Here is a 56,908-nt window from a genome sequence, read left to right as displayed (position 1 = left end):
CTTCCAGATCCTTGAACTTCTGCAGCGTCGCGCGCAGCACGTTGGTGTTCATCCCGCCGCACAGACCCTTGTCGGTCGTGACGAGAATCACGCCGGCGACCTTCGCATCGTTGTTCTCCGTCATGAACGGATGACGATACTCGGGGTTCGCACGGCTCATGTGCGCAGCGATGTCGCGGACCTTGTCGGCGTACGGGCGGGCGGCGCGCATGCGCTCCTGGGCACGGCGCATTTTCGACGCCGCAACCATTTCCATCGCCTTGGTGATCTTGCGCGTGTTTTGCACGCTCTTGATCTTGCCGCGAATTTCCTTCATTCCAGCCATTGCTTGCTCCTTTGTCGATCCGGGTCGGCGCTCGCGCCAACCCGGATCCCAGTCCGTTTATCTAGATTGATTCCCGGACGGATCAATATGCGCCGGACTTTTTGAAGTCCTTGAGAGCCGCGTGGAGCGCGTTCTCGTCGTCCTTCGACAGGTCCTTCTTGTCCTCGATGCGCGCGACGAGGTCAGCGTGCTTCGACTTCAGGTATTCGCGCAGGCCCTTTTCGAACGGCAGGACTTCGGCGACATCGATGTCGTCGAGGTAGCCGTTGTTGGCCGAGAACAGCGCCACAGCCAGTTCCCAGACTTGCAGCGGCTGGTACTGGGGCTGCTTGAGCAGTTCCGTCACGCGGCGGCCGCGCTCGAGCTGCTTGCGGGTCGCTTCGTCGAGGTCCGAGGCGAACTGGGCGAATGCCGCCAGTTCACGGTACTGCGCGAGGTCGGTACGGATACCGCCCGACAGCTTCTTCACGACCTTCGTTTGAGCCGCACCGCCAACACGCGACACCGACACGCCGGCGTTGATTGCCGGGCGGATGCCTGCGTTGAACAGGTCGGTTTCCAGGAAGATCTGGCCGTCGGTAATCGAGATCACGTTCGTCGGAACGAATGCCGTGACGTCGCCTGCCTGCGTTTCGATGATCGGCAGTGCCGTCAGCGAACCCGTCTTGCCCTTGACTTCGCCGTTCGTGAACTTCTCGACGTAGTCGGCCGACACGCGTGCAGCGCGCTCGAGCAGACGCGAGTGGAGATAGAACACGTCGCCGGGGTAAGCTTCGCGGCCCGGCGGGCGGCGCAGCAGCAGCGAGATCTGGCGGTATGCCCAAGCTTGCTTGGTCAGATCGTCATAAATGATCAGGGCGTCTTGACCGCGGTCGCGGAAGTATTCGCCCATCGTGCAGCCGGCGTACGGTGCGAGGTACTGCAGCGCAGCGGATTCCGAAGCCGAAGCGGCCACGACGATCGTGTAGTCGATCGCGCCGGTTTCTTCGAGCTTGCGCAGCACGTTCTGGATCGACGACGCCTTCTGGCCGATGGCGACGTAGATACAGATCAGGTCCTTGCCCTTCTGGTTGATGATCGTGTCGACGGCCACCGCGGTCTTGCCGCACTGACGGTCGCCGATGATCAGCTCACGCTGGCCACGGCCGATCGGCACCATTGCGTCGATCGACTTCAGACCGGTTTGCACCGGCTGCGAGACGCCTTCACGCCAGATCACGCCCGGAGCGATCTTTTCGATCGCGTCGGTCATCTTGGCGTTGACCGGGCCCTTGCCGTCGATCGGGTTGCCGAGCGGATCGACCACGCGGCCGATCAGTTCCGGACCCACCGGCACTTCCAGAATGCGGCCCGTCGTCTTGACGACGTCGCCTTCCGAAATGTGTTCGTATTCACCCAGAATCACGGCGCCGACCGAGTCACGCTCGAGGTTCAGCGCGAGACCGAAGGTGTTGCCCGGGAATTCGAGCATTTCGCCCTGCATCACGTCCGACAGGCCGTGGATGCGCACGATGCCGTCGGTCACGGAGATCACGGTGCCCTGGTTGCGAACGTCTGCGCTCGCTTCAAGGCCCTGGATCCGGCTCTTGATCAGCTCGCTGATCTCAGAGGGATTGAGTTGCATTATTCGCTCCTGATGTTCAATTCTGTTGCGTGCCAGCCGCTGCGTTCGGTGCGTTCACCGGGACGCTCAAGCGGTCAGTGCCACCTGCATGCTGGCGAGCCGCGCGCGGACCGAGGTATCGAGCACTTCGTCGCCGACCGTGACACGCACGCCGCCGATCAGCGACTTGTCGATTTCAACGGTGGGCTTCAGCTTGCATTTGAACTTGCGTTCGAGGCTGGCGACGAGGTCGTTCAACTGGGTGCCTTCGAGCGGGAACGCGCTGACGATCAGCGCATCGGCCGCACCGGCCTTCGCGTTCTTGAGCGCTTCGAACTGTGCGTGGATTTCCGGCAGCAGTTCCAGGCGGTGATTCGCGACCAGCATCTGCACGAGGTTCTTGGCCTCGGCCGAATCCTTGAGCGGGGACTTCACCGCCGACAGCAGCAGCTCGACGACCTGGGCATGGCTCACTTTCGGGCTCGACGCGACCGACAGCACGTCGGGCATGGCCGCAACCTGTGCCAGCTCCGTAACGAGCGTGGACCAGGCGGCGGTGTCACCAGCTTCGGCCACGCCAAACAGGGCTTCTGCGTACGGGCGGGCGATGGTTGCAAGTTCGGCCATGATCAGAGCTCGGCTTTCAGTTGATTCAGCAGATCGGCATGCGCCGACTGATCGACTTCGCGCTTCAGGATCCGCTCGGCGCCTTGCACGGCGAGCGCGGCGACTTCGGCGCGCAGGACTTCGCGTGCCTTGACGACTTGCTGGTCCGCGTCAGCCTTGGCTTGCGCGATGATGCGCGCTGCTTCGGCGTGGGCCTGGGCCTTGATTTCTTCAGCGACTGCGAGAGCGCGCTTTTCCGCATCGGCGATACGGTTTTGGCCCTCGTTACGGGCCGTAGCGAGTTCCTCGCCTACGCGCTTGTGCGCGGCTTCGAGTTCCGCCTTGCCCTTTTCCGCAGCGGCGAGGCCGTCCGCGATCTTCTTCGAGCGCTCGTCGAGGGCGTTGATCAACGGCGGCCACACGAACTTCATCGTGAACCACGCGAGGATCAGGAACACGACCATTTGCGCAAACAGGGTTGCGTTGAGATTCACGGTGTTTCCTTAAACGTTGCTATTCCGGGGAATTGAAACGGCAAGGCGCTCATCGGTTGTGAAACTCGATCAGCGCCTCGTCTCCCGTTCCGCCATGCGCCCTTAACCGTTATAGGTCAGGCGCAACCTTCCAGGGAACTTAGCCCGCGAGCTTCGAGAGCAGCGGGTTAGCGAACGCGAACAGCATTGCAACACCCACGCCAATCAGGAACGCTGCATCGATCAGACCAGCCAGCAGGAACATCTTCGTCTGCAGCGGGTTCATCAGTTCAGGCTGACGTGCGCAGGCTTCGATGTACTTGCCGCCCATCAGGCCGATACCGATACAGGCGCCGATTGCACCCAGGCCGATGATGATGCCGATACCGATGGCCGTGAAACCCTGGATGTTGGCGATGAAAGCTTGCATGATCACTCCTTTGTGAGATTTTCTGGAACTGGGGATTTAAAACTTAAAACTGCAATTCTGGTCCGACCGCCGTTTAGTGGCTGTCGTGTGCCTGGCCGATGTACACCAGCGTCAGCATCATGAAAATGAACGCTTGCAGCAGAACGATCAGGATGTGGAAGATCGCCCAGACGCTGCCTGCAATCACGTGGCCGATGAAGCCAAGCACCGTCGAATCCGCGCCGAAGGTCCACAGACTGCCCAGCAGGGCGATCAGCAGGAACAGCAGTTCGCCGGCATACATGTTGCCGAACAACCGCAGGGCGAGCGAAACCGTCTTGGCGACGAACTCGATGATGTTGAGTGCAAGGTTCGGGATCCACAGCAGCGGATGCGAGCCGAACGGCGCCGACAGCAGCTCGTGGGCGAAGCCGCCGGGGCCCTTGATCTTGAGGTTGTAATAGATCATCAGCACGAACACGCCGAGCGCGATGCCGAACGTGCCGTTGAGGTCGGCGGTCGGGACGATGCGCTGATGCGGGAGTGCTTCGGACAGACCCAGCCAGCCGATCACGCGGCCCGGCAGGTCGACGGGGATGAAGTCGAGGGAGTTCATCAGCGCCACCCAGACGAACACCGTCAGGGCCAGCGGAGCGATGAATTTACGGTTGCCGTGAATGATGGACTTCGACTGGTCTTCGACCATTTCGACCAGCATTTCGATGGCGCACTGGAAGCGGCCCGGCACGCCCGACGTGGCCTTGCGTGCGGCGACGAACAGCAGCAGGATGGTGACGACACCACACAGGATCGACCAGAACAGCGTGTCGATGTTCCAGACGTGGAAATCGACGATCGACGTCTGATGCGAGGTGGAAAAATTCTGCAAGTGGTGCGCAATGTACTCGGACGGATCCAGAGCGCGCGTTCCTTCGCTGGCTGCCATATCGTTAAAACCACCCAAATTGTCGAAAATCGTTTCCGGCCGTTCCCGCGCCAACCAGATTGCGGGAACGCACCGCCGCGGATCGTGTCTTATTTGCTCCGCATGGGCCAGCTGATCTTCGCCTCCATCGCCTCTACGCCCGAAGGCGGCGCGATGTTGGCGGGATTCAGCGCCACGCGAGCGCGATCCAGTATGTCTTCAGTGCGATCAGGTACGTGATGAGCAGGGGAATCCACTGCACGTCGCGATACCAGAACGCGATGGCGACGAACATCGCAATCGTCGCCCCCATCTTGAATGCTTCACCGAGCATCCAGTTCATTACGGTGCCGGCGCCGCTCAACTGCTTGAGCCGCGCGGCGAACAACGCGCCGGGCACCCAGCAGATCGCTCCTCCCAGCAGCGCCGAGATCGGCACACTGCTCGGCGCAGCCGCACCCGGTGGCGTATAAAACAGCCACCACAACAGCGTAGCAACCAGGGACAAAACCACTTGCGCCGCCACGACACGAAACGGCGTGACGCGCGATGGGCGACTCACCTGCGCACCGAACAGCTGCTCGGCTTCAGTCCGGGTGAGCGGAACGATGTCGTTGTTATCTTGCTGATCGGCGTCCAGCTGGTCCCAGCGATCGTTGTGATCGACACGCGAACCCGCGGCTCCTGCTTTCTCCGTTCCCGCACCCTGCCCCCGGCGGGATGCTTCGATCGCGCTACGCGGACCATCGGGCCCTTCATGCGCCTGCGGCGCTTCGTCTGGCCTGTGACCCACCATCGCGTTATTCCGGATATTTGCCTTTCGCGCGCTTTATTACAACGTGCTTACGGCATCGCCAACCAAATAAATCCGGGCGATTGTAAGCGATAGTTGCAGCCAATTCAAGACTTTAGCCCGCTCAATAACACCCGTGAAATGCTACTTCATCATGCGGAAAACGCACCATTACCCGAGGGGTAACGGAAAATGTAAGGGAGCGTTCACCGCACGTTCTGCACTCAGGAGAGCCAGGCAAAACGGGGCGCGATTTTACCTTGTAACCACGTTTATGTCGCTGACCTGTCTCATTTCTGTCAGGAAAAATACAACACGAGACCGCCGCATATTGTCGCAGCCACCCAGAACGGGATCGCGATGAGGTGGAACTGCAGCCAGACGCCCCGCTCGCCCGACAGACGCACGGCGATCAGATTCGCCAGTGAGCCGATCGCGAGGCCGAAGCCGCCGACGCTCACACCGTACGCCAGCGCGCGCCAGTCGTGCGTGAAACCCGCGAGCACGATGGCCGCCGGCACGTTGCTGATGGCCTGAGAGAGCACGGCGCCCGCCAGATAGGCGCGTACCGGTGTCTGCAGCGCGAGGCCCTCCAGCGCGTGATGAATCCACGGCAGCGCCGCCGCGCTGCGCAGGACGATGAACATCAGCACGAAAATCAGCAGCAACAGCCAGTCGATCTTCACCACGATGCGCGCGCGCCAGATCAGGAACCCGGCAGCCACGCCCGCGAGCGCAAGGCCGGCGCGGTGCGCATCGGCGAGCAGCACGAACGCGACAAACAGCACGGCGGCCACGCCCGCGAGCGTGCGATCGACGCCATGCGCCTCTGCGTCGCAGCTCAGATCGAGCGCGGTCGGCCGGAAAAGCAGCGCTGCGAGCGCAAACAGCATCGCCATCAGCAGCGCGCAGAGCGGCGCCAGTGCGACAACGAAGCGACCAAATGCCGCACCACTCAACTGCCAGAGAAACAGGTTTTGCGGATTGCCGAGCGGCGTCAGGATGGAACCGGCGTTCACGGCCAGCGCGATGAAAATCACGAGGCGCTTGAGCGGCAACGGCGTGAGCTTGTGCAGCGACAACACCAGCGGCACGACGACGAATAGCGCAACGTCGTTCGTCACGACCGTCGACAAGGCCGCCGCCAGACCGATCAGCAGAAACGCCAACGCGCGCTCGGAGCGAATTCGATGGACCAGCTTGTGCGCGACCCAGGTCAGGAATCCTGAATATTCGATCGCTTTCGTGAGGATGAGCAGGCCGGCCAGCGTCATCACCGTTTGCCAGTCGACGAGCCCGGGCAGCGTGCTCCACGCGCGCGGCGCGAAGATCTGCAGCAGCACGAGCGCGGCGACGAGTATCGTCAGCACCGGCTCGCCCGCCGCAAATGCGCCGATCCGGCGCAGCAGACTCAGGGGGCCGCGTTGCGCGGCATCAGATTCCTGCACCGTGTACGGAAACGTGCGTTAAACCGCAGCTTCGCCGCGCAAACGCAGCAAAATGCCGTCAAGTGCATCGAGATCGCCGAAATCGACGGTGAGTTGGCCGCGGCCGCGTCGGCCGAGCTTGATCTTCACCGTCGCGGACAGCAGATCCGACAACTCTTCTTCGAGGCGGCGCGTGTCGCGCCCGCCATCGTGCGCAGCCTTCGCCTTCACCGCAGGTGCGGCCTTGGTCGTCGCCGAAACGAGCTTTTCGGTTTCACGCACCGACATACGCTTGTTGACCACCTGGTTCGCGAGCGTGATCTGCGTGGCGGCGTCAACGGCGAGCAGCGCGCGCGCGTGGCCCATATCGAGATCGCCCGCGAGCAGCATGGTCTGCACCGGCGCCGCCAGGTTCAGCAGACGCAGCAGATTCGACACCGCGCTGCGCGAGCGCCCCACCGACTCCGCCGCCTGCTCATGCGTGAAACCGAACTCGTCGAGCAGCCGCTGGATGCCCTGCGCCTCTTCGAGCGGATTCAGGTCTTCGCGCTGGATGTTCTCGATCAGCGCCATCGCGGCGGCGGCCTGATCGGGCACATCCTTCACGAGCACCGGAACCTCGGTCAGGCCGGCAATGTGCGCCGCGCGAAAACGTCGCTCGCCCGCGATGATTTCGTAGCGATTCGCGCTGACCGGACGCACGAGAATCGGCTGCATCAAACCCTGCGCGCGAATGCTCGCCGCCAGTTCCTGCAGCGCGCCTTCGTCCATGCGCGTGCGCGGCTGATACTTGCCCGCCTGCATCTGCGTGAGCGGCAGCGTGTTGGGCGCGCCCTCGATCTTCACTGCTTCGGTGATGTCCGCGCTACCGCCGAGCAGTGCTTCCAGTCCTCGACCCAGCCCCTTTTTTCGTGCTACTGCGTTCATCGTGCTTCTCCAGTCTGCGTCAGAGTGCGCGTACGCGCTCGATCATTTCCGCGCCGAATTGCACGTAGGCCTGCGCGCCGCGCGAGGCGCGATCGAACACCACGCCCGGCAAACCGTAGCTGGGCGCTTCCGCAAGCCGCACATTGCGCGGGATCACGGCGTCGAACACCTTGTCGCCAAAGTGCTCCTTGAGTTGCTCCGAAACCTGCTGCTGCAACGTGATGCGCGGATCGAACATCACGCGCAGAAGGCCGATCACCTTCAGGTCGCGATTCATGTTCGCGTGCACCTGCTTGATGGTGTTCACGAGGTCTGACAGACCTTCGAGCGCGAAGTACTCGCACTGCATCGGAATCACCACGCCATGCGCCGCGCACAGGCCATTGAGCGTGAGCAGCGAGAGCGCGGGCGGGCAGTCGATCAGCACGAAGTCGTATTCATCGTCCACTTGCGCCAGTGCGTTCTTCAGACGGCGCTCGCGCTGTTCCACGGAGACCAGCTCCACTTCGGCGCCGGCGAGTTCGCGATTGGCCGGCAGCACGTCGTAGCCCACCTGCTCCGGGCTCGTACGCGCCTGCGGCACGGTAATACCGTCGACCAGCACTTCATAGACGGTGTATTCACACGCCGCCTTGTCGATGCCGCTGCCCATCGTGGCATTGCCTTGCGGGTCGAGGTCGATGAGAAGGACACGCTGTCCCTGCGATGCGAGGCTCGCGGCGAGATTGACCGTTGTCGTCGTCTTGCCGACGCCGCCCTTCTGGTTCGCAACGCAGAAGATTTTTGCCATCTTTTATGTGTCCCTTTACTGCCTTAAAAAGTTTGCATACGTTATAGCGCGAGCAACGCAGCCGCGCTATTCGACCGATCGGCCAACGATCCTGTGTGCGGCCAACTCAGGCCGCGGCAACCGGTTCGACCGTGACTTCCGTCAGGTGACGTTCCGCATCGAGCATCGGCACGGTGAGGCGAATCGTCTGGATTGCCTTCGCGCCTTCCGGCAAGCGCTCGATCTCGCCTTCGGGGCGCACGCCCTTCATCGCCCAGATCGCGCCGCCGTCCGCAACGAGGTGACGGGCCAGTGTAACGAAATCGGACAGTTCCGCGAATGCCCGCGAGACGATCAAATCGAATTTTTTAGGGACTTCGACACCAGGTCGCAGCGATTCGACTCGTCCGGTCACGACCGAGAGATTCGCGAGGCCGAGTTCGGCCTTCGCTTGCGACTGAAACGCCGACTTCTTGTGCACGATGTCGTTCAGCGTGACTTGCCAGTCGGGACGCACGATCGCGAGAACGATGCCCGGCAAACCACCGCCCGACCCCACGTCGAGCACCGCCGTGTTTTCACGTGAAGGCAGATGCGGCAGGATCGAAAGCGAATCGAGGATGTGCTGGATCAGCATCTGGCGCGGATCGCGAATTGCCGTCAGGTTGTAGACGGCGTTCCACTTCGCGAGCAATGCGACGTAGTCCAGCAGTTGTTCGTGTTGACGCTCGCTCAATTCGACGGAGAGCGCCTGAGCGCCCTCCTTCAGCATCTGCGAAAGTGCGCCGCGATCGGCGATACCGGGTTGACGTGCGCGGCCGCTCATTGAGCCACCGGCGTCGTGTCGTTACCCGCGTCGGCGGGCTTCTGGCGGCGACGGCCGAGGCCGCGCTTCAGATGCACCATCAGCAGCGAGATCGCGGCGGGCGTGATGCCCGAAATGCGCGAGGCCTGACCGATGGTTTCCGGACGGAACTGATTGAGCTTCTGGCGCGCCTCGAACGACAGACCACGCACTTCCGCGTAATCGATGCCCTCGGGCAAACGCGTGTTCTCGTGCGTGCCATTGCGCTCGATCTCGTCCGCTTGACGATCGATATAGCCCTGATATTTAACACCGATCTCGATCTGCTCCTTGATCTGCGCGAGCAGGATTTCGTCGTCGGCCAGCGGCGCTTCGGGGCCGCAAGCGCCACCACGCAGACCGCACACGCCGTCGTAGCTGACGCCAGGACGGCGCAGCAAGTCCGCGAGATTGTATTCGTGGTCGATGGGCTTGCCGAGCAGTGCAGTCGCTTCTTCCGCGCCCAATGTCTTCGGATTCACCCATGTCGACTTCAGGCGTTCGGTTTCACGTGAAACAGCGTCGCGTTTGCGGCTGAATGCATCCCAACGCACGTCATCGACAACACCGAGTTCGCGGCCGATTTCAGTCAGGCGCATATCGGCATTGTCTTCACGCAGACTCAGACGATACTCCGCACGGCTCGTGAACATACGATACGGCTCCGACACGCCGCGCGTCACCAGATCGTCGACCAGCACGCCGAGATAAGCCTGATCGCGGCGCGGGCACCATGCATCCTTGCCCTGCACTTGCAGACCGGCGTTGATACCGGCGAGCAGGCCTTGCGCAGCCGCTTCTTCATAGCCCGTGGTGCCGTTGATCTGGCCCGCAAAAAACAGCCCGTTGATGACCTTCGTTTCCAGCGACGCCTTCAGGCCGCGCGGGTCGAAATAATCGTATTCGATCGCATAGCCGGGGCGCAGGATGTGCGCGTGCTCGAGGCCGCGCATCGAGTGCACCAGTTCCAGCTGCACGTCGAACGGCAGGCTCGTCGAGATTCCATTCGGGTAGAACTCGTTCGTCGTCAGGCCTTCCGGCTCCAGATAGATCTGGTGCGATTCCTTCGACGCGAAGCGATGAATCTTGTCTTCGATCGACGGGCAATAGCGCGGCCCCACCCCTTCGATCACGCCCGTGTACATCGGCGAACGGTCGAGACCGCCGCGAATGATGTCGTGCGTGCGCTCGTTAGTATGCGTGACCCAGCACGGAATCTGCCGCGGATGCTGCTCCGCGCGGCCAAGGAACGAGAACACCGGTACCGGATCGAGGTCGCCCGGCTGCTCTTCGAGCACCGAAAAATCGATCGTGCGGCCGTCGATACGCGGCGGCGTGCCCGTTTTGAGGCGGCCTTGCGGCAGCTTTAGTTCCTTCAGGCGCGCCGACAACGTCACTGCGGCGGGGTCGCCTGCGCGACCGCCCGTGTAGTTATTGAGGCCCACGTGGATCTTACCGTCGAGGAACGTACCGGCCGTGAGCACCACCGCGCGTGCGCGGAAGCGCAGGCCGACCTGCGTCACGGCGCCGACCACACGGTCGCCTTCGACCATCAGATCTTCCACGGCCTGCTGGAACAGCCACAGATTCGGCTGATTCTCCAGGCGATGGCGGATCGCGGCCTTGTACAGAATACGGTCAGCCTGGGCGCGCGTCGCACGCACAGCGGGGCCCTTCGACGAGTTGAGGATGCGGAACTGAATGCCGCCCTCGTCCGTCGCAGCGGCCATTGCGCCGCCGAGCGCATCGACCTCCTTAACCAGATGGCCTTTGCCAATACCGCCAATCGACGGATTGCAGCTCATCTGACCAAGCGTCTCGATGTTGTGCGTGAGCAGGAGCGTCTTCACGCCCATGCGGGCAGCGGCAAGCGCGGCCTCGGTGCCGGCGTGACCGCCGCCGACGACAATTACGTCAAACTCTGTTGGGAAAAGCATGGCGGGACCTCACGCACGGACAATTTGACCGCGTGAGCCTTCTCAGAAAAAGTGGTATGCGCGAATTATAACGGTTTCAGGTTTTGGGCCGTTCACGCCCGAATTTCGTTCCACGCTTTGTCGAAAAAAAACGGCGTGTTTCACGTGAAACACGCCGCCGAGTTCTGCAGAAACTGACGAGATCAGACGGGCTTCTTGGCCAAACCCAAATACGTTTCGATCACGCGCGGATTCTGCGCCAGCTCGCTCGCCGGCCCTTCGAGCGCGAGATCGCCAGTTTCCAGCACGTAGCCGTAATCCGAAATTTGCAGTGCCGCCCGCGCGTTCTGCTCGATCAGCAGCGTCGCAACGCCCGTCTGGCGCAGCGCGCTGATGATGTGAAAGATTTCCTTCACGATCAGCGGCGCGAGGCCCAGGCTAGGTTCGTCGAGCATCAACAGATCGGGTTTGCCCATCAGCGCCCGACCGACGGCCAGCATCTGCCGCTCGCCGCCCGACAACGTGCCGGCCGCCTGCGCACGCCTTTCCTTGAGGCGCGGAAACAGCTGAAAGACATGATCGAGCTGATCGAGGAAGTTGCGCTCCCCTGCCCGTTTGCGCCGATACGCGCCGAGCACGAGGTTGTCCTCGACCGTCATCGACGCGAACAACTCGCGCTTCTCCGGCACGAGACACATGCCGCGCGCGACACGGCGCTCGATAGGCAACACGCCAATTTCCTCGCCGAGGTAGGCAATGCGGCCGCTCGCGTGCCCGGTCTGCGGCAATGCGCCCATGATGGCGTTCAGCAACGTCGACTTCCCGGCGCCGTTCGGGCCGATCACCGAGACGATCTGCCCCGCGCCCACCTTGATGGCGGCCTGATGCAGCGCCTCGATCTTGCCATAGCGCACCGCGAGATTGGAGACTTCAAGTACGGGCGACGTCATCATTCCACCCCGCCCAGGTAGGCTTCGAGCACGGCCGGATCTTTCTGCACTTCTTCCGGCAAACCCTCGGCAATGCGCGTGCCGAACTCCATCACGACCAGCCGGTCGGTGAGATTCATCACGAAATCCATGTCGTGTTCGACCAGCAGCACGCTCATCCCCTCTTCTCTCAACTTGCGCAGCAAAGCGGCCAACTGCTGCTTCTCCTGATAACGCAGGCCCGCCGCCGGCTCGTCGAGCAGCAACAAGGTCGGATCGCAGCACAGCGCTCGCGCGATTTCCAGGATCCGCTGCTGGCCAAGCGCGAGACTGCCCGCCTCGTCGTACATGTGCTGCTCGAGGCCCACGCGGCGCAGTTGCTTCGCCGCCTCGCTCATCAGCCGACCTTCCTCCGACGCATTGAGCTTCACCACGCTGCGCAGCACGCCCGAGTGACCGCGCAGATGCGCGCCGATCGCGACGTTCTCCAGTACCGTCATCGTCGGCAAGAGTTTGACGTGCTGGAAAGTGCGACCGATGCCGCGCGCGACGATTTCACGTGAAGTGAGCCGGTCGATGCGCTCGCCGCGGAACGTGATCGCGCCGCTTGTCGGCTGAAGCACGCCCGTCACGAGGTTGAAGGTGGTCGATTTCCCCGCACCGTTCGGGCCGATCAAACCGATGATCTGCCCCGCTTTCACCTCGAAACTCACGTCGTTGACGGCGACCAGACCGCCGAACTGCTTGCGCACCTTGTCGACCGTCAGCAGCATCTCGCCCGCCTCGGGCTTGCTGCGCTGCGGCAAAGGCTCGGCATGCTCAGGCACATGCGCCTGCGGCCCGCGCGGGAAAAAGCGCGCCACGAACGGCCAAACGCCACGCCGCGCGTATTGCAGCAGCAGCACCATCAGAATCCCGAACACGATGATTTCGAAATTGCCGTTCTCGCCGAGCAGCTTCGGCAACAGCGTCTGCAGCCAGTCCTGCAGCACCGTGAGAATCGCCGCGCCCAGCACCGCGCCCCAGACGTGCGCCACGCCGCCCACGACGGCCATGAACAGATACTCGATGCCGTGATTCAGGCCGAACGGCGTCGGGTTCACCGCACGCTGCAAATGGGCGTACAAGAAGCCCGAGACGGCCGCCAGAACCGCGGCATAGACGAAGATCACCACGCGCATCCAGGCCGTGTTGACGCCCATCGCCTCGGCCATCAAGCCGCCGCCGCGCAGCGCGCGTATCGCTCGCCCGGTGCGGCTGTTGAGCAGGTTCTGCACCGAGACGACCGACGCCAGCACCACCGCCCAGATCAGGTAATAGATGCGCCGCCCCGACTCCAGCTCGACGCCGAACACATTGAGCACCGGAATGCCGTTGATGCCGTCGTACTTGCCGAGCATGTCCAGATTGCCAAACAGGAAGAACAGCGCGAGGCCCCAAGCAATCGTCCCAAGCGGCAGGAAATGGCCCGACAGACGCATGGTCACGAGGCCCAGCGCAAGCGCCACGAGCGCCGTGATCAGCACGCCGACGATCAAGGCGAGCCACGGCGAGACGCCGTACTGCGTCGTCAGATACGCGGTCGCATAGGCGCCGAGCCCGACGAACGCCGCCTGCCCGAAGCTCGTCATCCCGCCGATACCGGTGAGCAGCACGAGCCCGATCGCGACGATCGAATAGAGGCCGATGTAGTTGAGCAGCGTGATCCAGTATTCGGGCACGCGCACCATGCCCGGCAGCACCGGCAGCGCGAACATCACCACGAGGAACAGCCAGAAGAAGCGGTTATGCAGAACGAGTCGTTTCATCGCGTCACTCCTCTTCCTCTTCGGCGTGCGGCGTGGAAAGACTGCGCCACAGCAGCACGGGGATGATCAGCGTGAACACGATCACTTCCTTGTACGCACTCGCCCAGAACGACGAATACGACTCCAGCAGGCCCACGAGCACGGAGCCCGCAGCAGCCAGCGGATAGCTCACCAGACCGCCGATAATCGCGCCGACGAAGCCCTTGAGGCCGATCAGGAAGCCCGAGTCGTAATAGATCGTCGTGAGCGGCGCGACGAGCACGCCGCACAGCGCACCGAGCCCTGCGGCCAGCGTGAACGCGAGCCGCCCGGCCTGCGTCGTGCCGATGCCGACGAGGCGCGCGCCCAGCCGGTTCACCGACGTCGCGCGCAGCGCCTTGCCCGAGATCGTGCGGTCGAAATAGAAGTACAGCGCGACGATCAGCACCGCCGCCGTGCCGACCACCCAGAGGCTCTGCCCCGAGATCGACAGCGCGCCGAGGTTGAACGTGGCGTCCGAGAACGCGGTCGTGCGCGAGCCTTCGGCGCCGAACATCACGAGTCCGAGGCCGACCATCGCGAAGTGCACGGCCACGGCCACGATCAGCAGCAGCAGCGTGGTGGCTTCGGCGATCGGCTCATAGGCGAGACGGTAGACGAACGGCCCCATCGGCACGACGATCGCCAGCGTCAGCGCGATCTGCGCGAGCATCGGCAAGGGCTGCCCCACCACGCCGCGCGTGAGCGCGTAGAGCGCGAGCGGAAACAGCAGATACTTGCCCGCGAGCGTGACCAGCGTGCGCGGCGCGTGCTTGCGACGCTCGGCGTGCCGCACGAGCCCCGCCGTCTCCACGACGAAGCAGGCCGCGCCCAGCGCGACCAGCAGCCAGCACGTCGCCGGAAATTTCTGCGATTGCAGCGCGGCGAGCGTGAGAGCGCCGTAGGAAACGAATTCGCCCTGCGGAATGAAGATCACGCGCGTGACGGAGAACACCAGCACCAGCGCGAGCGCGAGCAGCGCATAGATCGCCCCGGTGGTGATGCCGTCCTGCGCGAGGATTGCGGCAATCGATAAATCCATACCCTTCCAACCTCTCTTTCTGGAACGCGTGAAACTCGGAACGTCTGCGGTGGTGTCGGAAAAACGGCGATGCGGGATCGTGCGGGGCAAGCACGCGGCGCGGCCGCGAAGGCCACGCCGCGTCGAATCGGCGTGCCCGATCGACGAGAGGACGTGAGTCGGGCACGCAAGGCGAGCGACCAGCGGACATTGTCGGTGGCCGAAATGAAGCCGCGGCGGCGACACGCAACGCAACGCCCACAGCGTTTCACGTGACACCGCGCGCAGCGCGGCGTCACGCGTCGGGCGCGCTTAGTCGCCTTGCAGCTTCCACTTGCCGTTGACGACCTCCACGATCACACGTGCGCGGTCGTCGAGACCGTTGTGATCGGTGGGCGTCGTGTTCATGATGCCGTGCGAGACCGGCAGATCCTTGATGTTCTCGAGCGCGTCGCGCAGCGAAACACGGAACGCCTCGGTGCCGGGCTGTGCGGACTTGAGCGCGACCGGAATGGCGCGCTGAAGCATCTGGCCCGCGTCCCAGGCGTGACCGCCGAAGGTCGCGACCGAACCCGCGCCGTAGGCTTTCTCGTAAGCGGCCTTGTAGGCGAGCGCCGACTTCTTGACCGGATTCGAATCGGGCAATTGATCGGCGACGAGAATCGGCCCGGCGGGCAGCAACTCGCCTTCGCAGTCCTTGCCGCAGACCCGCAGGAAGTCGTTATTCGCGACACCGTGCGTCTGATAAATCTTGCCCTTGTAGCCGCGATCCTTCAGCGTGGTCGCCGGCAGCGCCGACGGCGTGCCCGAACCGGCGATCAGCACCGCGTCCGGGTTCGCCGACATCAGCTTAAGCGCCTGCCCCGTCACCGACGAATCCGTGCGGTTATAGCGCTCGCTCGCGACGATCTTGACGTTGTGCTTCGCCGCCGCCGCGCTGAACTCCTTGAACCAGCTGTCGCCGTAGGCATCCGTGAAACCGATGAAGCCCACCGTTTTCACGCCGTGCTTCTCCATGTAGCCCGCGATCGCGTCAGCCATCAGGCTGTCGTTCTGCGGCGGCTTGAAGGCCCACTTGCGCTTGTCGTCCACGGGCTGCACGATCGCCGCCGACGCCGCGAGCGAAATCATCGGCGTCTTTCCCTGCGCGACGACGTCGAGCATCGCGAGCGAGTTCGGCGTGACCGACGAACCGATGATCGCGTCCACGTGATCCTCGTCGATCAACTTGTGCGTGTTCTGCACGGCCTTGCTCGTGTCCGACGCATCGTCGAGCACGATGTACTGCACGCTCTTGCCGCCGATCTCCTTGGGCAGCAGCGCGATCGTGTTCTTCTCGGGAATGCCGAGCGAGGCCGCCGGCCCCGTCGCCGAGAGCGTCACGCCGATCTTCACCTGCGCGACGGCCACACCCGCCACGCCCATCCATGCCGCTGCGAGTCCGGCATGGAGGGCTCTCGTGGACCACTTCTTCATCGCCAACTTCGTTTTCATTGCGCGTCTCCAAACGCTTTGTCTGCGTGTCGATTTATATTCCGGCGCCGCGCCGTGTATTCGGTTCGCTAACGCCGGCCTTCGAGTGTAGTAATCGGGATCGCGCGTGTGATGCATGGTTTTCCCTTGTCCGCGCGTCCGCTTTCTCCGCTGCCTGCTTCACTGCTCCCTGACCTGCTCACCGCACGACTCACCACCACGCGCCTCGCCAATACAACGACGCTCCGAAGCCGTTGCACCGGCAACAAAAAAGGCACGTCGATTGAACGTGCCTTGTTATGTCGATGAGCCGATATCGCGTGATTTCCCGTGGAACTCAGTCGCCGGCCAGCTTCCACTTGCCGCCGACGATCTGCACCATCACGCGCGCCCGCTGATCGAGTCCCGCGTGATCGGTTGCGCTCATGTTGAAGATGCCGTGCGCGCCCGCGACGTCGTGCGAGTCTTCGAGCGCCTTGCGCAACGCGTCGCGGAACGCCTTCGTGCCCGGTTGACCGGCCTTCAGCGCAACGGGAATCGCGTGTTGCAGCAACAAGCCCGCGTCCCACGCGTGGCCGCCGAACGTCGAGATCGAGCCCGCGCCATAGGCCTTTTCGTACGCGCTCTTGTACGCGAGCGCCGACTGCTTCACGGGATTCGAATCGGGCAATTGATCGGCGACCAGCAGCGGCCCGGCGGGCAGCCAGGTGCCGTCGCAATCCTTGCCGCAGACGCGCAGGAAGTCATTGTTGGCGACGCCATGCGTCTGGTAGTACTTGCCCGCGTAACCGCGCTCCTTGAGCGTCTTCTGCGGCAACGCGGCCGGCGTGCCCGCGCCGGCGATCAGCACGGCGTCCGGGTGCTGCGAGATCATCTTGAGCACCTGCCCGGTAACGGACGCGTCGTTGCGCGCAAAGCGCTCGTTCGCGACGATCTTGATGCCCTGCTTCGCCGCCGCAGCGCCGAACTCCTTGTACCAGCTCTCGCCATACGCATCCGAGAAGCCGATGAAGGCGACGGTCTTCACGCCGTGCGCGGCCATGTGCTGCGCGATCGCGCCGGCCATTAGCTGATCGTTCTGCGGCGTCTTGAAGACCCACGCGCGCTTCGCATCCATCGGCTCGACGATCGAGGCCGCGGCGGCCATCGAGATCATCGGCGTGCTGCTTTCCGCGGCGACGTCGATCATCGCGAGCGAGTTGGGCACGACCGTGGAACCGATCAGCGCATCGACGTGATCCTCGCTCGTGAGCTTGCGCGCGTTCTTTACGGCTTGCGTGGAATCGGTCGCGTCGTCGAGCACGAGATAGTCGACTTTCTGGCCCCCAATCTCCTTGGGCAGCAGCGCGATGGTGTTCTTTTCTGGAATGCCGAGCGAAGCCGCCGGGCCTGTGGCCGAGAGCGTCACGCCGATCTTCACATCCGCGTGCGCCACACCCGCCGTGGCGGCGAGCACTCCGGTCGCGACGCACGCCGCGTTCATCCAACGCCAAACCAACTGCATCTCCACTCCTTCGATCATCGTTTTCTTTATTGCTCCGGATTTTCAGGCGTTTTCCGGATTCGAATGCGGTAGTGCTGCCGCCGGACCACACATAATCGGCGCTGGCCCCACGCCGGCTGCATCGGCGATTAATGCTGACCGCATGGTCGGCGAATGGCGAGTGTAACGGAGTGCCGTTTGGCGCGGCAAGCGCTTTCCATCGGCTTACAACGTCGACGCAACACGTGCGGAAATGGCCAGAAAATGCGTAACGCGCGCAGCCTTGTGGCGCGGGCTTCCGACGCATTTCGGGCGTTATTTGCGTAATTCAGTGAGGGGTAAAACAGACTTGCGCACGCCGATTAACACGCGACGCAGCACACAAAGGAGGGGGATAAAACGCGCAATGCGATGCAGGATGCAAACGCATTAACGGTGATTGATGAAAACCGAAAGTACAAATAAAAAGCGCTGTTGGATTCCCATCCAACAGCGCTTTCTTGTCCGGGCACTTTGTGCCTCAGTTGTCTCCTCGTTCTCCACCTGCAAATTCGGTGCATCAGAACTAAGTGAAACTTTAAACTTCGGCCCCCTGGCTGCCAACTAGCATTTACCCTAGTGGTGCAGTGCGGCACCGATTTGGGGCGCACTATCACAGCTTTGTCGCACGATACGCGCGTTTCAAGCGGCTTCCGGAAGCTCGGTTTCAGCATCTGAGCAAGGCTTGCAGCATACCATCGCGGCGACGCCTCGCCTACTGCATTTGACGCGTTCTTCAGGCAGGATTTGGCGCCGTAATTTACGCCCTGAGCGGCCGCACACGCGCCACGATCTCGCCGACGATACCGCGCCGGAACGCCAGCACGCAGGCGATGAAAATGAGCCCCGTGACGATCGTTGCGGACTCACCTAACGAGCGGAACCAGTCGACGCCCGTGACCTGCGCGAGCGCCGTGCCGATATCGCCCAGACGATCCTCAAGCGCGACGATCAGCGCAGCGCCCAGCAGCGGCCCGAACAGCGTGCCCATGCCGCCCACGAGCGTCATCAGGATCACCAGGCCGGACATGGTCCAGTAGGCGTCGCCGAGCGTCTCGAAACCGAGCACGAGCACCTTGAGCGAGCCGGCCAGCCCCGCGAGTCCCGCCGAGAGCACGAACGCGAGCAGCTTGAAACGGTCGGTGTCGTAGCCGAGCGAAATCGCGCGCGGCTCGTTCTCCTTGATCGCCACCAGCACCTGGCCGAACGGCGAATGCACGATGCGCACGATCAGCGCGAACGCCAGCACCATCACCACCAGCACGACGTAGTAGAGCGTGAGGTCGGAATCGAGCGACAGCACGCCGAACAGCTTGCCGCGCGGCACGCCTTGCAGGCCGTCCTCGCCGTGCGTGAACGGCGCCTGCAGAAACACGAAGTAGACCATCTGCGCGAGCGCGAGCGTGACCATCGCGAAGTAGATGCCCTGGCGCCGGATCGCGAAGATGCCGACGATCACGCCGAGCAGCGTGGCCACCGCCGTGCCCGCCGCTACGCCGAGTTCGGGCGTGAAGCCGAGCGACTGGATCGCGTAACCGGTGGTGTAACCCGCGCTCGCGAGGAACATCGCGTGGCCGAACGACAGCAGCCCCGTATAACCGATCAGCAGATTGAACGCGGCGGCGAACAGCGCGAAGCACAGCACCTTCATCACGAAGAGCGGATACGCGCCCGCGAACGGCGCAACGATCAACCCGATCAGCAACAGCAAATAGAGCGCTTTTCTTTGCATCATCGTTCCTTGCCGAAGAGGCCTGCGGGGCGGATCAGCAGCACGATCGCCATGATGACGAACACCACGGTCGCGGAGGCTTCCGGCCAGAACACGCGCGTGAGGCCCTCGATCACGCCAAGCAGCAGGCCCGTGAGGATCGAACCCATGATCGAGCCCATGCCGCCGATCACGACCACGGCGAACACGGTGATGATCATCGGCTGCCCCATGAGCGGCGACACCTGAATGACCGGCGCGGCCAGCACGCCCGCGAACGCCGCGAGCGCCACGCCGAAGCCATAAGTGAGCGTGATCATCAGCGGCACATTGATGCCGAACGCTTCGACGAGTTTCGGGTTTTCCGTGCCCGCACGCAGATACGCGCCCAGCCGCGTTTTCTCGATCACGAACCATGTGGCGAAGCACACCGCGAGCGACGCCACCACGACCCACGCGCGATAGTTCGGCAGATACATGAAGCCGAGATTGGTCGCGCCAGAAAGCAGATCGGGCACGTCGTAAGGCTGACCCGACGCGCCATAGATCGAGCGGAACACGCCTTCGACCACCAGCGTCAGGCCAAAAGTCAGCAGGAGTCCGTACAAATGATCGAGCCGATACAACCAGCGCAGCATCGAACGTTCGATCACCATGCCGAACAGACCCACCACGATGGGCGCAATCACGATCATCGCCCAGTACGGCAGATTGAAATACGCGAGGCCCATCCACGTGAGCATCGCGCCCAGCATGAACAACGCGCCGTGCGCGAAGTTGATCACGTTGAGCATGCCGAAAATCACCGCGAGGCCGAGACTCAGGATCGCGTAGAACGATCCGTTCACGAGTCCGAGCAGCAACTGGCTCAGCATGGCCGGCAGCGGAATGCCAAAGATCGTCATGAAAGCCGCCATCTCCTCAAGATCGCATTCATACGGCGCGCGGCGCGGCGGCCCTCACCCATCGGGGCCACCGCGCCGCCTGCCGCTCAAGCGTCGCCGCACTGACTCACTTCCAGAGCGCGCAGCGGCTTTCCTGCTTCGTCGTGTAAGCCTGTTCGCCCGGAATCGTCTGCACGATCTTGTAGTAATCCCACGGCTTCTTCGACTCGGACGGCTTCTTCACCTCGACGAGATACATGTCGTGAATCAGCACGCCGTCCTGGCGGATATAACCGCCCTTCGTGTAGAAGTCGTCGATCTTGGTCTTCTTGAGCTGCGCCATGACCTTGTCGGCATCCGTCGACCCAACCGCCTGCACCGCCTTCAGGTAGTTCGTGACGGCCGAGTAATCGGCGGCCTGAAGCTCGGACGGCATCTTCTTCGTCTGGTCGAAATAGCGCTGCGCCCACTTGCGCGTCGCGTCGTTCTGATCCCAGTACCAGCCCGTCGTGAGCACGAGGCCTTGCGTGGTGTCGAGCCCGAGGCTGTGCACGTCGGGCAGGAACATCAGCAGTGCCGCGATCTTCATCGTCTTGGTGATGCCGAATTCCTTCGACGCCTTGATCGCGTTGACCGTGTCGCCGCCCGCGTTCGCGAGACCGAGGATCTGCGCCTTCGACGCTTGCGCCTGCAACAGGAACGACGAGAAGTCCGAGGCCGAGAGCGGATGGCGCACCTCGCCGAGCACCTGGCCGCCGTTCGCCTTCACGACGTCGGCGGTGTTCTTTTCCAGCGACTTGCCGAACGCGTAGTCGGCGGTCAGGAAGAACCACGTCTTGCCGCCCTGCTTGAGCACCGCGAGGCCGGTGCCCTTGGCGAGCGCGACCGTGTCGTAGCCGTAGTGCACCGTGTACGGCGTGCACTGCTCGTTAGTGAGCGCATCGGTGCCCGCGCCGGTGTTGAAGTAGACGCGCTTCTTCTCCAGCGCGACCTGATTCATCGACAGCGCCGTGGCCGAGTTCGTGCCGCCGAGCAGCATATCGAGCCCGTCACGGTCCATCCATTCGCGCGCCTTCGAGGCGGCGATGTCGGCCTTGTTCTGGTGATCCGCGTACATGATCTGGATCGGCTTGCCGTTGACCTTGCCGCCGAAGTCGGCGATCGCCATCTTGATCGCCGTGAGGCCGCCCTGGCCGTCATCGTCCGCATAGAGGCCCGACATGTCGGTGATGAAGCCGATCTTCACCGCGTCGTCGGCAGCGTGCGCGCTGCCTGCGCCAAGCACCGCTGCGGCCGCCGTGGCGGCAAAGAGCGCCGCGAGCCGCGCGAACGGGGTCTTCTTCATTGCAGTCTCCTTCCTGGGTTGCGTTGTTATTCAGCGCTGCGGATCAAACAAGGGACAAGGCAAACGCACCGCACGGCGCGTTCGACACGCGCGCGCGAGGCGGATCGAAACGGTCAGACTCCCAACAGGTCGTGCAGCACGGGCATCTTGCCTTCGAGCTCGGCAACGCCGAAGCGCTCGACGATGCGTCCGTGCTCCATCACGTAGAAGCGGTCCGCGAGCGGCGCCGCGAAACGGAAGTTCTGCTCCACCATCACGATGGTGTAGCCGCGCGATTTCAGCGTGACGATCATGCGCGCGAGCGTCTGCACGATCACGGGCGCGAGACCTTCGGAGATCTCGTCGAGCAACAGCAGATTCGCGCCGGTGCGCAGGATGCGCGCGACCGCGAGCATCTGCTGCTCGCCGCCCGAGAGCCGCGTGCCCTGGCTGTGACGACGTTCCGCGAGATTGGGAAACATCGTGTAGATCTCGTCGAGCGACATGCCCTGCGCGTCACTCTTTGATGAGCCGCTTTTTGCACCGATGGCGGGCGGCAACAGCAGGTTTTCCTCGCACGAGAGGCTCGCGAAGATGCCGCGTTCCTCGGGGCAATAACCGACGCCGCAATGCGCGATCCGATACGTCGGCATGTTGATGGTCTCGCGTCCGCCGATGCGAATGGAGCCCGTGCGCCGCCCCGTGAGGCCCATGATCGCGCGCAGCGTGGTCGTGCGCCCCGCGCCGTTGCGCCCGAGCAGCGTGACGACTTCGCCGCGCGCCACGTTGAGATCGACGCCATGCAGGATGTGCGATTCGCCGTACCACGTCTGCAGGCCCGCGATGTCCAGCGCGCTCTCGCCCGCCGGCGCGGCGAGGCTGGCGTCCTGGCCGCGTTGTTCGGTCACCGTGCTCATGCGTGCGCTCCCGCGAGCGCGGCATCGGCGCTGCCCATATAGGCTTCGGCAACGAGCGGATTTTTCGACACTTCCGCGTAGCTGCCCTCGGCCAGCACCTCGCCGCGCTGAAGCACGGTGATGGTGTCCGAGATGCCCGCGATCACGTTCATGTTGTGCTCGACCATCAGGATCGTGCGGCCCGCCGAGACCTTCTTGATGAGCGCCGTCACGCGGTCCACGTCTTCGTGACCCATGCCTTGCGTGGGCTCGTCGAGCAGCATCAGTTCGGGTTCCATCGCGAGCGTGGTCGCGATTTCGAGCGCGCGCTTGCGGCCGTACGCGAGTTCGACGGTGGGCACGTCGGCGAAATCGGTCAGGCCCACCTGCGTGAGCAGATCCATCGCGCGGTCGTTGAGTTCGGCGAGCGTGCGCTCGCTTTTCCAGAAGTGATACGCGCTGCCGAGCGAACGCTGTAAGCCGATGCGCACGTTCTGCAAGGCCGTCAAATGCGGAAACACCGCCGAAATCTGGAACGAACGGATGATGCCGCGCCGCGCGATCTGCGCGGGCCGCTCGTGCGTGATGTCGATGCCGTTGAAGACGATGCGCCCCGCGCTCGGCACGAGGAATTTGGTGAGCAGATTGAAGCAGGTGGTCTTGCCCGCGCCGTTCGGTCCGATCAGCGCGTGGATGGAGCCGCGGCACACGCGCAGGTTCACGCCGTTCACGGCCGTGAAGCCTTTGAACTGTTTCGTGAGGCCGCGCGTTTCCAGAATCGTGTCGCCGAGAATCATGTCCCCTTCCACGTGAAGTAAGGCGTAACACTTCAGATTGCGAGGCCCCGCACGACGTCCCGCGCGACTCGTTTTTCGCGCGCCATGTTGCGGCGCGCGCGTCGCCTGCTGTCGTTGCCCGCTGTAGTCAGTGAGCGCCATTGTCTCGCCAATGATGCAGCGCAATCATTGGGATTTGCACTTACGGGGGAATGACGATGTGCACCGATCGGACATGCGCCATTTAGCAGCCGATACGCGACCGTTGACAGCACGATACGCGCACGTTGCGCGCACGACGCACATGCGCCGGACGTGCAAAAACACGCACGCCGCGAATGCGGCGCACGTCCTGGATAGTGGTCCGAAACACGTTCTCATGACGTTGCGCGACGCAATTAAGCACGCACTGAAGTCGGTGTTTCGAACCTTTTTACGCTAACGCTTTCACGCTGCCGCGACCGGCGCATGCACCTCCGTTCGCACCGACGAGCGCGCACCCGCGCGACGATCCTCGCGCACCATTTCGGCGGCGCGCTCCGCGATCATCAGCGTCGGCGAATTCGTGTTGCCCGAGGTGATGAACGGCATCACCGATGCGTCGGCCACGCGCAGACCTTCGACGCCACGCACGCGCAAACGCGCGTCGACGACGGCGTCGTCATCGTCGGCGCGGCCCATTCGGCAAGTGCCCACCGGATGAAAGATCGTCGTGCCGATATTGCCCGCCGCTTCACGCAATTCGCTTTCACTCTGAAACGCGAGCCCCGGCAAGATCTCGTGCGGCTGATAGTGCGCGAGCGCCGGCGACGCCGCGATGCGCCGCGTGAGCCGCAACGCGTTCGCCGCCACGCGCAGGTCGTGTTCCGTCGAGAGATAGTTCGGCGCGATCACGGGCGCAACCGTCGGGTCCGCCGACGCCGCGTGAATGCTGCCTCGCGACGTGGGCCGCAGATTGCACACCGAAGCCGTGAACGCATTGAAGCGATGCAGCGGCTCGCCGAAACGATCGAGCGACAAAGGCTGCACGTGATACTGCAGATCGGGCCGCGTGATGCCAGGATCGTCGATGTCCGACTTCGCGAATACGCCGAGTTGCGAGGGCGCCATCGACATCGGCCCGCTTTGCATCAGCGCATATTCCACGCCGATCATCAGCTTGCCCCACCAGTGCGCCGATGCGGTGTTGAGCGTGCGCACGCCGTTCACGCGATACGCCATGCGCAGTTGCAGATGGTCCTGGAGATTCTCACCGACGCCGCGCAGATCCTGCACCACGTCCACGCCCAGTTGCGCGAGCCGCGCCGCCTGACCGATGCCCGAACGTTCGAGCAATTGCGGCGAATTCACCGCGCCCGAACACAGAATCACCTCGCAGCGCGCCCGCGCGCGATACGGCACGTCGCCGCGATACTCCACGCCTACGCAACGCTTGCCCTCGAAGATCACGCGCTCGGTCAGCGCGCCCGTGACCACCGTGAGGTTGGGCCGCTTCATCGCCGCACGCAGGAACGCCTTCGACGCATTCCAGCGCACGCCGCGCTTCTGGTTCACATCGAAATAACCGACGCCTTCGTTGTTGCCGCGATTGAAATCGCTCGTCGCCGGAATGCCCTGCTCTTGCGCCGCCTGCGCGAAGGTTTCGAGAATCTTCCATTTGAGGCGCTGTTTCTCGACGCGCCATTCGCCGCCCGCGCCGTGAAATGGGTTCGCGCCGCCGTGGTAATCCTCGCTGCGTTTGAAGACGGGCAGCACGGCGTCCCACGACCAGCCCGAGTCGCCGGTTTCGCGCGCCCAGCCGTCGTAATCCTCGCGCTGGCCGCGCATGTAGATCATGCCGTTGATCGACGACGATCCGCCGAGCACGCGCCCGCGCGGATACGACAGCGCGCGCCCGTTGAGCCCTTTTTCCTCGACGGTTTTGTAGAGCCAATCCGTGCGCGGATTGCCGATGCAATGCAGATAGCCGACCGGAATGTGTATCCAGTGATAGTCGTCCTTGCCGCCCGCCTCGATCAGCAACACCGAGACGTCCGCGTCCTGCGAGAGCCGGTTGGCGAGCACGCAGCCCGCCGTGCCCGCGCCGACGATCACGTAATCGAACTCGCCTTCGAGCCGGCGCGCAGTCGATGTTGCGCCCGGCGTGTCGCTCAATGCCGCCATGACCGCCTCACTTCGCCACGGGCATGGTGAATTCCGCGCCCTTCGCGATGCTGTCCGGCCAGCGCTGCATGATGCTCTTGTAGCGCGTGTAGAAGCGCACGCCCTCTTCGCCATAGGCGTGATGATCGCCGAACAGTGAACGCTTCCAGCCGCCGAACGAATGCCACGCCATCGGCACCGGAATCGGCACGTTGATGCCGACCATGCCCACCTTGATCTGCCGCGAGAACGCGCGCGCCACGCCGCCGTCCGAGGTGAAGCACGACACGCCGTTCGCGAACTCGTGCGCGTTGATGAGCTCGACCGCGCTCGCGAAATCGGGCACGCGCACCACGCTCAGCACCGGCCCGAAAATCTCCTCGCGATAGATCGACATATCGGTTTTCACGTCGTCGAACAGCGTGCCGCCGAGGAAGAAACCGCGCTCGCGCTGCTGCACTTCGTGACCGCGTCCGTCCACCACGAGCTTCGCGCCCGCGGCCACGCCCGCGTCGATATAGCCCTGCACTTTCGCGCGATGCGCGGCGGTCACGAGCGGCCCCATTTCCGAGGCCTCGTTCATGCCGTCGCCGATCTTGAGCGCCTTCACGCGCGGCGTGAGACGCTCGATCAGTTCGTCGGCGATATGACCCACGGCCACCGCCACCGAAATCGCCATGCAGCGCTCGCCCGCCGAACCGTAGGCCGCGCCGATCAGCGCATCGACGGCCTGATCGAGATCGGCGTCGGGCATCACGACGAGATGATTCTTCGCGCCGCCGAGCGCCTGCACGCGCTTGCCGTGTTTCGTGCCTTCCGTGTAGATGTATTCCGCGATCGGCGTGGAGCCGACGAACGACAGCGCGGCGATGTCCGGATGCGCGAGCAGCGCGTCGACGGCCACCTTGTCGCCGTGCACGACGTTGAACACGCCCTCGGGCAAGCCCGCTTCGTGCAGCAGTTCGGCGAGCCGCAGCGACGCCGACGGATCGCGCTCCGAGGGCTTCAACACGAAGGTGTTGCCGCACGCGAGCGCGATCGGAAACATCCAGCACGGCACCATCATCGGAAAGTTGAACGGCGTGACGCCCGCGACCACGCCGAGCGGCTGGCGCAGATTCCAGTTGTCGATGCCGCCGCCGATCTGGTCGGTGAAATCGGTCTTCAGCAGGTTCGGAATGCCGCACGCGAACTCGACGATCTCGATGCCGCGCATCACCTCGCCTTTCGCATCGGAGAACACCTTGCCGTGCTCGCGCGTGATGAGTGCGGCCAGTTCGTCGTGATGCTGGTCGAGCAGATCCTTGAACTTGAAGAGAATGCGCGCGCGCTTGATGGGCGCCATCTCGCTCCACGCGGGAAACGCGGCGTGCGCGGCGGCCACGGCCGCATCGACTTCGGCCACGCTCGCAAGCGGCACGCGCGCGGCGACCTCGCCGGTGGCCGGATTGAACACGTCCGCATAACGCCCGCTGGTGGCGTCGAGCGGCTTGCCGTTCACGTAGTGCGTCAAGGTGGCGGGCGTGCTGACGCCGGCCTCGCTTCGATGTGTCTCGCCCATGTTTGCCTCTTCGGTGGAGGTTGTTGTCTGCGCGCCGTGTCGGTGTTTCGCGCACGGCGGCTGGAATGCCGGCATTTAGCGTAATCGCGCGAGGCCGCGCCGATCCAATGATTAATCCTCAACAGCGATATAAAGCGAGTTAATATCAGTGGATGGACCTGACCTTGTTGCGGGCATTCGTGACGGTCGCGCGCGAGGGCAACCTCACGCGCGCGGCCACGCATCTGCATCTCACGCAGCCCGCGGTGAGCTTGCAGATCAAGCATCTGCAGGAGACGCTCGGCGTCACGCTGTTCACGCGCACCTCGCACGGCCTCGCGCTCACGCGCGACGGTCAGGCGCTGCTGCCGCACGCGGAACGCGCGCTCAACGCGGCCGGCGACGTGCAGCGCGCCGCTGCTGCATTGCGGCATGAAGTGCGCGGGCGCTTGCGCATCGGCACCATTCTCGATCCCGCGTTCCTGCGTCTGGGCGGCTTTCTGCGGCAACTCGTGGAAACCTGGCCGCAGATCGAAACGGCGCTGCGGCATGGCATGTCGGGCTGGGTGCTCGATCAGGTGCGCGCGCGCGAACTCGACGTGGGCTATTACATCGGCCAGCCCACGCCGCAATCCACGTCGCAAGCCGGCGCCGATTCCGACACCTTCCACACGCTCACGCTGACGCATTTTCAGTATCGCGTGCTCGCGCCGGCGGGCTGGAAAGAGCGCGTGAAGGATGCGCGCGACTGGCGCGCGCTCGCCGCGTTGCCGTGGATCTGGACGCCGCCCGCATCGGCGCATAACCGGCTGCTCTCGGGCCTGTTCGAAGCCGCGCAGGCGAAGCCGGTCAAGGTCGCGGAAGTGGATCAGGAACCGTCGATGCTCGATCTCGTGAAGTCGGGCGTGGGTCTCACGCTCGCGCGCGACGCGACCGCCATCGCCGAAGCGCATGCGCACGGGCTGACCATCGTCGAAGGCGTGACGGTGCCGACCGAACTTACCTTCATCACGCTCGCGGCGCGCCGCGACGAGCCGGTCATCGCGGCGGCGCTCAAGTCGATCGAAACGCAGTGGGGTGTGTAAGCGTGCACGACGCACGCCGCAATGCGATATGAGCCGCGCTCATGACGAGCGAGGTTTCACACAGCCGGTTCATCCGACGAATCGATCGAAGACGCATCGACGCGCGCCGACTTGAGCGGATGTAACAGCGCCGTCACGCAAGTTTTGCTAGATTCGATGTTCGCCCGCGTTTTTGCACTCGACGCGAGGCGTTCGAGCCTCGCCCATCGTTCCCTCGTTCCACAGGAGCTTGCATGGCCCGCAACATCGAAATCAAAGCCCGCGCCCGTCAGTTCGACGCCCTGCGCGAGCGCGCCGCCCAGCTCGCCACCGATGCGCCGCTGATCTTTCGCCAGCAGGACTTCTTCTACGACGTGCCGCGCGGCCGCCTGAAGCTGCGCCAGTTCGACGACGGCACGCCGCCCGAGCTGATCTTCTACCAGCGCGACGACCGCGACGGCCCCAAGGCCTCGTACTACACGCGCAGCCCCGTGACGAACGCCGAAGCCATGCACTCGCTGCTGGCCACGGCGCTGACCACGCGCGGCATCGTGTCGAAGGAGCGCCACGTCTATCTCGCGGGGCGCACGCGCATTCATCTGGACCGCGTGGACGGTCTCGGCGACTTCGTCGAGCTGGAAGTGGTGCTCGCGCCCGACGACGACGAGCAAGGCGGCGAAGCCGAAGCGCACGCCGTGTTCAAGCAACTGGGCGTGGACGAGAGCGACCTCGTGGCCGTGGCCTACGTCGATCTGCTCAATACGCCTGCGCAGGCGGCCTGACGCGCGTCGATGCACGCCGCGCGCGGACGCCCATCAAGGCGCCGCCGCACCCGGCTCCAGATGCCCGAGCGGCAACGGGCCATTGCGCTTGAACGTCGTGAGCACGATGTTCGAGCGCACGCTGTCCACACCGGGCACGCGCATCAGCTTCTTCATCACGAACGACGACAGCGCGTTCAGATCCGGCGCCACGATCCGCAGCAGATAATCGGCGTCGCCCACCACCGCGTGACATTCGAGCACTTCCGGCAGCACATCGATCTGCTGCTGGAACTGCTCGATGATCGAATCGCCGTGGTGCTTGAGCTTCAGGCTCGTGAACGCCGTCACGCCCAGCCCGAGCTTCTCGGGCCGCAGCACGACCCGATAGCCGTCGATCACGCCCGACGCCTCCAGCCGCTGCAGACGCCGGCCGATCTGCGACGGCGACAGCGGCACCTGCTCGCCCAGTTGCTGATGCGTGGCGCGGCCGAAGCGCTGCAAGACGTCGAGTAGCGCGAGATCGAAGTGATCGAGTTCCAGCATGAATGAATCCTGCATTGATTGACTGATTGATGCAGGATTATTGCATATCAAAGCGAAACAACGCCGATTTTGCGCGCATGCCGCGTGTGCTTCGCTTTACACTGGTGCGTCAGCAAGCGCATTGAAAGGAGCATCACGCAGATGGCCGCCGCCGCAACCGCGAAACTGCAGGAGCAGTTCGACGCGGGCCTGGAAACCCGCCCCGATTTCACCATCGACCAGCCGCTCGAACGCTACGGCGCGGTCGATCACGCGGTGTGGGACCAGCTTTATCGGCGGCAAATGGCGCTGCTCGAGGGTCGCGCCGCCGACGCCTTCATCGAGGGCGCGCGGCGTATCGGCCTGAACGTGGCGCAGGTGCCGTCGTTCGAGTCCGTCAGCGAGCGCCTGATGGCCGCCACGGGCTGGCGCATCGTCGCCGTGCCGGGTCTGGTGCCGGATCGCATTTTCTTCGAGCATCTCGCCAACCGCCGCTTTCCGGTGACGTGGTGGATGCGCCGCCCCGATCAGCTCGACTATCTGCAGGAACCGGACTGCTTCCACGATCTGTTCGGTCACGTGCCGCTGCTCACCGATCCGGTTTTCGCCGATGCGATCGAGGCCTACGGACGCGCCGCGCTCACCGTCGACGAACGCGCGCTGCCGCTGCTCGCGCGCCTCTACTGGTACACGGTCGAATTCGGCCTGATGCGCGACGCGAGCGCGCCGCACGGCGTGAAGATCTACGGCGCGGGCATCGTCTCCAGCAAGGGCGAATCGCTCTACAGCGTGGAAAGCGCGGCGCCCAACCGGCTCGGCTTCGATCTCGACCGGGTGCTGCGCACGCGCTATCGCATCAACACGTTCCAGAAGACCTACTTCGTGATCGACTCGTTCGCGCAGTTGTTCGACGCGCTGGGCGCCGGCATTGCGGCGCGTCTGGCCGACCCGGCCGCGCTGATCGCTACCGTTCCTCACGCGGCCGGCGACGTGCTGCACAGCGACACGATCTACACGCGCGGCACACGCGAAGGCTGGCTCGACGACGGCGACGTCTGAGTGTGCGGCGCCGCATGACGCGCGGCGCGCACCGCCCCACGCTTTCTTGTCCCGGCATCCGCGCGCGCTCGCACGCTGCCAGGCTCGCTCGCACGCGCCGCGCATCCGTGGAAAAATGGATTGGCGCATTTCCGCACAACACAGCTCAAACAGGTGCCACGATGATCAACCGACTCACATCCGAAGAGCGCGCCACGCAACTCGCCGGGCTGCATGGCTGGCAGGCCGTCGCGGGCCGCGACGCCATCCAGCGCCAATTTCGTTTCGCCGACTTCAACGAGGCTTTCGGCTTCATGACGCGCGTCGCGATCAAGGCGCAGGAGATGGATCACCATCCCGAATGGTTCAACGTCTATAACCGCGTGGAAATCACGCTCTCGACGCACGAGGCCGACGGCCTCACCGAACGCGACATTGCGCTCGCGCGCTTCATCGATTCGATCGCGCCGGGGCCGCTGTCGGCGTGAAGCCGCGCCTTCGGCGCGCGCCGCTTAAGCGCGTTCGCCACCTTCGCAACGTTCGCTGCGCGCAGTGCGTGTAATCGTCCAGGGAAAGTCCCGCATACGAATCAGGTAAACGCATTGCGCGTATCGCGCGTTAGAAAGAGGTGAGCACGACGCGCACCAGGCAAAACCACTGCAATGAAAGCATAATGCAGGGTATCAGGCGTCCAAACCTTCAGCTTTGAAGGCCATTCTTGAGGGACACGTAAGACTCCCAGGCAGCACGCGCGATGGGGTCCAAACGTTCCGGTGAGAAGACGTTCTGACGCTGTACAATCAGCAGCGCATACGGCCTGGAGAGCGCGCTTGCCTCCTTGCACAACGCGAGTTCGTCGCCGCTCGAAGGCGAACGGTTGCGCCAGAAGTTGATTGCGGCTTCGAGTTCGGTGATCGAAATATCGGACATGGAGTCGTGACCGTGCAATCGTCGCACGCGGTGCCGCTCAATCGCTGTGCTTTTGAACCAAGCGGCGCTTTGCGAACTGCGTGCCTGAACGCTAAACCCATTGTACTTGAGCGAAATCCATGCGACTCCTTCTGATCGAAGACGACCGCCCCATCGCACGCGGCATCCAGTCCAGCCTCGAACAAGCCGGCTTCACGGTCGACATGGTCCACGACGGCATCTTCGCCGAACAGGCACTCACGCAGAATCGCCATGAGCTCGTGATCCTCGATCTGGGCTTGCCCGGCATCGACGGCATGACGCTGCTCTCGCGCTTCCGTCAAAGCAACCGTCACACGCCGGTGATCGTCCTCACCGCGCGCGACGAGCTGAACGACCGCGTGCAAGGCCTCAATTCGGGCGCCGACGACTACATGCTCAAGCCGTTCGAGCCCGCCGAACTCGAAGCGCGCATTCGCGCCGTGATGCGTCGCAGCGGCCCGCACGGCGACGTGCCGCGTCCTGAAGTGTCGCTCGGCGGCGTGCGCCTCTCGGGCGTCGACCGCCGCATCTTCAACGACGACAAGCCGCTCGAACTCTCGCCGCGCGAATTCGCCGTGCTCGAAATGCTGCTGCTGCGTCATGGCCGCGTCGTGAGCAAGGCGCAACTGCAGGATCACCTCACGCACTTCGGCGGCGATCTCGGCGATACCGCGATCGAAGTCTACGTGCACCGCGTGCGCAAGAAGCTCGAAAACTGCCGTGTCGAAATCGTCACGGTGCGCGGTTTCGGCTATCTGCTGCAGGAAATCCGCCAGGCCGCCTGAGGCCAGCCCCCGAAAAACGCGGCGCCGCACATCCTTGCGCACCGCGTTTTTTTACGGCCGGAATCGGCAGGTCTCCTGATTGTTTCGGTCTGCGCACCGGCCGGCGCCGCGCCTTGTGAACCTGGTGCGCCGCGACTCGCGCACGTCCCGTCAGTGCCCGCCGCATGCCCGGTAATTGGGCGCGCCGGCCCGACTCTGCCGCTTGCCGCCGCACCCGCGTAAAATGGTCCGGGTCTGCCCGGCGCGCCCCACGCGCCGCGCCTGTGAGACCCCTTTCGCCCGAACCGATCATGTCCCTTCCGGCCGCAACGAGCCTGCGGCGTACGCTGCTGCGGCGCCTCGCCGCCCCACTTTCGCTGCTCGCGTTGATGAGCGGCCTGATCGCCTATTGGCTCGCGTGGCAGTACACGCAGCACGTGGTCGACCGCTCGCTCGCCGACCTGGCCACTGCGATCTCCAAACAGATCCAGATCGCCGGTCCCGAAGCGCCCGTCACGGTGCCGCCGCTCGCGCAGGCCATGTTCTCCGATCCGGTCGAGCATCTCGTCTACCGCATCAGCAACGGCGAAACCGAAATCGCCGGCGACCACGATCTGCCGCTGCAAGGCACCAACGTGCGCCGCATGCACTACGCGTACGTGTTCGAGACCATTTATCACGGCGTGAGCGTGCGCGTCGCGCAGGTGCGCGTGCCGCAGCCCACCGGCAATCCCATCGTGGTCGAAGTCGGCCAGCCCGTGCATCATCGCTTCCGCATCGCCGCCGAGTTCCTCGTCGCGATCATGATGCCGCTGCTGCTCCTGCTGCTCGCCGGCTGGGTCATCGTGTGGCGCGTGGTGAACCAGCAGCTCAATCCCCTGACCGATCTCGCCGATTCGCTCAATCGCCAGACGCACACCTCGCTCGAACCCGTCGACGAGACCTTCGTGCCCGTCGAGATCCGTCCGCTCACGGGCGCGCTGAACGCCCTGCTCGGCCGCCTGAAAACCGCGCTCGAAGGCCAGCGCAAATTCATCGCCGACGCCGCGCATCAGTTGCGCACGCCGCTGACCGCCGTGAAGCTGCACGCCGAACAGGCCGTCAACGCGCGCGAGCCGCAAAAGGTCAGCGACGCCGTGCGCGAGCTGCGCGCCGCCGCCGACCGCGCGGTGCGGCTCTCGAATCAGTTGCTCTCGCTCGCGCGCGCGGAGCCGGGCGAACAGGCGGCGCGTTTCGTCGATATCGACATGGCTGCGCTCGCGTTCGAAACGGGCGCCGAGTGGGTGCCGCGCGCGCTCGCGAGCCACGTCGACCTGGGCTTCCAGCGTCTCGACGATCCGGAGAACGACACGCCGCTGATGGTGCGCGGCAATCCCGTGCTGCTGCACGAAGTGATCGCCAATCTGCTCGACAACGCGCTCAAGTATCTGCCGCCCGCGCGCCCCGACGGCGGCCGCATCACGGTCACCGTTTCGCAGACGCTCGCCGAAGGTTTGCCGATGGCGGAAATCATCGTCGAGGACAATGGCCGCGGCGTGCCGCACGCGCAGCAAGCCGATCTGTTCAAGCGCTTCTTCCGCGGCGACGGTCAGAGCGAGAGCGGCGTCGATAGCGGCGCGGGCCTCGGCCTCGCGATCGTGCACGACATCATGGCGCTGCATCGCGGCAGCGTGCATTACGAAGATGCGCCCGAAGGCGGCGCGCGGTTCATCGTGCGCGTGCCGCTCGTGAATCGCCGCATCGTGAGTGGCGACCCCGCGCAGCGCCTGAATGCGCCGCAGCCGTCCGCACTCGCCGACGACCGCGCCGCGAACGACATCGCGAACGAGACCACGCCGACGCCCGCGAACAAACCCGCGCACGACGCGCCGGTCGATCTGTAGACGGCGGCGCAAGCGGAGCACCGCGCACATCGCGCATCGAAAACAACAAGGGCCGCATAAGCGGCCCTTGTTCATTGCGTCGTGTCGCGAAGATGCGTTGCGCGCGGCTACGCTGAATTCACGCTCACTTCTTTTTCTTGCCCTTCGACTTCTTGCCGCCCTTCTCTTCTTCGGGCGGCGCGAGCATCGTGCCGCGACATTTGCGCGCGCCGCAGCGGCATTCGTATTCGCGCTTGAGCTTCTTGGTCTGCTTCGCGTCGATCACGAGACCATAGTCGTAGAACAGCTCTTCGCCGCCGTCGATTTCGCGCAGCGCGTGAATGTACACGTGCCCGTCGATTTCCTCGGCTTCGCAGTTCGGCGCGCACGAATGATTGATCCAGCGCGCGCTGTTGCCGTTCACCTTGCCGTCGATCACGTCGCCGTCATCGAGCGCGAAATAGAAGGTGTGATTCGGCTCGTCGGGATTGTGCGGATGACGGCGCAGCGCCTCTTTCCACGAAATGCGCTCGCCCTTGTATTCGATCAGACGTTCGCCAGCCGCGATCGGACCAACCGCAAATACGCCCTTGCCGTGTACGCCCGACTGGCGCACGACGATCCTGCGTACACTCATTGATAAATCCTTGTGAAGTACTGGGGAGACGTTTCCCGCTCGCGGCATTCGCTGCCCGGCGCGTGCGTCCTGCGTTGAAGCGCGCGTGCGATTCAAGGCAATCGACATGCAACGCCAGGCAAAGCAATGTGCGCTTCAACGTGAATGCGGCGCCTTGTCGGCGCCGCGCTCGTGAACCCGCCGCGTGGATCTCGAACCTCGATCCGGATCGCCTGGCGCGTCACATCTGGAATCGTACACGTTCGCGGCGCCTTCGTTCAACCCGTACGCCGCATAGAGGCTCAACGTTGACCGAGCGTCGTCTCGCCGAACAGGTGTTTCTGGTCGCGCGGCTGCGAGCGCCAGTACTGCGGCGGCGCGCTCACCGTTGCGCCGAGTTGCGCGGCGGCGTGCCACGGCCAGCGCGGATCGTAAAGCATCGCGCGCGCCATCGCGATCATGTCGGCTTCGCCATCTTCGACGATCTGGTTCGCCTGCAACGGATCGGTGATGAGACCCACGGCAATCGTATTCATGCCGGTCTCCTGCTTCACCTTGCGCGCAAACGGCACCTGATAACCGGGCTCGAGCGGGATCTTCTGCAACGGCGACACGCCGCCCGTCGACACGTCGATCCAGTCGCAGCCGCGCGCCTTGAGCGCCTGTGCGAACACGACCGTTTCTTCCGGCGTCCAGCCGCCTTCGACCCAATCGGTCGCCGACACGCGCACGCCCACCGGACGATCCTCCGGAAACACCGCGCGCACCGCGTCGAAGACTTCGAGCGGAAAGCGCATGCGGTTTTCGAGCGAGCCGCCGTATTCGTCGTTGCGCTGATTCGCGATCGGCGAGAGGAATTGATGCAGCAAATAGCCGTGCGCCGCGTGCACTTCGAGCGCGTCGATACCCAGTCGCGCGGCACGGCGCGCCGTCGCCACGAAGGCTTCCTTTACGCGCAGCAGGCCCGCGACGTCGAGCGCGAGCGGCGGCGTTTCATCGGCCTTGTGCGGCAGCGCCGAGGGCGCATGCGGCAACCATCCGCCATCGGCGACCGAAATCAGCTGGCCGCCCTCCCAGGGCACATGACTCGACGCCTTGCGGCCCGCGTGCGAGATCTGCATGGCGATGCGAATCGGCGAATGACGACGGATGGCGGCGATCACCGGTTCGAGTGCGGCTTCGGTGGCATCGTCCCAGAGTCCGAGATCGCCGGGCGTGATGCGCCCGACCGGTTCCACGGCGGTGGCTTCGATGCACAGCATGCCCGCGCCCGAGAGCGCGAGATGGCCGAGATGAATCATGTGCCAGTCGGTGGCTTCGCCGCGCTCGGCGGAGTACTGACACATCGGCGACACGACGATGCGGTTCGCGAGCGTCACGCCACGCAGCGCGAACGGTGTAAAGAGCTTGCTCATGGGGATGGCGCGCAGGAGGATGAGGAGCGATCGAGAATAGCACGCGTGTTTTTTCGGCGCTGGCTACTGCAAAACGCTTGCGCGGGGCGAACCGCTTGTCCGGCCGAAACGGATGCGCGAGCAAAAAGCGGGCGCGGCAAGCCACCGGACGCGGCGGCGCGTCAGTCAGCCCGTGCGAATCCCGCGGCCGTGACGGCCTGGATGGCGTGAATCAAGTTTTGCGGATCAGGGCTGCTTCGCGGCGGCCAGTTTGTCGACGGCGTCGAGCCACTCGTGCAGCATGCGGCTCGCTTGCGTTTCGAGCGTCGGCGCGTGCTGCGCCGTTTGCGCGCGCAGCGCATTGACGTCGACGCCCGCCGAAGCGATCTCGGCGGCATGACCGATCAACCAGGGCTCGAAGCGGTCGGCGCGCACTTCGGGATGACATTGCAAACCCAGCACGTGATCGCCCCACGCGAACGCCTGGTTCTCGCACAGCGGCGTGGAGGCGAGACGCGTCGCACCCAGCGGTAGGTCGAACGTGTCGCCGTGCCAGTGCAGCATCGAGGTCGCCGCGCCGTCCAGATGACGCAGCGGCGAAGCGCGGCCGGCGTCGGTCAGCGTGAGCGGCGTCCAGCCGATTTCCTGCTGACCCGAAGCGTAGACGCGCGCGCCGAGCACGCGCGCAATCAGTTGCGCGCCGAGGCAGATGCCGAGCGTCGGCAAACCGGCGGCAATGCGCTTTTCGATCAGCGCGGCAAGAGGAGCGAGGGTGGGATAGCGTGCGTCGTCGCACGCGTTGATCGGGCCGCCGAGTATCACCATCAGCGACGGCGAAACGGGATTGAGCGCGGCCACGCGGGCGAAGCCGACATCGACGTAACGCACGGGACGCCCGCGGTCGCCGAACACGCGCTCGAAGCTGCCGAGGTCTTCGAAATAGACGTGACGTACGGCCAAAACCTCGCGATTCATCGACAAATCCCTGGGTCAGCTACACAATCCGGTGCGCGGCGCGCGGCGTCTCCGCAGCGCGAACGCCGGGACACGCCAGCACCACACGCATGAACGCACAAGCGTACACACGCGGCGTGACAAGGTGAAGGGGGACAGGCAGAAAAGCGCGAGGCCGAAGGCCCGGCGCCGATCGCGGACGCGCCGTGCGGCCGCCGCAATCGAGGCGGCCGGTACGGTCGAGCCCGCACCCGCCACGGGCCGCCCTCGCTCGGGCGGCCATCCGGCATCAAGCCGCGAAGATCTTCCAGTTTTTCTTCTGGGTCGTCGCGTCCGCCTGTTCGTACACCGAGCAATCGAGACGCAGATCCGTGTCCGACATGTCGATGTTCAGTGCCGTGCAGTGATGCGGCGTCTTCTTCGGGTTCTTGCTCGGCTCGAAGTGCGAGCACGAGAGGCACATGCGGTGCTGCGGCATGGTGTCCTGGGCTTCGAGCACATAGACCGTCTTCAGCAGCGTGCGGTAGAGCGCCGACTGCTCTTCGGCCTTGAGGCCGCCGACTGCCTTCGAGAGGAAATCAGGCCATTGCGCGGCCTTCTTCGCAGCCGTACGGCCACGCGAGGTCAAGCGCACTGCGAGTGCACGGCCGTCGTCGAGCGCACGGCGCTTTTCGACGAGACCCTTGGTTTCGAGCGTGCTCACCGCATCGCTGGTGGTCGCTGCGGTCAGCGCCGTTTCACGGGCGATCTCGCCGAGGCGCATCGGCCCTTTACGCTGCATCAGCAGCACGAGAATTTCGCCCTGGGTCGGCGTGAGTCCTGCCCCTTCGGCCCAGTCCCACGCCTGGCTCCGCATAGCCGTGCTAAGTCGCAGCAGGCTATGGGTCACCCGCCCGGCTGCCTGCTCTCCGTATACGCCTTCGCTCATAGTCTTTCGCTGGTTATAGGCAGCTTGCGCTGCATCGTCAGCCGTCGATCATGCCGACGGCCTTGTGGGAACTTTGCGTTCGATCCCGAGGAATCGAGCACACCATCTCAAAAATTTCCTGCTTCGCATGCGCTGGAATCAGACCAAGCCACATCGCACACAGTCATTCGTTCTCACCAATCGCTCTCCCAGGCATCCTTCGTATCCCCGGTCCAGCGCGGCAAACCGACATTCTATGCGAGAGTGGCGAATCGCACAGCTAACTTATCCAACGCGAATTGTGGATAACCCGTTGGTAACTGCGCCAATACTATGTGGGTGAATTCTTGATAACGCGCAATACCTCTGAAATCAAGGCCTGGTTCACCTGAATTTAGCGGCTGCGCGCCAGTGGAATTCGTCGCTCCCGGTCAGGTTTTCCCCGACTTTTCCCCGACTTTTCCTTTCCGCAGGCCGTTGAGTTTTCAGGCATTTTTCACGTTACCCACAGGCCGCGCCCTCACACGTCAACTACTATCGGCCATTCAGCGGCAAAGATCAAAAAAAAGTAAGAACCCCCTGGTATCTTGCAACGAGCAAAAAAAATTTTTACGGCGTCTAACGCCATGCCGATTGAGCGTTCCGAACGGTAGAAGCCGCCGCCTGCGCATTCGCCCTATATCGGCGCAATCACGCCATGTCTGACCAGAAAGCAAAAAGGGCAGCCCGTGGGCTGCCCTTTTTTTACGCTGAACACGCGGCTTACACGTCTCGCGCGAGTGCGGCGTCGCTTACGCTCGCCAGCGCAGACACTGCTGCCGCACCGCTTCGTGCAGGGACTTCTCTTCGGCGACCACACCGCGCAGCCAGGTCGCGTCATTGGTCTGCGCCCGCGCGATGGTGCCGATTTCGGTCAGCGCGCGCATCGAGCCCAGTGCCTCGCCGTGCGGCGCGATGGTCTCCAGCGTCGCGAGGATGTCCTCGGAGATGGTGCGGCGCTCGCCCGTCTGCGGATCGACGCAGGTGCCGCCCAGACCGAAACGGCATGCCTGGAAACGGTTGAACGTGTAGACGAGGTAATCGTCCTCGAGCGGCTGGATCGGCCGGTCGGTCAGCAGATGGCGCGCGAGCGTCTGGATGTAGCAGGCAATCGCGGCCGCGCGCTCGACCGACAGCGGCGTGTCCATCACGCGCACCTCGATCGTGCCGAAACCGGGCTTCGGGCGGATGTCCCAGTAGAAGTCTTTCATGCTGTTGACGACGCCCGTGTGCACCATCTTCGAGAAGTACTCCTTGAACTCCTCCCAGCTCAGCACGAACGGCGCGCGGCCCGACAGCGGAAACGCGAACACGGAATTCAGGCGTGCCGAGTGAAATCCGGTATCGACGCCCTGCACGTACGGCGACGAAGCCGACAGCGCAATGAAATGCGGGATGTAGCGCGACAGCGAATGCAGCAGGAACAGCGCGCTGTCCGCGTCCGGGCAGCCGATGTGCACGTGCTGGCCGAACACCGTGAACTGCTTCGCCAGATATCCGTAGAGCTCCGAAAGGTATTGAAAGCGCGGCGTATCGACGATGCGGCGATCGCTCCATTGCTGGAACGCGTGCGTGCCGCCGCCGCACAGGCCGACGTTCAGCCGGTCGGCGGCCGTGACGAGCACGTCGCGGATGCGGCGCAGATCGGCGACCGCCTGCTCGTGCGACGTGCAGATGCCGGTCGACAGCTCGATCATGCTTTCGGTGATTTCGGGCGTGATATTGCCCGGAATCTCCTGATCCTTGATGAGGCGCATGAGATCGCTGCCCGCCTTGGTCAGATCGTAATCGTGCGTGTTGACGATCTGCATTTCGAGTTCGATGCCGAAGGTGAACGGCTTCGAATCGACAAAAGTTTCCAGTGACATGACGTCCCCTCTTTCGGCCACGCCGCGCTGCGCGTCTCGACTGGCGAGGCGCGCGCGGCGGGCGGTGTTACGGTGCGGCGGCGAGCCGGCGCTCCGGATCGTTCAGACGTTTGAAATCCGGCGCGCGCGGCGACCACGCCGCTCGAATCATTCTTCGCCGCGTTCGCCGACGAGCGCGAGCGCGCGATAGACGAGCCACGGCCCGACCAGTTGCAGCACGACGATTGCGCACATCATGATCGCGCGCAGGCGCGGATCGAACGACGGATACAGATCGTAGGTGTCCTCGACCAGCAGCAGCGCGAGCGCCGACATCGGCGTCAGCGCCACGCCGAGCGCCACCCCCTGCTTCCATTCGAGTCCGCTCGGCCGCGCAAAGATCAGCACACCGATCATTTTGCCGACGAAGCGCGCGACGATCAGCCCGGCCGCGGCCGCGCCGCCCACGAGAATGTCGTGCCACTCGAAGGTGGTCATCGTCAGCACGAACAGAATCACGGTGAGCAGCCATCCGGCCGTGCCGAAATGCTGCGGCCACAATTGCGGCCGCACTTCGAGATTCTTCACGATGATGCCGGCGGCCAGCAGGCTCAGGATCGTCGAGAGCTTGAGCAGATGCGCGACCGCGATCGCGAGCAGCACGAGGCCGAACAGCGCGACGAACGAATGCTCGTCCTGCGGACTCAGGCGTCGATAGAACAACGTGCAGGCGCGCGCGAGCACATACGCGACCACGATCGAGCCGATCAGCAGATACAGCGGCTGGATGATCGTGGCGAACACGTTGCCGTAGATCTCCTGATGCAGCCAGCTCGACGCAAGCTTTTCGACCACCACGGCATACATGCTGTTGAGCGCCGTGAGCGTGAGCAGACGCTGCGTGACCTGGCCTTCGGCGCGCAGTTCGGTTTTCAGCTGGATCACCATTGCGGGCGACGTCGCCATGGCGATCGACGCTACCACGATCGCCACCATCGCCGGCACCGAAAGAAACAGCAGCACGACGAGCACGAGCACGAACGTGAGCGAGGCTTCGGCGAGACTCGACAGAATGATCCAGGGATTGCGGCGGATCCAGCGCAGGTCGAGACGGCTGCCGAGTTCGAACAGCAGCAGACCGAGCGCGACATCGAGCAGCGGCCGCGCGGCCATGGCCGTATCGACGTCGATGACGCCAAAACCCGCCGCGCCCGCGATCAGGCCAATGATCGCGTAGCCCGAAATGCGCGGGAGCCGCCAGGCGCGATAGCAGAGTTCGCCGAACAGCCCGGCAGCGAGCAGCGCGAGGCCTGCCCAGAAAATGCCGTCTGGCTGCAAGGGCCAGTCGGGAAAGAACGAAAACGCCGACTTCATCGTGGAGGCTTCTCCTTTGGCAGAAGACAAACCGGCTGTCCGACGTCGAGATGCATCAACGCATCCGCTCGATGCTGCACAGGGCGCGACTGCGACTGGCGCGTGCGGCCAGGCAGACAGGCAAGCCGCGTGCCGCACCTCGCATGGCCCGGCGGCAGCCATGCGCGACGCATTGCGGGCGAGCGCCGCGCCCACGCCATCATGCCCGGCGGCACCGACTCCTGCACGGGGCGCGCAGGCGCGCAACCAGAGGAGGCAGCGGCCAGGGACGACGAACGGCGACGGGAAACTCAGCACCGGTGCCGCTTGCGCGGCGAACAGCCGGTACGGGCGCATTCGTGTGGAAGTCAGCGCCCGCGTTGGATGGACCGGACGCTGCGGGCCTGCCTGAACTCAGATTCAGGCGGGGCGGCATCCGTTCCGTGGAAAGCGTCGGCCGTCTTGCGCGGCGTGTAACGCGGAAATGAACGGCGATTGTGCCATAGCTTTTTTGCAATTGTCCCCGCCTGGCGGCAAAGGATCACGAAGGCGGTAATTGCGTCCGTAATCGCCGAGCTTTCACGACGATAAGGAAAAAATGACCGTCGCGGCCGGAACGGCCCAGACGGCGCGCAAGCGCCGCAGGCGTCCGGCTCGTCCGATGGCGATGGAGCTAGCCTCGGGTTTACGGTTTACCGTATGTATACGTAGTAGAAGTTAACAAAGGGGGCATTTTCCTGTGGATAACCCCTGTATACCTATGTGAATCATTGGCTTGGCGTCCGCACAACCGGATGCACAGCTTGTGCGGCGACGACCGGCAACAAAGAACAACTTTTTGGGGTCGCGAAAAAGTCGCCGAGTTACCCCGTTTACGTCCACATCGTGTCCCTGCGGAACTTACCCACAATCCGCGCGCTTATCCACAGGCTGGCGTGAATAACTGTATTGGTCGCCTAAGCAGTGAGCACGCGCGCTGTGTTGGCGTCGATCAGAGCGCGCGCTGACGCAAGGCGCGCTGAAGAAAGCGTGCCGGATCGAGGTGCTCGGCCAGTTCGCGCTCGATCGGCCAGGGTTCGCCTTCGATCTGCGACGCGATCAGTTCCGCACCGAGCGCCGCCCAGACGAGTCCGCGCGAACCGAATGCGAAGGCGCCGTAAAGCCCAGGCGTGCGCGGCAGATCGAGCGGCCAGGCGCCCGAGAGACGTTGGGCGTCGTGGCGGGCGGCGTATTCGTCGCCGAGCTGGCCGATCATCGGCAGGCGGTCGCTGGTCACGCAGCGCAGCGCGACGCGGCCGCGCCAGGCTCGATCATCCGATGCCGACGTGCCGGGTTTCGTGGCCTCGGCGGCGCGCAAGGCGTCGAGCGCGGGCAGCATCTGCGCGACGCGCTCGATGTTTTCCGTGTGGCCGTCCGCGCGCAGCGCCGTATCGGTATCGTCGACTTCGTAGGTGGCGCCGATGAGCGTCACGTCGTCGGGCAGCGGCACGGCATAACCGTCGCCGATCACGGGCACGCGCAGGGACGCGAGCGGGCTGGCGTCGAGCAGCGTGAGCTGGCCGCGCACTGGGCGCGTCGGTGCGAAGTCGAGCGCGGCGGCGCGCGAGGCGTCGTGCGCATTGGCGAACACGACGACGCCTGCCTGCGTAACGAGCGCATCGGCATCGTCGTAGATGCGCCAGAGACCCCCGTCGTCATCCCGCTCGATGCGCCCGACGGACACGCCATAACGCACGTCGATCTGCGCGCCCGGCAGCGCGCGCGCGGCGGCGATCTGCGCGCGGCACAGCGAAGCCGGATCGATTGCGCCGCCCAGCGGATAAAACCAGCCGCCCTGCGCGAGCGGCGTGCCGGCGATCGCTTCGGCTTCGGCTTGCGAAACGCCGCGCACGAATTGATCGGGATAACCAAACGATTCGAGCGCCGCGGCCACGGCTTGCGCTTCGTCGTCGGTGGCCAGATGCACCAAGCCGGTGTGCGAGCGCGTCGGCGCATGACCCGCGGCGTCGAGCGCGGCCCAGCGTTGCAGCGCGTAGAAAAAGCCCGCGCGCGTGATGCGCGAGGCGCTGCTGTCGTCGCGCGAAATGAGCGGATGGAACACGCCGGCGGGATTGCCCGACGCTTCGCGCGCAGGTTCGGCATGCCGCTCGATCAGCGTGACGCGCCAGCCGCGCGCGGCGAGCCGTTCGACGAGCGCGCTGCCCGCGAGGCCCGCGCCGATCACCACCGCATGACGTTCGCCGACCGTGACGGGCAGCGGCGGTTCGTGTCGACGCACGCGCCAGCGCGGCGCGAAGCGGCCCGTCAGCATCGTCCATTTGCCTGCGAATCCCGCTTCCCGGCGGTATTCGAAACCGCTTTGCTCCAGCGCGCGTTTGACGTCGCCCGCGCTGCTCCAGGTGGCGATCGTGCAGTCTTCGCCCGCCACGCGCGCGAGCGCCTTGAAGATGGGCAGTGACCAGAGTTCGGGATTTTTCGCGGGCGCGAAACCGTCGAGATAGATCGCGTCGGCGCGTAACCACAGTTTGGGCAGCGTTTCGAGCGCATCGCCGAACGCGAGCGTGAGCGTCACGCGGCCGCCTTCGAATTCGAGCCGATGCGTGCCGGGCATGAGCATCGGCCAGGCGTCGGCGAGTTGCCGGGCGAGCGCCGTGAGGTCCGCGCGTGCCGTGCGTTCCATCACGACGGCCAGCGCGGCGCGCAGATCGTCGCGCGAAAACGGGTGCATTTCCGTCGAAACGAAATGCAGGCGCTCGCAACGTGCGGGATCGGCGCGCCAGGCGGCCCAGGTCGCGAGGAAGTTCACGCCGAGTCCGAAGCCCGTTTCCAGTACGGTGAACACGCGCTGGCTTTGCCAGCGTTCGGGCAGCCGGTTGCCGCGTAAAAACACGTATTCGGATTGTTCGAGCGCGCCTTGCGGGCTGTGATAGACGTCGTCGAAACGCGGCGAGAACGGCGTGCCGTCGTCGCGAAAGGCGAGCGTGGCGGGAATCAGGGTGGCGGTCATGACTTACGCGAAGGCTGGCTGCGAGGGCAATCGTAACGATCGGGAGGTGTCGGCCGGGGCGGCGCTGCGTATGAAGGCGCGCGCGACGTTGCATGTGAAGCGGGGCAAACGCCCGCCCACGCTGGGTTTGCGGGCAAAAACCGTTGGCTCGGCGCAACGCGGTGTGCAGCAAAAACGCGTTCGCGCGGGGTGTTCGCCGTGCTGCGCGCATCAAAAGCGCACGGCGATGCGAAAAAACCCGCGCTTACCCCTCGAAATCTACGAAACCCTTGTCGTTATTGGGTTTGCGCTGCGCTATCATAGCAAGCGCCGCCCAGGGAAGCGGCAGCACGGACGTCGCGGGTCGAGCCATACGCTTGCCACCGCACGCAAATCCCCGGGGTGCTCCGGGTCCGTCGCTGCTCGACGGCGCGGCACGCGACCGTATAATCGGCGCGTTCGCGCTGTTCGTGTCAACCTAAACACAGAAAGGAACTTCTCAATGAATAAACAGGAACTGATCGACGCCGTCGCAGCACAGACGGGCGCTAGCAAGGCACAAACCGGCGAAACGCTGGACACGCTCCTCGAAGTGGTCAAGAAGGCTGTGTCGAAAGGCGACGCAGTTCAACTGATCGGCTTCGGCAGCTTCGGCTCGGGCAAGCGCGCTGCGCGCACCGGTCGTAACCCGAAGACGGGCGAAACCATCAAGATTCCGGCTGCCAAGACCGTCAAGTTCACGGCTGGCAAGGCGTTCAAGGACGCCGTCAACAAGCGTTAAGGCATTACCGCTTTAAGTTGACACCCGCCCCTGGCGGGTTTTTTTTCGCCTGAAAAAGACAACGGCGCCGCGTCGAATGGATATCGACGCGGCGCCGTTTTTTCGTCATCGACGCGGTGAATCGAGCGCTTTTACAGCGCGCTCAATGGCGATGAACGATCTCGTCTTCGTGGTCGTGATCGTGTTCGTCGTCGTCGAAATCCCATTCCGGGAACGGGTCGTCGAAGGCTTGCCAGGCGTTCGGGCCGCCCGCGTATTCCTCGTCGGTCAGCAGGCAGGCGTCGAGCTTCGTCTGCCACGTGGCGTGGTCGAGATTCACGCCGATCAGCACCAGTTCCTGGCGACGGTCGCCGATGGTCGTGTCGTTGGCGTCGCCGTACCAGTCGGCGGCGATTTCCGCTTCGAGGCCGGCGTCTTCCGGCCATTCGTCGCGCGGCAGCGCCGCCCACCACGTGCCCGCCGGGCCGTGTCGGCACACGCCGCCCGCCTGCGAAAGCGAGCCGGTGATGTCGTTGCGCGTGGCGAGCCAGAAGAAGCCCTTCGAGCGCAGCACGCCCGGCCATTCCTGATTCAGCAGCGCCCACAGCCGCGCCGGATGAAACGGCCGGCGGGCGCGATACACGAAGCTGCCGATGCCGTAAGCGCCGCTCTGCTCGTGGTGCGCGTGCTGGCAGTCGGGGTCGCCGCATGCGCCGTGATCGTGGTCGTGGTCGTGAGCATGATCGTGGTCGTGCGCGTGGCGATGCTCGCGCAACGACGCCTGCCAGCCCGGCGCGCTCGCCGCGTCGTCGAAATCGAAGCGACCCGTGTTCAGCACGATGTCGAGCGGCACGTCACCGAAGCGGCTCACCACCTGCACGGCGCGCGGATTGATCTGCTTGAGAATCTGCTGCAGATGCGCGAGATCTTCGGCGCTCACGAGATCGGCCTTGTTCAGCACCAGCACGTCGCAGAACTCCACCTGCTCGATCAGCAGTTCGACGATCGTGCGGTCGTCGCCCTCGCCCACCGTCAGGCCGCGCTCGGCGAGCGGGTCGGCGCTCGCGTAGTCGCGCAAAAAATTGAAGGCGTCGACGACCGTGACGAGCGTGTCGAGGCGCGCGAAATCGGCCAGCGCGTGGCCTTCTTCGTCGGCGAACGCGAAGCTTTCCGCGACCGGCAGCGGTTCGGCCACGCCCGTCGATTCGATCAGGATGGCGTCGAAGCGCTGGCCCGCGCGCGCTGGATCGGCGAGACGGCGGACTTCGGTGAGCAGGTCGTCGCGCAGCGTGCAGCAGATGCAGCCGTTCGACAGCTCGACGAGCCGTTCCTCGACGTGTGCGAGCGCGGAAGCGTCGCGCACCAGCGCGGCGTCGATGTTGACGGCGGCCAGATCGTTGACGATCACGGCTACGCGCAGTCCGGCGCGGTTGGCGAGGACGTGGTTGAGCAGCGTGGTTTTGCCCGCGCCCAGAAACCCGGAGAGCACGGTGACGGGCAGTGGCGGCTGGTTCATCGCAGTGAGCAGTAAGAGAAGACGGGAAGAAGCGGGCCGCGCGCGGCGGCGCGGCGCAAGGCTCAATTGTGCACCATGCGCGCGAGGGGCGCTGCAGGCGTGGGCGCGGAGTTGAATACGGCAACGGAAGCGATGACGGGGCCGGATGAGCCGCTCAGTCCGCGCCCGAACGGCGTTCCGTTATTGCATCAGCTTCCACTTGCGCAGGATGGCGGCGATCTGCTGCGCATACTGGTCGCGCAGCGTGGGCGTTTCCGAGTGGTACGCGCCCACGGCGGCCCAGGTATTGCCGTACTTGTTCATCTTCTGGCGCAGATGCCAGGCCGCGATGTAGACGTTCTTGCACGGCTCCATTAGCGTGCTCTGCGAAATGCCGTATTGCGCGAGCGCCGGCAAATGGATCGAGTTGATCTGCATGACGCCGTAATCGACCGATCCGTTCGCATTCCTGTGCAGTGCTTCGGGTGTGTTGTGCGATTCCTGCCACGCGATCGCGCGCAGGATCAGCGGATTCACCTTCTGGTAGCGCGCCGCCTCGTCGAAACAATCGGCGCGCGCGCCCGTGCTGGCGCAGGCCAGCGCGAGCGCAAGAGCGGAGATCGTAGCGGACGCAACCTTTTTCATTCTGATGCTGAGCGAGGGCCGGAGACGGCATGCTAGCCGAAGTTTCCTCGGTGGCGAGGAAAAAATCGCAGGCGAATCTGGGGAAAACCCGTGTCTTTGGCTCATTTTCGAGCTTGCGGACCGCCCGTATCATACCGGCAGTCGATGACGCGTCAAGCCAGCCGGACGGGCTATGCGTCCCGGCTCAACACGATTTGTCGACCGTGCGATTGCCCGATCCTTACAAAATCCTTCAAATCGCTGCTTCTTTAGAAGAAATCCCCGGACCGCCTTTCTTTGTGACAAATTCGACACGAAAAGCTGCTACTGTTTCTCCTTTTGGTGTGCATCGGTTGCCGGGGGGAGGAGCGTCGGCAGTTCGAGGCGGGTCGATCGAAGGGGTCTGCGGCTTTCGCGTATACGGCAATCGCCACGCGCGGGCCGACCGCGGGCCGACCGTTCGGGCACGATGCACACGTTGAGCACGATAAGCACGACTAGCCGGCGGCGTCCGCTGCCGGCTTCGATATGACATCCATGAGAAGAAATCGTATGGCTTTGCGTCGCCTCGCCACGGCGCTGCTCGTGAGCGGGCTCATTTCGGCGCAGCTCGCGCATGCCCAGGTCACGCTCAACTTCGTCAATGCCGACATCGACCAGGTCGCCAAGGCGATCGGGGCGGCCACGGGCAAAACGATCATCGTCGATCCCCGCGTGAAGGGGCAGCTCAATCTCGTTTCCGAGAACGCCGTTCCCGAGGATCAGGCGCTCAAGACGCTGCAATCGGCGCTGCGCATGCAGGGCTTCGCGCTCGTGCAGGATCATGGCGTGCTGAAGGTCGTGCCCGAAGCCGACGCCAAGCTGCAAGGCGTGCCTACTTTCGTGGGCAACACGCCCGGCGCGCGCGGCGACCAGGTCATCACGCAGGTTTTCCAGCTCCGCAACGAGTCGGCGAACAACCTGCTGCCGGTGCTGCGCCCGCTCATTTCGCCGAACAACACCATCGCGGCCTATCCGGGCAACAACGCGCTCGTCGTGACCGATTACGCCGACAACGTGCGCCGCATCGCTGCGATCATCGCCGGTGTGGACACCGCCGCCGGTCAGCAGGTGCAGGTGGTGCCGCTGCGCAACGCCAACGCCATCGACATCGCGCCGACGCTGCAAAAGATGCTCGATCCGGGCGCGATCGGCGGTTCCGATCCCACGCTCAAGGTCACGGTGCTCGCCGACGCGCGCACCAATTCGATCATGCTGCGCGCCTCGAATGCGCAGCGCCTCGCCGCGGCGAAGCAGCTCGCGCAGCAGCTCGACGCGCCCACGAGCATGCCGGGCAACATGCACGTCGTCTCGCTGCGCAACGCCGACGCGGTGACGCTCGCGAAGACGCTGCGCGGCATGCTGGGCAAGGGCGGCAACGATTCGTCGTCGTCGGGCAGCGGTGCGAATTCGTTCAACCAGAACGGCAACAGCAGCGGCTCGGGCAGCAATGGCAGCGGCTCGACCGGCATGTCAGGCACGCCGCCGCTGCCGAGTTCGCTGGGCGGCGGCAACAGCGCGTCGAGCAATCCGATGTCGGGCGGTTCGTCGTCGGGCAATAACAACGACTTCCTCGGCGACAACAGCAAGGACAAGGGCGACGACAATTCGGGCGGCGGCATGATCCAGGCCGACGCCGCGACCAACTCGCTCATCATCACGGCGCCGGACGCGGTGTATCGCAACCTGCGCGCCGTGATCGACCAGCTCGACGCCCGCCGCGCGCAGGTCTATATCGAAGCGCTGATCGTCGAGCTGAACTCGAACACCAACGCCAACCTGGGCATCCAGTGGCAGATCGGCAGCGGCAACGTGCTGGCCGGCACCAATCTGGCCGCCGGCAGCACCAGCAACAGCATCATCAACCTCACGGCGGACGCCGTGACGGGCGGCGGCCTCGTGAGCTCGCTGGGTGCGCTCCAGCAAGGTCTGAACGTGGGCTGGGTGCACAACCTGTTCGGCGTGCAGGGTCTGGGCGCGCTGCTGCAGGCGCTCTCCCAGACGAGCGACGCGAACGTGCTCTCCACGCCGAATCTCATCACGCTCGACAACCAGGAAGCGAAGATCGTGGTCGGCACCAACGTGCCGATCCAGACGGGTTCGTATTCGAACCTCACGAGCGGCTCGACGAGTTCGGCGTTCAATACCTACGATCGCGTCGACGTGGGTCTCACGCTGCACATCAAGCCGCAGATCACCGAAGGCGGCATCCTGAAGCTGCAGCTTTACACGGAAGATTCGGCGATCGTGAACGGCACGACCAACGCCTCGACGAATCCGGCCGGTCCGGAATTCACGAAGCGTTCGATCCAGTCGACCGTGCTGGCCGACAACGGCGAGATCATCGTGCTCGGCGGCCTGATGCAGGACAACTACCAGGTCAGCAACAGCAAGGTGCCGCTGCTCGGCGACATTCCGTGGATCGGCCAACTGTTCCGTTCGGAAAACAAGACGCGCGCGAAGACCAATCTGATGGTGTTCCTGCGTCCGGTGATCATCAGCGATCGCAATACGGCGCAGGCGGTCACGTCGAATCGCTACGACTACATCCAGGGCGTGACGGGCGCGTACAAGTCCGACAACAACCTGATCAAGGATAACGACGATCCGGTCGTGCCGCCGATGCCGGTGGGCCCGGCCGAAGGCGGTTCGGCGCTCAATCTGTTCGATCTCGACAAGATGCGTCGCGAACAGGCAGTGCGCACGATCCAGGGCGCGCAGCCCGCGAGCGCCACGCAGATGCAGCCCGCCGTGCCGGTCCAGACGATCCCGGTTCAAACGGTGCCGGTGCAGACCGCGCCGGTGCAGCAGCAGCAACAGCCGCTCACCAGCCCGCAGCAGGTGCAGCCTTGAGCATGCCGGATACGCCTCAACCGGCTTCGGCGACCACGGCCGCGCGCGAAGCGCCCTCGCCGCTCGCCGCGCGTCTCGTGCCGTACAGCTTTGCCAGGAGCGGGCAACTGCTCGTCGCGCAGCAGCGCGCGGACGGCCTCGAAGTGTGGATCAGCGAGCGCACGTCGGGCGCGGCGATCGCCGAAGTCGCGCGCAATTTCGGCGCGTTTTCGCTGGTCCGCTTGCCGGCCGACGAACTCGCGCTGGCGATCAATCAGGCGTATGCGCGCCAGGACGGCAGCGCCGCGCAGGTTGTGGGCGAAGTCGAAGGCGAAGTCGATCTTTCGCGTCTCATGCAGGACATTCCCGAGGTGGAAGACCTGCTCGAATCCGAAGACGACGCGCCGATCATCCGCATGATCAACGCGCTGCTCACCCAGGCGGCGCGCGAGCAGGCGTCCGATATTCACATCGAGCCGTTCGAAAATGCCTCGGTGGTGCGCTTTCGCGTCGACGGCACGCTGCGCGACGTCGTGCGTCCGAAAAAGGCCCTGCACGGCGCGCTGATCTCGCGTATCAAGATCATGGCGCAGCTCGACATCGCCGAAAAACGTCTGCCGCAGGACGGCCGCATCACGCTGCGCGTGGGCGGGCGTCCGGTCGACGTGCGCGTGTCGACCTTGCCCACCGGTCACGGCGAACGCGCCGTGCTGCGTCTGCTCGAAAAAGACGCGCAGCGCCTGAATCTCGAAGCGCTCGGCATGGCCGCGGACACGCTCGGCAAGTTCGACCAGTTGATCGCGAAACCGCACGGCATCGTGCTGGTCACGGGGCCGACAGGCTCCGGTAAAACGACCACGCTTTATGCGTCGATGTCGCGGCTCGAAACGGCCACGACCAACATCATGACCGTGGAAGACCCGATCGAGTACGACCTCTCGGGCATCGGTCAGACGCAGGTGAACGAGCGTATCGGCATGACATTCGCGCGCGCGTTGCGCTCGATTCTGCGTCAGGATCCGGACATCATCATGATCGGTGAAATCCGCGATCTGGAAACGGCGCAAATTGCCGTGCAGGCTTCGCTCACGGGCCACCTCGTGCTCGCGACGCTGCACACCAACGACGCGGCATCGGCCGTGACGCGTCTGACCGACATGGGCGTCGAGCCGTATCTGCTCGCTTCGTCGCTGCTCGGCGTTCTGGCGCAGCGGCTCGTGCGTCAGCTTTGCCCGCACTGCAAAGAAGAGCGCGTCGAGGACGACGGCCGCAAGCGCTGGCATCCGGTCGGCTGCGAGCGCTGCGGACAATCGGGCTATTCCGGCCGACGCGGCGTCTACGAACTGCTGCTGATCGACGAACCGATCCGCAACCTGATTCACCGCAACGCCGCCGACGCGGAGATCTTCAGCGCGGGCCGCGAACAGGGCATGCGCACGTTGCGCGAGGACGGCGAACGCTGGCTCGATGCGGGCCGCACGTCGCTCGAAGAAGTGCTGCGCGTGACCGGCGGCGCTTAAGCGGAGGCGATCAGCAACATGCCAGCATTTCGCTTTGAAGCGATCGACGCCGCGGGCAAGGCGCAAAAAGGCGTACTCGATGCCGACAGCGCCCGCAGTGCGCGTGCGCAATTGCGCGGCCAGGGACTCACGCCGCTCGTCGTCGAACCGGCGGCCACGCGTACGCGCGGCGCGCGCCAGCAGCGTCTCGCGCTCGGACGCAAGCTCTCGCAGCGCGAGCAGGCCATTCTCACGCGGCAGCTCGCGAGCCTGCTGATTGCCGGTCTGCCGCTCGGCGAAGCGCTTGCGGTGCTCACGGAACAGGCCGAACGCGATTACATCCGCGAACTGATGGCCGCGATCCGTGCCGAAGTGCTCGGCGGCCACTCGCTCGCGAACGCGCTCACGCAGCATCCGCGCGACTTTCCGGATATCTATCGCGCGCTTGTCGCAGCGGGTGAACACACCGGCAAACTCGGCATCGTGCTTTCGCGTCTGGCCGATTACATCGAGCAGCGCAACGCGCTCAAACAGAAGATCGTGCTGGCGTTCACGTACCCGACGATCGTGACGATCATCGCGTTCGGCATCGTCACGTTTCTGTTGAGTTATGTGGTGCCGCAAGTCGTGAACGTGTTCGCGAGCACGAAGCAGCAACTACCGTTTCTGACCATCGTGATGATGGCGCTGTCGGGTTTCGTGCGTCAGTGGTGGTGGGCGGTGCTGATCGCGGTGCTGATCGTCGCGTGGATCGTGCGCGCCACGCTCAGGCGTCCCGGTCCGCGCCTCGCCTTCGACCGCTGGATGCTGACGGCGCCGCTCGCCGGCAAGCTCGTGCGCGGCTACAACACCGTGCGCTTCGCGAGCACGCTGGGAATTCTGAGCGCGGCGGGCGTGCCGATCCTGCGCGCGTTGCAGGCGGCGGGCGAAACGCTTTCGAACAAGGCGATGCGCAACAACATCGACGAAGCCATCGTGCGCGTGCGCGAAGGTACGTCGCTGTCACGCGCACTCGGCAATACGAAGACGTTTCCGCCGGTGCTGGTGCATCTGATCCGCTCGGGCGAAGCGACCGGCGACGTCACGACGATGCTCGACCGCGCGGCCGAAGGCGAAGCGCGCGAACTCGAACGCCGCACGATGTTCCTGACGAGTCTGCTGGAGCCGCTGCTGATTCTGGCGATGGGCGGCGTGGTGCTGGTGATCGTGCTCGCGGTGATGCTGCCGATCATCGAGTTGAATAATCTGGTGCAGTAGCGGACGAGACGAACGCGCGCCACATAACGAAGGCGCGACGCCGCGGCGTCCGCCTTCGGGATGCGCCTCAGCGCACGTAGATGGTGGGACCGGCGGCGTTGGCGGGCAGCGCGACTTCCGAGCGCACGCCGTGGCGGTCGATGATGATCGAGCGCGCGCGCACTTCGGCGAGCTTCGTGTCCTGGCCGATCGGACCGCCGAGCGAGACGGCCTTGGCCGGTTCGCCGCCGATGCTCAGGATGGCCGCCGCGCCCTGTTGCAGTGCGAGGATGCCGAACAGGTGAATGTCCTGCACGGCGCTGCGGTCGAGCTTGCCGCCGAACAGCGTGCCGGCCTGATCGAGCGACACCGGCGCCTGCGCCGCCGCGGCCTGCACGGGCGTGGCGCGCGTGGTGGCGATTTCGAGCGTCCACCACGCAGCCGTGGCGCAAAAAGCCGCGAAGGCGGCGAGTGACAGGAGGCGGATTTGCAGTGGGTTCATGCGCACCATTGTACGGAGTATTGTGGGCGTTTTGATGGCACCGCGAGGGCCGTTCCCGCAACCTGAGGCGCTCCTCGGTCACGCCGGGCACGCGCGGCTCGAAAGGTGCCGAAAGGGACGCCGGAATCAGGTCGCGAAGGCGTCATCGTGTGACATTACAATGACCCGTCACAGTGGCGCGAACGTCGTGTTCGCGCGCAGGACGGAATGTGGCGCACGCTGTGCGCCGCGACGATTTTTAGCGAGGAGGGAAAGAAGTCATGTCCATGTGGGCCCAAAAACGGATGCAGCTCGGCCGTGCACAACTCGAGGGGCGCCGCCAGCGCGGTTTCACGCTGATCGAAATCATGGTCGTGATCGCGATCCTCGGCATTCTGGCCGCGCTGATCGTGCCGAAGATCATGAGCCGTCCCGACGAGGCGCGCCGTGTGGCGGCGAAGCAGGACATCGGCACGATCATGCAGGCGATGAAGCTCTATCGCCTCGACAACGGCCGCTATCCGACGCAGGACCAGGGTTTGCAATCGCTGATCCAGAAGCCCACCACCGACCCGGTGCCGAACAACTGGAAGGACGGCGGCTACCTCGAGCGCCTGCCCAACGATCCGTGGGGCAATCCGTACCAGTACCTGAATCCGGGCGTGCACGGCGAAATCGACGTGTTCAGTTACGGCGCCGACGGCAAGCCCGGCGGCGAAGGTAACGACGCCGACGTCGGCTCCTGGCAGTAAGCGTCGCCGCGCCACGCGCCCTTTTTTCAGGCATGCGTGGCGCGTCGGCGGCTCCTTCGACTACGCGAATCCTGTCTCATCCAGCCCGCTTTTTCCAGCCCGTCTTTCTCCAGCCCCATGAGCTCAAGCCCTTCCCGCCGCTGTGTCCGCGCGCCGCTTCGTGCGTCGTCCGGCATGCCGTCGCGCATGTCGCCGCGTGCGCGCGCGGCGGGCTTCACGCTGCTGGAAATGCTCGTCGTGCTGATGATCGCGGGCTTGCTGATCTCGCTCGCGTCGATTTCGCTCACGCGCAATCCGCGCACCGATCTCAACGAGGAAGCGCAACGCGTCGCGCTGCTGCTCGAATCGGCGGGCGACGAGGCGCAGGTGCGCGCGCAGCCCATCGCGTGGCAGCCGCTCTCGGGCGGTTTTCGCTTCGACGTGCGCACCGAGGACGGCTGGCGTCCGCTGCGTGACGATCTGCTCGGCCCGCGCCGCTGGGAAGGCGGCGTGACGGGCGTGGCGATCAACTATCCGGGCGACGACGACTCGCAGGCGAGCCGTCTCGTGTTCGGCACCGAAGCCGTCGATCAACCCGTGCAGATCACGCTGTTTTCGGCCGTGGGCCGCGCGACCATCGTCGGCACGGGCACCGGCCGCTTCGAGGTGCGCTGAGATGCGCCGCCCCGCTCACTCCGGCTGTTCCTCGCCGCGCTCGCGTGCGTCGCGCGCCGCGCGCGGCTTCACGATGATCGAAGTGCTGGTCGCGCTTGCGATCGTCGCCATTGCGCTCGCGGCGTCGTTGCGCGCGGTCGGCAGCCTCGCCGCCAGCGAAGCCGATCTGCACGATCGCCTGCTGGCCGGCTGGAGCGCCGACAACGCGCTCGCGCAGCTGCATCTCGCGCATGTCTGGCCCGATGTCGGCCAGCGCAGTTTCGACTGCTCGCAGGGCAATCTGACGCTCATGTGCACGCAGCGCGTGGCGTCCACGCCCAATCCCGTATTCCGCCGCGTGGAGGTGTCGGTGACGACGCCGGGCCGCGCCGGCAATCTCGCGCAACTCGTCACGGTGATCGGCAATGAAACGAACCGGTCGCTGTGATCGCGCGTCGCGCCGCGCCGGCGGCTTCACGCTGATCGAACTGCTGGTCGCCATCGCGATCCTCGCCGTGGTCGCGATCCTCGCGTGGCGCGGGCTCGACCAGATCGTGCGCGGGCGCAACATCGTCAGCCAGTCGATGGCCGAGGAGCGCGTGTTCGCGCAGACCTTCGACCAGATGCGCATCGACGTGCGCATGGCCGCCAGCGACGACGAAGCGGGCGGTCCGGCCGTCTCGGTCGACGGCGGCGCCCTGCAGATCGTGCGCGCCTTCGCGGTGCCGCCCGGCGCGGCGCCGCGTTTGCAGGTCGTGCGCTATCGCGTGTCGAACGGCCGCGTGGTGCGCTATGCGTCGCCGCCGCTGGCGACCGTGGGCGCGCTGCGGCGCGCGCAGCGCGGCGGCGAATCGGACGCGTGGAGCGCCCTGCCGATGATGCAGGGCGTCGGGTCGATCGACGCGCGCCTCTACGTGCCGAAGGTCGGCTGGACGACGAACATGGGCGACGTGCGCGGCCAGCTCAACGCGAACAACAACAACGTGAAGGTGCCGCAGCTCGGCAACGCACCCGTGCCGCGCGCGGTCACGGGGCTGCAGGTGAGCATCGGCTCGCGCTCCCTCGCGCGGCCCGTGACGCGCGTTTTCGTGATCGGAGAATGAACGTGCGCCGCTTTCGTTCTCTTCGTTCTCCTCGTTCTTCGCCTGCGTTGTCTTCGTTATCTTCGTTGCGGCTTCGCCGCAAACAGCGCGGCGCGGCGATCATCAGCGCGCTGCTCGTGGTGGCGCTGTCGGCGATCCTCGTCTCGGGCATGCTGTGGCGGCAGCAGGTGCAATTGCGGCGCATCGAGAACCAACGGCTGCTCGCGCAGGCGCAGTGGATCTCGCGCGGCGCGCTCGACTGGACGCGCCTCGTGCTGCGCTCCGAAGCCGACACCTCGGCGGGCGTGACCTATCTCGGCGGCGCGTGGGGCATGCCGGTCGCGAAGACGCGGCTCTCCGACTTCCTCGGCCAGATCGGCGACGTGCGCTCCGAACAGGGCCAGGACACGTGGGTGTCGGGCTCGATCGAAGATGCGCAGGCGCGCTTCAATCTGCGCAACCTCGTGTCGTCGCCGGCGCCGGGCGCGCTGCAGCTCAATCTCACGCAGATCCAGGTGTTCGCGCGGCTGCTGCAACTGCTCGGCATCGACGGCCAGCTCGCCAAGAACGCCGCCGTCTATCTGCGCTCGGGCCTGAACTATTCGGTCACGCGCTTTCAGACCAGTTCGACGCCGGGCAGCACCACGTCCACGCAGCAAGTGGGCGGCGGTGGCGGCGGCAGCAATTTCACCAACAATCCCGGCCTCTCGGAATCGGACGGCAACAGCGGCAACGCGCCGATCGTGATGACGAGCGTCGACGCGCTGCAGGACGTGCCGGGCTTCACGCCCGACATCGTCGCGCGGCTGCGTCCGTTCGTGACGATCCTGCCGACCACCACGCCCGTGAACATGAACACCGCGCCCGCCGAAGTCGTGGCCGCGACTGTTCAAGGCATGAGCCTGTCGAGCGCGCAGGCCTTCGTGGCGCGCCGGCAGACCGTGTTTTTCCGCAATCTCAGCGACGTGCAGCTCGCGCTGGAGGGCTCCGGTGTCCCGCAAACAGGCATCGATACCTCGCTCTGCGACGTCAATTCGAGCTATTTTCTGGTTCATGGGCGCGTGCAGCACGAACGCGCCGTGGTGGACCGGACCACGCTCGTCTGGCGCGATACGCTGACCCATACGACGCGCATCGTGCGCGTGCGCGACGAACCATGAAACCGTACCAGTCCAACATCGAAAAGAGGTGCGTTTGAGCACGCTGATCGTCCTGATGCCGCCGCGCGATCCGGCGGTTCACTCGCAGGAATGGCAGTTGCCGGAACTGCCGTTCCTGCTGCTCGACAAGGCGGGCAACACGCAGCGCGCGGGCCGCTCGGCGCTCGGTCTGTTGCCGAAAGCGACGGCCACC

General features: G+C 64.6%; 52 protein-coding genes (2 of these 52 cut by a window edge). 16 read left to right on the top strand and 36 right to left on the bottom strand.

The features are described from left to right. From atpG to SB764_RS14330, 24 genes are all read right to left on the bottom strand, one after another. A protein-coding gene (atpG, locus tag SB764_RS14445) for a F0F1 ATP synthase subunit gamma (RefSeq protein WP_065061752.1) crosses the window boundary here: on the bottom strand, positions 1 to 325 show its 5' end (the start). It extends 560 nt beyond the left edge of the window; the window shows 325 of its 885 coding nt (coding positions 1–325); it begins with the start codon at positions 323 to 325; its stop codon lies off the left edge, out of view. A gap of 82 nt (positions 326 to 407) precedes the next feature. Further along, entirely contained in the window at positions 408 to 1,949 is a 1,542-nt protein-coding gene (atpA, locus tag SB764_RS14440) for a F0F1 ATP synthase subunit alpha (RefSeq protein ID WP_065061753.1), read from the bottom strand. A 66-nt stretch (positions 1,950 to 2,015) separates the two neighbouring features. Further along, the gene (locus SB764_RS14435; RefSeq protein ID WP_065061754.1) at positions 2,016 to 2,555 is read right to left on the bottom strand and encodes a F0F1 ATP synthase subunit delta; all 540 of its coding nucleotides are present in this window, start codon (positions 2,553 to 2,555) and stop codon (positions 2,016 to 2,018) included. A gap of 2 nt (positions 2,556 to 2,557) precedes the next feature. Then, the gene (locus tag SB764_RS14430) at positions 2,558 to 3,028 is read right to left on the bottom strand and encodes a F0F1 ATP synthase subunit B (protein ID WP_410863862.1); all 471 of its coding nucleotides are present in this window, start codon (positions 3,026 to 3,028) and stop codon (positions 2,558 to 2,560) included. A 139-nt stretch (positions 3,029 to 3,167) separates the two neighbouring features. Beyond that, positions 3,168 to 3,437 carry a F0F1 ATP synthase subunit C gene (gene atpE, locus SB764_RS14425; protein WP_028203308.1) on the bottom strand — a complete coding sequence of 90 codons (270 nt, stop codon included), beginning with the start codon at positions 3,435 to 3,437 and terminating at the stop codon, positions 3,168 to 3,170. A gap of 73 nt (positions 3,438 to 3,510) precedes the next feature. Further along, positions 3,511 to 4,362, bottom strand: coding sequence for a F0F1 ATP synthase subunit A (atpB, locus tag SB764_RS14420; protein ID WP_065061756.1), 852 nt, complete (start codon positions 4,360 to 4,362; stop codon positions 3,511 to 3,513). 166 nt (positions 4,363 to 4,528) lie between these two features. Next, positions 4,529 to 5,137, bottom strand: a complete 609-nt coding sequence (locus SB764_RS14415) for an ATP synthase subunit I (RefSeq protein WP_321892283.1) — start codon at positions 5,135 to 5,137, stop codon at positions 4,529 to 4,531. 296 nt (positions 5,138 to 5,433) lie between these two features. Then, on the bottom strand, positions 5,434 to 6,549 hold the full coding sequence (locus SB764_RS14410) for an SLC13 family permease (protein WP_410863905.1): 1,116 nt from the start codon (positions 6,547 to 6,549) through the stop codon (positions 5,434 to 5,436). Between the two features lie 51 nt (positions 6,550 to 6,600). Further along, positions 6,601 to 7,488, bottom strand: a complete 888-nt coding sequence (locus tag SB764_RS14405; RefSeq protein WP_410863860.1) for a ParB/RepB/Spo0J family partition protein — start codon at positions 7,486 to 7,488, stop codon at positions 6,601 to 6,603. 19 nt (positions 7,489 to 7,507) lie between these two features. Continuing rightward, positions 7,508 to 8,278, bottom strand: a complete 771-nt coding sequence (locus SB764_RS14400; protein ID WP_065061758.1) for a ParA family protein — start codon at positions 8,276 to 8,278, stop codon at positions 7,508 to 7,510. Between the two features lie 106 nt (positions 8,279 to 8,384). After that, a complete protein-coding gene (gene rsmG, locus SB764_RS14395; RefSeq protein ID WP_074982845.1) occupies positions 8,385 to 9,083 on the bottom strand; it encodes a 16S rRNA (guanine(527)-N(7))-methyltransferase RsmG in 699 nt (232 codons plus the stop codon). After that, a complete protein-coding gene (gene mnmG / locus SB764_RS14390; RefSeq protein WP_321854348.1) occupies positions 9,080 to 11,038 on the bottom strand; it encodes a tRNA uridine-5-carboxymethylaminomethyl(34) synthesis enzyme MnmG in 1,959 nt (652 codons plus the stop codon). Before mnmG ends, rsmG begins: the two co-directional genes overlap by 4 nt. 182 nt (positions 11,039 to 11,220) lie before the next feature. Continuing rightward, positions 11,221 to 11,970, bottom strand: a complete 750-nt coding sequence (locus tag SB764_RS14385) for an ABC transporter ATP-binding protein (RefSeq protein WP_110327856.1) — start codon at positions 11,968 to 11,970, stop codon at positions 11,221 to 11,223. Then, positions 11,967 to 13,754, bottom strand: coding sequence for an ABC transporter permease subunit (locus SB764_RS14380; RefSeq protein WP_410863858.1), 1,788 nt, complete (start codon positions 13,752 to 13,754; stop codon positions 11,967 to 11,969). Before SB764_RS14380 ends, SB764_RS14385 begins: the two co-directional genes overlap by 4 nt. Before the next feature lie 4 nt (positions 13,755 to 13,758). Beyond that, positions 13,759 to 14,814 (bottom strand): branched-chain amino acid ABC transporter permease, encoded by a 1,056-nt coding sequence (locus tag SB764_RS14375; RefSeq protein WP_110327854.1) that lies wholly within the window; start codon positions 14,812 to 14,814, stop codon positions 13,759 to 13,761. A 291-nt stretch (positions 14,815 to 15,105) separates the two neighbouring features. Further along, on the bottom strand, positions 15,106 to 16,269 hold the full coding sequence (locus SB764_RS14370; RefSeq protein ID WP_110327915.1) for an ABC transporter substrate-binding protein: 1,164 nt from the start codon (positions 16,267 to 16,269) through the stop codon (positions 15,106 to 15,108). Positions 16,270 to 16,603: 334 nt separating this feature from the next. Beyond that, positions 16,604 to 17,749 carry an ABC transporter substrate-binding protein gene (locus SB764_RS14365; RefSeq protein ID WP_390969579.1) on the bottom strand — a complete coding sequence of 382 codons (1,146 nt, stop codon included), beginning with the start codon at positions 17,747 to 17,749 and terminating at the stop codon, positions 16,604 to 16,606. 799 nt (positions 17,750 to 18,548) lie between these two features. Further along, complete coding sequence (locus SB764_RS14360; RefSeq protein ID WP_065062256.1) at positions 18,549 to 19,520, bottom strand: branched-chain amino acid ABC transporter permease; 972 nt, start codon at positions 19,518 to 19,520, stop codon at positions 18,549 to 18,551. Beyond that, positions 19,520 to 20,404, bottom strand: a complete 885-nt coding sequence (locus SB764_RS14355) for a branched-chain amino acid ABC transporter permease (protein ID WP_065062254.1) — start codon at positions 20,402 to 20,404, stop codon at positions 19,520 to 19,522. Before SB764_RS14355 ends, SB764_RS14360 begins: the two co-directional genes overlap by 1 nt. A 106-nt stretch (positions 20,405 to 20,510) precedes the next feature. After that, positions 20,511 to 21,728: an ABC transporter substrate-binding protein gene (locus tag SB764_RS14350; RefSeq protein WP_065061764.1), complete on the bottom strand. Its 1,218-nt coding sequence runs from the start codon at positions 21,726 to 21,728 to the stop codon at positions 20,511 to 20,513. 113 nt (positions 21,729 to 21,841) lie between these two features. Further along, on the bottom strand, positions 21,842 to 22,624 hold the full coding sequence (locus tag SB764_RS14345; RefSeq protein ID WP_074982855.1) for an ABC transporter ATP-binding protein: 783 nt from the start codon (positions 22,622 to 22,624) through the stop codon (positions 21,842 to 21,844). Further along, positions 22,621 to 23,400: an ABC transporter ATP-binding protein gene (locus tag SB764_RS14340; protein ID WP_065061766.1), complete on the bottom strand. Its 780-nt coding sequence runs from the start codon at positions 23,398 to 23,400 to the stop codon at positions 22,621 to 22,623. Before SB764_RS14340 ends, SB764_RS14345 begins: the two co-directional genes overlap by 4 nt. A 426-nt stretch (positions 23,401 to 23,826) precedes the next feature. After that, positions 23,827 to 25,542 carry a GMC family oxidoreductase gene (locus SB764_RS14335; RefSeq protein ID WP_410863855.1) on the bottom strand — a complete coding sequence of 572 codons (1,716 nt, stop codon included), beginning with the start codon at positions 25,540 to 25,542 and terminating at the stop codon, positions 23,827 to 23,829. A gap of 7 nt (positions 25,543 to 25,549) precedes the next feature. Then, entirely contained in the window at positions 25,550 to 27,082 is a 1,533-nt protein-coding gene (locus SB764_RS14330; RefSeq protein ID WP_321892287.1) for a CoA-acylating methylmalonate-semialdehyde dehydrogenase, read from the bottom strand. A 152-nt stretch (positions 27,083 to 27,234) separates the two neighbouring features. Between SB764_RS14330 and SB764_RS14325 the strand changes: the two genes are divergently transcribed. Further along, positions 27,235 to 28,146 (top strand): LysR family transcriptional regulator, encoded by a 912-nt coding sequence (locus SB764_RS14325; RefSeq protein ID WP_074982860.1) that lies wholly within the window; start codon positions 27,235 to 27,237, stop codon positions 28,144 to 28,146. 233 nt (positions 28,147 to 28,379) lie between these two features. Beyond that, positions 28,380 to 28,907 (top strand): class IV adenylate cyclase, encoded by a 528-nt coding sequence (locus SB764_RS14320; RefSeq protein WP_065061770.1) that lies wholly within the window; start codon positions 28,380 to 28,382, stop codon positions 28,905 to 28,907. 33 nt (positions 28,908 to 28,940) lie between these two features. Here the strand turns inward: SB764_RS14320 and SB764_RS14315 are convergent, their stop codons facing one another. Beyond that, positions 28,941 to 29,432, bottom strand: coding sequence for an Lrp/AsnC family transcriptional regulator (locus tag SB764_RS14315; protein ID WP_065062258.1), 492 nt, complete (start codon positions 29,430 to 29,432; stop codon positions 28,941 to 28,943). Positions 29,433 to 29,573: 141 nt separating this feature from the next. On the opposite strand from SB764_RS14315, the gene phhA reads away from it, so the two are divergent. Together phhA and SB764_RS14305 are read left to right on the top strand one after the other, a co-directional pair. Beyond that, the gene (gene phhA / locus SB764_RS14310) at positions 29,574 to 30,470 is read left to right on the top strand and encodes a phenylalanine 4-monooxygenase (RefSeq protein WP_410863852.1); all 897 of its coding nucleotides are present in this window, start codon (positions 29,574 to 29,576) and stop codon (positions 30,468 to 30,470) included. Positions 30,471 to 30,589: 119 nt separating this feature from the next. After that, positions 30,590 to 30,937 (top strand): 4a-hydroxytetrahydrobiopterin dehydratase, encoded by a 348-nt coding sequence (locus SB764_RS14305; protein ID WP_321854503.1) that lies wholly within the window; start codon positions 30,590 to 30,592, stop codon positions 30,935 to 30,937. Between the two features lie 211 nt (positions 30,938 to 31,148). On the opposite strand, the gene SB764_RS14300 is transcribed toward SB764_RS14305, so the two are convergent. Continuing rightward, positions 31,149 to 31,379, bottom strand: a complete 231-nt coding sequence (locus SB764_RS14300; RefSeq protein WP_065061773.1) for a DUF3717 domain-containing protein — start codon at positions 31,377 to 31,379, stop codon at positions 31,149 to 31,151. A 119-nt stretch (positions 31,380 to 31,498) separates the two neighbouring features. On the opposite strand from SB764_RS14300, the gene SB764_RS14295 reads away from it, so the two are divergent. Then, complete coding sequence (locus SB764_RS14295; RefSeq protein ID WP_027815974.1) at positions 31,499 to 32,185, top strand: response regulator transcription factor; 687 nt, start codon at positions 31,499 to 31,501, stop codon at positions 32,183 to 32,185. A 290-nt stretch (positions 32,186 to 32,475) separates the two neighbouring features. Further along, positions 32,476 to 34,047 (top strand): sensor histidine kinase, encoded by a 1,572-nt coding sequence (locus SB764_RS14290; protein WP_065061774.1) that lies wholly within the window; start codon positions 32,476 to 32,478, stop codon positions 34,045 to 34,047. A 124-nt stretch (positions 34,048 to 34,171) separates the two neighbouring features. Here the strand turns inward: SB764_RS14290 and SB764_RS14285 are convergent, their stop codons facing one another. The 7 genes from SB764_RS14285 to mnmC form a co-directional block, all read right to left on the bottom strand. After that, complete coding sequence (locus SB764_RS14285; protein ID WP_065061775.1) at positions 34,172 to 34,663, bottom strand: SET domain-containing protein; 492 nt, start codon at positions 34,661 to 34,663, stop codon at positions 34,172 to 34,174. Positions 34,664 to 34,944: 281 nt separating this feature from the next. Next, complete coding sequence (locus SB764_RS14280; RefSeq protein WP_065061776.1) at positions 34,945 to 36,057, bottom strand: NADH:flavin oxidoreductase/NADH oxidase; 1,113 nt, start codon at positions 36,055 to 36,057, stop codon at positions 34,945 to 34,947. 225 nt (positions 36,058 to 36,282) lie between these two features. After that, the gene (locus tag SB764_RS14275; protein WP_321903914.1) at positions 36,283 to 37,011 is read right to left on the bottom strand and encodes a glutamine amidotransferase; all 729 of its coding nucleotides are present in this window, start codon (positions 37,009 to 37,011) and stop codon (positions 36,283 to 36,285) included. 268 nt (positions 37,012 to 37,279) lie between these two features. After that, a complete protein-coding gene (locus SB764_RS14270; RefSeq protein WP_065061778.1) occupies positions 37,280 to 37,918 on the bottom strand; it encodes a MarR family winged helix-turn-helix transcriptional regulator in 639 nt (212 codons plus the stop codon). A gap of 770 nt (positions 37,919 to 38,688) precedes the next feature. Beyond that, positions 38,689 to 39,804 (bottom strand): YbdK family carboxylate-amine ligase, encoded by a 1,116-nt coding sequence (locus SB764_RS14265; RefSeq protein ID WP_065061779.1) that lies wholly within the window; start codon positions 39,802 to 39,804, stop codon positions 38,689 to 38,691. A 147-nt stretch (positions 39,805 to 39,951) separates the two neighbouring features. Then, positions 39,952 to 41,157 (bottom strand): cation:proton antiporter, encoded by a 1,206-nt coding sequence (locus tag SB764_RS14260; RefSeq protein WP_065061780.1) that lies wholly within the window; start codon positions 41,155 to 41,157, stop codon positions 39,952 to 39,954. A 970-nt stretch (positions 41,158 to 42,127) separates the two neighbouring features. Further along, positions 42,128 to 44,143, bottom strand: a complete 2,016-nt coding sequence (gene mnmC, locus SB764_RS14255; RefSeq protein WP_410863849.1) for a bifunctional tRNA (5-methylaminomethyl-2-thiouridine)(34)-methyltransferase MnmD/FAD-dependent 5-carboxymethylaminomethyl-2-thiouridine(34) oxidoreductase MnmC — start codon at positions 44,141 to 44,143, stop codon at positions 42,128 to 42,130. Positions 44,144 to 44,624: 481 nt separating this feature from the next. Between mnmC and SB764_RS14250 the strand changes: the two genes are divergently transcribed. Next, complete coding sequence (locus SB764_RS14250) at positions 44,625 to 44,903, top strand: HU family DNA-binding protein (protein ID WP_027815965.1); 279 nt, start codon at positions 44,625 to 44,627, stop codon at positions 44,901 to 44,903. 142 nt (positions 44,904 to 45,045) lie between these two features. Here the strand turns inward: SB764_RS14250 and SB764_RS14245 are convergent, their stop codons facing one another. Together SB764_RS14245 and SB764_RS14240 are read right to left on the bottom strand one after the other, a co-directional pair. Continuing rightward, positions 45,046 to 46,398, bottom strand: a complete 1,353-nt coding sequence (locus tag SB764_RS14245) for a GTP-binding protein (RefSeq protein WP_321968809.1) — start codon at positions 46,396 to 46,398, stop codon at positions 45,046 to 45,048. A gap of 180 nt (positions 46,399 to 46,578) precedes the next feature. Continuing rightward, a complete protein-coding gene (locus SB764_RS14240) occupies positions 46,579 to 47,022 on the bottom strand; it encodes a lytic transglycosylase domain-containing protein (protein WP_065061783.1) in 444 nt (147 codons plus the stop codon). 531 nt (positions 47,023 to 47,553) lie between these two features. Here SB764_RS14240 and gspD point away from each other — a divergent pair. The 3 genes from gspD to gspF are packed head-to-tail and all read left to right on the top strand — an operon-like array spanning position 47,554 to position 52,628. Then, entirely contained in the window at positions 47,554 to 49,893 is a 2,340-nt protein-coding gene (gspD, locus tag SB764_RS14235) for a type II secretion system secretin GspD (protein ID WP_410863847.1), read from the top strand. Between the two features lie 2 nt (positions 49,894 to 49,895). Beyond that, positions 49,896 to 51,392 (top strand): type II secretion system ATPase GspE, encoded by a 1,497-nt coding sequence (gspE, locus tag SB764_RS14230; RefSeq protein ID WP_065061785.1) that lies wholly within the window; start codon positions 49,896 to 49,898, stop codon positions 51,390 to 51,392. A gap of 18 nt (positions 51,393 to 51,410) precedes the next feature. Continuing rightward, complete coding sequence (gene gspF, locus SB764_RS14225; protein ID WP_065061786.1) at positions 51,411 to 52,628, top strand: type II secretion system inner membrane protein GspF; 1,218 nt, start codon at positions 51,411 to 51,413, stop codon at positions 52,626 to 52,628. Positions 52,629 to 52,695: 67 nt separating this feature from the next. On the opposite strand, the gene SB764_RS14220 is transcribed toward gspF, so the two are convergent. Beyond that, positions 52,696 to 53,109, bottom strand: coding sequence for a general secretion pathway protein GspC (locus SB764_RS14220; RefSeq protein WP_065062261.1), 414 nt, complete (start codon positions 53,107 to 53,109; stop codon positions 52,696 to 52,698). Between the two features lie 284 nt (positions 53,110 to 53,393). On the opposite strand from SB764_RS14220, the gene gspG reads away from it, so the two are divergent. The 6 genes from gspG to gspL form a co-directional block, all read left to right on the top strand. Continuing rightward, positions 53,394 to 53,840, top strand: coding sequence for a type II secretion system major pseudopilin GspG (gene gspG, locus SB764_RS14215; protein WP_124262028.1), 447 nt, complete (start codon positions 53,394 to 53,396; stop codon positions 53,838 to 53,840). 174 nt (positions 53,841 to 54,014) lie between these two features. Further along, positions 54,015 to 54,494: a GspH/FimT family pseudopilin gene (locus tag SB764_RS14210; protein ID WP_373681623.1), complete on the top strand. Its 480-nt coding sequence runs from the start codon at positions 54,015 to 54,017 to the stop codon at positions 54,492 to 54,494. A gap of 1 nt (position 54,495) precedes the next feature. Continuing rightward, positions 54,496 to 54,921: a type II secretion system minor pseudopilin GspI gene (gene gspI, locus SB764_RS14205; RefSeq protein ID WP_065061789.1), complete on the top strand. Its 426-nt coding sequence runs from the start codon at positions 54,496 to 54,498 to the stop codon at positions 54,919 to 54,921. Continuing rightward, positions 54,899 to 55,576 carry a type II secretion system protein J gene (locus SB764_RS14200; RefSeq protein WP_124262008.1) on the top strand — a complete coding sequence of 226 codons (678 nt, stop codon included), beginning with the start codon at positions 54,899 to 54,901 and terminating at the stop codon, positions 55,574 to 55,576. The genes gspI and SB764_RS14200 overlap by 23 nt, the downstream gene beginning before the upstream one ends. Further along, entirely contained in the window at positions 55,573 to 56,715 is a 1,143-nt protein-coding gene (gene gspK / locus SB764_RS14195; RefSeq protein WP_082992064.1) for a type II secretion system minor pseudopilin GspK, read from the top strand. Before SB764_RS14200 ends, gspK begins: the two co-directional genes overlap by 4 nt. A 34-nt stretch (positions 56,716 to 56,749) precedes the next feature. Further along, positions 56,750 to 56,908 carry the start of a type II secretion system protein GspL gene (gene gspL, locus SB764_RS14190; RefSeq protein ID WP_410863844.1) on the top strand. Its footprint extends 1,248 nt past the window's final position, so the window shows 159 of its 1,407 coding nt (coding positions 1–159); the start codon lies at positions 56,750 to 56,752; its stop codon lies beyond the right edge, outside the window.

The organism is Paraburkholderia sp. SIMBA_027 (assembly GCF_046535315.1).
Lineage (GTDB): Bacteria > Pseudomonadota > Gammaproteobacteria > Burkholderiales > Burkholderiaceae > Paraburkholderia > Paraburkholderia tropica.
This window is presented reverse-complemented; position numbering and strand designations above follow the sequence as displayed.

Excerpts from the sequence above, each read along its gene's own strand:
- SB764_RS14340 (WP_065061766.1), bottom strand. The coding sequence starts at position 23,400 with ATGATTCTCGGCGACACGATTCTGGAAACGCGCGGCCTCACGAAACAG.
- SB764_RS14250 (WP_027815965.1), top strand. The coding sequence starts at position 44,625 with ATGAATAAACAGGAACTGATCGACGCCGTCGCAGCACAGACGGGCGCT.
- SB764_RS14435 (WP_065061754.1), bottom strand. The coding sequence starts at position 2,555 with ATGGCCGAACTTGCAACCATCGCCCGCCCGTACGCAGAAGCCCTGTTT.
- gspF (WP_065061786.1), top strand. The coding sequence starts at position 51,411 with ATGCCAGCATTTCGCTTTGAAGCGATCGACGCCGCGGGCAAGGCGCAA.
- SB764_RS14290 (WP_065061774.1), top strand. The coding sequence starts at position 32,476 with ATGTCCCTTCCGGCCGCAACGAGCCTGCGGCGTACGCTGCTGCGGCGC.
- gspG (WP_124262028.1), top strand. The coding sequence starts at position 53,394 with ATGCAGCTCGGCCGTGCACAACTCGAGGGGCGCCGCCAGCGCGGTTTC.
- SB764_RS14330 (WP_321892287.1), bottom strand. The coding sequence starts at position 27,082 with ATGGGCGAGACACATCGAAGCGAGGCCGGCGTCAGCACGCCCGCCACC.
- SB764_RS14415 (WP_321892283.1), bottom strand. The coding sequence starts at position 5,137 with ATGGTGGGTCACAGGCCAGACGAAGCGCCGCAGGCGCATGAAGGGCCC.
- SB764_RS14295 (WP_027815974.1), top strand. The coding sequence starts at position 31,499 with ATGCGACTCCTTCTGATCGAAGACGACCGCCCCATCGCACGCGGCATC.
- SB764_RS14375 (WP_110327854.1), bottom strand. The coding sequence starts at position 14,814 with ATGGATTTATCGATTGCCGCAATCCTCGCGCAGGACGGCATCACCACC.
- SB764_RS14210 (WP_373681623.1), top strand. The coding sequence starts at position 54,015 with ATGCCGTCGCGCATGTCGCCGCGTGCGCGCGCGGCGGGCTTCACGCTG.
- SB764_RS14335 (WP_410863855.1), bottom strand. The coding sequence starts at position 25,542 with ATGGCGGCATTGAGCGACACGCCGGGCGCAACATCGACTGCGCGCCGG.
- SB764_RS14315 (WP_065062258.1), bottom strand. The coding sequence starts at position 29,432 with ATGCTGGAACTCGATCACTTCGATCTCGCGCTACTCGACGTCTTGCAG.
- SB764_RS14260 (WP_065061780.1), bottom strand. The coding sequence starts at position 41,157 with ATGAAGTCGGCGTTTTCGTTCTTTCCCGACTGGCCCTTGCAGCCAGAC.
- SB764_RS14200 (WP_124262008.1), top strand. The coding sequence starts at position 54,899 with ATGAAACGAACCGGTCGCTGTGATCGCGCGTCGCGCCGCGCCGGCGGC.
- SB764_RS14300 (WP_065061773.1), bottom strand. The coding sequence starts at position 31,379 with ATGTCCGATATTTCGATCACCGAACTCGAAGCCGCAATCAACTTCTGG.
- SB764_RS14380 (WP_410863858.1), bottom strand. The coding sequence starts at position 13,754 with ATGAAACGACTCGTTCTGCATAACCGCTTCTTCTGGCTGTTCCTCGTG.
- SB764_RS14325 (WP_074982860.1), top strand. The coding sequence starts at position 27,235 with ATGGACCTGACCTTGTTGCGGGCATTCGTGACGGTCGCGCGCGAGGGC.
- SB764_RS14220 (WP_065062261.1), bottom strand. The coding sequence starts at position 53,109 with ATGAACCCACTGCAAATCCGCCTCCTGTCACTCGCCGCCTTCGCGGCT.
- atpB (WP_065061756.1), bottom strand. The coding sequence starts at position 4,362 with ATGGCAGCCAGCGAAGGAACGCGCGCTCTGGATCCGTCCGAGTACATT.
- mnmG (WP_321854348.1), bottom strand. The coding sequence starts at position 11,038 with ATGCTTTTCCCAACAGAGTTTGACGTAATTGTCGTCGGCGGCGGTCAC.
- SB764_RS14360 (WP_065062256.1), bottom strand. The coding sequence starts at position 19,520 with ATGCAAAGAAAAGCGCTCTATTTGCTGTTGCTGATCGGGTTGATCGTT.
- SB764_RS14245 (WP_321968809.1), bottom strand. The coding sequence starts at position 46,398 with ATGAACCAGCCGCCACTGCCCGTCACCGTGCTCTCCGGGTTTCTGGGC.
- atpE (WP_028203308.1), bottom strand. The coding sequence starts at position 3,437 with ATGCAAGCTTTCATCGCCAACATCCAGGGTTTCACGGCCATCGGTATC.
- SB764_RS14365 (WP_390969579.1), bottom strand. The coding sequence starts at position 17,749 with ATGAACGCGGCGTGCGTCGCGACCGGAGTGCTCGCCGCCACGGCGGGT.
- SB764_RS14405 (WP_410863860.1), bottom strand. The coding sequence starts at position 7,488 with ATGAACGCAGTAGCACGAAAAAAGGGGCTGGGTCGAGGACTGGAAGCA.
- gspK (WP_082992064.1), top strand. The coding sequence starts at position 55,573 with ATGAACGTGCGCCGCTTTCGTTCTCTTCGTTCTCCTCGTTCTTCGCCT.
- SB764_RS14240 (WP_065061783.1), bottom strand. The coding sequence starts at position 47,022 with ATGAAAAAGGTTGCGTCCGCTACGATCTCCGCTCTTGCGCTCGCGCTG.
- SB764_RS14320 (WP_065061770.1), top strand. The coding sequence starts at position 28,380 with ATGGCCCGCAACATCGAAATCAAAGCCCGCGCCCGTCAGTTCGACGCC.
- SB764_RS14280 (WP_065061776.1), bottom strand. The coding sequence starts at position 36,057 with ATGAGCAAGCTCTTTACACCGTTCGCGCTGCGTGGCGTGACGCTCGCG.
- SB764_RS14265 (WP_065061779.1), bottom strand. The coding sequence starts at position 39,804 with ATGTCACTGGAAACTTTTGTCGATTCGAAGCCGTTCACCTTCGGCATC.
- SB764_RS14345 (WP_074982855.1), bottom strand. The coding sequence starts at position 22,624 with ATGAGCACGGTGACCGAACAACGCGGCCAGGACGCCAGCCTCGCCGCG.
- mnmC (WP_410863849.1), bottom strand. The coding sequence starts at position 44,143 with ATGACCGCCACCCTGATTCCCGCCACGCTCGCCTTTCGCGACGACGGC.
- SB764_RS14400 (WP_065061758.1), bottom strand. The coding sequence starts at position 8,278 with ATGGCAAAAATCTTCTGCGTTGCGAACCAGAAGGGCGGCGTCGGCAAG.
- SB764_RS14370 (WP_110327915.1), bottom strand. The coding sequence starts at position 16,269 with ATGAAGAAGTGGTCCACGAGAGCCCTCCATGCCGGACTCGCAGCGGCA.
- gspI (WP_065061789.1), top strand. The coding sequence starts at position 54,496 with ATGCGCCGCCCCGCTCACTCCGGCTGTTCCTCGCCGCGCTCGCGTGCG.
- SB764_RS14285 (WP_065061775.1), bottom strand. The coding sequence starts at position 34,663 with ATGAGTGTACGCAGGATCGTCGTGCGCCAGTCGGGCGTACACGGCAAG.
- SB764_RS14355 (WP_065062254.1), bottom strand. The coding sequence starts at position 20,404 with ATGACGATCTTTGGCATTCCGCTGCCGGCCATGCTGAGCCAGTTGCTG.
- SB764_RS14350 (WP_065061764.1), bottom strand. The coding sequence starts at position 21,728 with ATGAAGAAGACCCCGTTCGCGCGGCTCGCGGCGCTCTTTGCCGCCACG.
- SB764_RS14385 (WP_110327856.1), bottom strand. The coding sequence starts at position 11,970 with ATGATGACGTCGCCCGTACTTGAAGTCTCCAATCTCGCGGTGCGCTAT.
- SB764_RS14270 (WP_065061778.1), bottom strand. The coding sequence starts at position 37,918 with ATGAGCGAAGGCGTATACGGAGAGCAGGCAGCCGGGCGGGTGACCCAT.
- gspE (WP_065061785.1), top strand. The coding sequence starts at position 49,896 with ATGCCGGATACGCCTCAACCGGCTTCGGCGACCACGGCCGCGCGCGAA.
- phhA (WP_410863852.1), top strand. The coding sequence starts at position 29,574 with ATGGCCGCCGCCGCAACCGCGAAACTGCAGGAGCAGTTCGACGCGGGC.
- SB764_RS14275 (WP_321903914.1), bottom strand. The coding sequence starts at position 37,011 with ATGAATCGCGAGGTTTTGGCCGTACGTCACGTCTATTTCGAAGACCTC.
- gspD (WP_410863847.1), top strand. The coding sequence starts at position 47,554 with ATGGCTTTGCGTCGCCTCGCCACGGCGCTGCTCGTGAGCGGGCTCATT.
- rsmG (WP_074982845.1), bottom strand. The coding sequence starts at position 9,083 with ATGAGCGGCCGCGCACGTCAACCCGGTATCGCCGATCGCGGCGCACTT.
- atpA (WP_065061753.1), bottom strand. The coding sequence starts at position 1,949 with ATGCAACTCAATCCCTCTGAGATCAGCGAGCTGATCAAGAGCCGGATC.